Source organism: Lysobacterales bacterium, assembly GCA_019634735.1.
In the GTDB taxonomy this organism is placed as follows: Bacteria; Pseudomonadota; Gammaproteobacteria; order Xanthomonadales; family UBA2363; genus Pseudofulvimonas.
The window spans coordinates 515,518-573,188 of sequence record JAHCAT010000001.1 but is presented as its reverse complement, the minus strand read 5'-3'; the positions used below and the strand labels follow the sequence as shown (position 1 = coordinate 573,188).

The 57,671-nt window shown below is 71.6% G+C and carries 40 protein-coding genes (1 of these 40 running past the window's edge); 30 read left to right on the top strand and 10 right to left on the bottom strand.

Annotated elements, in window-relative coordinates; genetic code table 11:
* Both metH and KF823_02375 read right to left on the bottom strand, forming a co-directional pair.
* Positions 1-3,188: the 5' portion of a methionine synthase gene (gene metH, locus KF823_02380; protein MBX3724746.1), read on the bottom strand. 553 nt of this gene lie to the left of the window's left edge; the window shows 3,188 of its 3,741 coding nt (coding positions 1-3,188); the start codon lies at positions 3,186-3,188; its stop codon lies beyond the left edge, outside the window.
* Between the two features lie 49 nt (positions 3,189-3,237).
* Positions 3,238-4,161, bottom strand: a complete 924-nt coding sequence (locus KF823_02375) for a metalloregulator ArsR/SmtB family transcription factor (protein ID MBX3724745.1) — start codon at positions 4,159-4,161, stop codon at positions 3,238-3,240.
* 157 nt (positions 4,162-4,318) lie between these two features.
* Here KF823_02375 and KF823_02370 point away from each other — a divergent pair, with 157 nt between their 5' ends.
* The 6 genes from KF823_02370 (at position 4,319) to KF823_02345 (ending at position 10,290) form a co-directional block, all read left to right on the top strand.
* Positions 4,319-5,224 carry a DUF1566 domain-containing protein gene (locus KF823_02370; GenBank protein MBX3724744.1) on the top strand — a complete coding sequence of 302 codons (906 nt, stop codon included), beginning with the start codon at positions 4,319-4,321 and terminating at the stop codon, positions 5,222-5,224.
* A gap of 73 nt (positions 5,225-5,297) precedes the next feature.
* A complete protein-coding gene (locus tag KF823_02365; protein MBX3724743.1) occupies positions 5,298-5,933 on the top strand; it encodes a DUF1566 domain-containing protein in 636 nt (211 codons plus the stop codon).
* A gap of 317 nt (positions 5,934-6,250) precedes the next feature.
* The gene (locus KF823_02360; protein ID MBX3724742.1) at positions 6,251-7,186 is read left to right on the top strand and encodes a DUF1566 domain-containing protein; all 936 of its coding nucleotides are present in this window, start codon (positions 6,251-6,253) and stop codon (positions 7,184-7,186) included.
* Entirely contained in the window at positions 7,183-7,851 is a 669-nt protein-coding gene (locus KF823_02355) for a DUF1566 domain-containing protein (protein ID MBX3724741.1), read from the top strand. Before KF823_02360 ends, KF823_02355 begins: the two co-directional genes overlap by 4 nt.
* A 182-nt stretch (positions 7,852-8,033) precedes the next feature.
* Complete coding sequence (locus KF823_02350) at positions 8,034-9,197, top strand: acyl-CoA dehydrogenase family protein (protein MBX3724740.1); 1,164 nt, start codon at positions 8,034-8,036, stop codon at positions 9,195-9,197.
* A gap of 271 nt (positions 9,198-9,468) precedes the next feature.
* Positions 9,469-10,290, top strand: a complete 822-nt coding sequence (locus KF823_02345; protein MBX3724739.1) for a CAP domain-containing protein — start codon at positions 9,469-9,471, stop codon at positions 10,288-10,290.
* A gap of 16 nt (positions 10,291-10,306) precedes the next feature.
* On the opposite strand, the gene KF823_02340 is transcribed toward KF823_02345, so the two are convergent.
* Positions 10,307-11,995, bottom strand: a complete 1,689-nt coding sequence (locus KF823_02340; protein ID MBX3724738.1) for a diguanylate cyclase — start codon at positions 11,993-11,995, stop codon at positions 10,307-10,309.
* 243 nt (positions 11,996-12,238) lie between these two features.
* Here KF823_02340 and KF823_02335 point away from each other — a divergent pair, with 243 nt between their 5' ends.
* From KF823_02335 to alr, 12 genes are all read left to right on the top strand, one after another.
* The gene (locus tag KF823_02335; GenBank protein ID MBX3724737.1) at positions 12,239-17,191 is read left to right on the top strand and encodes an NAD-glutamate dehydrogenase; all 4,953 of its coding nucleotides are present in this window, start codon (positions 12,239-12,241) and stop codon (positions 17,189-17,191) included.
* Between the two features lie 133 nt (positions 17,192-17,324).
* Entirely contained in the window at positions 17,325-19,532 is a 2,208-nt protein-coding gene (locus KF823_02330) for a delta-60 repeat domain-containing protein (protein MBX3724736.1), read from the top strand.
* A 69-nt stretch (positions 19,533-19,601) separates the two neighbouring features.
* The gene (locus tag KF823_02325; GenBank protein ID MBX3724735.1) at positions 19,602-20,366 is read left to right on the top strand and encodes an NAD kinase; all 765 of its coding nucleotides are present in this window, start codon (positions 19,602-19,604) and stop codon (positions 20,364-20,366) included.
* Positions 20,350-21,840 carry a S8 family serine peptidase gene (locus tag KF823_02320; GenBank protein MBX3724734.1) on the top strand — a complete coding sequence of 497 codons (1,491 nt, stop codon included), beginning with the start codon at positions 20,350-20,352 and terminating at the stop codon, positions 21,838-21,840. Before KF823_02325 ends, KF823_02320 begins: the two co-directional genes overlap by 17 nt.
* Positions 21,827-22,744 carry a 5'-nucleotidase gene (locus KF823_02315; GenBank protein MBX3724733.1) on the top strand — a complete coding sequence of 306 codons (918 nt, stop codon included), beginning with the start codon at positions 21,827-21,829 and terminating at the stop codon, positions 22,742-22,744. Before KF823_02320 ends, KF823_02315 begins: the two co-directional genes overlap by 14 nt.
* An 80-nt stretch (positions 22,745-22,824) precedes the next feature.
* Positions 22,825-23,325, top strand: a complete 501-nt coding sequence (locus KF823_02310) for a hypothetical protein (protein MBX3724732.1) — start codon at positions 22,825-22,827, stop codon at positions 23,323-23,325.
* A 128-nt stretch (positions 23,326-23,453) separates the two neighbouring features.
* Positions 23,454-26,090: a bifunctional aspartate kinase/diaminopimelate decarboxylase gene (locus KF823_02305; GenBank protein MBX3724731.1), complete on the top strand. Its 2,637-nt coding sequence runs from the start codon at positions 23,454-23,456 to the stop codon at positions 26,088-26,090.
* Positions 26,087-27,430, top strand: coding sequence for an endonuclease domain-containing protein (locus KF823_02300; protein MBX3724730.1), 1,344 nt, complete (start codon positions 26,087-26,089; stop codon positions 27,428-27,430). The genes KF823_02305 and KF823_02300 overlap by 4 nt, the downstream gene beginning before the upstream one ends.
* Complete coding sequence (locus KF823_02295) at positions 27,417-28,769, top strand: UDP-N-acetylmuramoyl-L-alanine--D-glutamate ligase (protein MBX3724729.1); 1,353 nt, start codon at positions 27,417-27,419, stop codon at positions 28,767-28,769. The genes KF823_02300 and KF823_02295 overlap by 14 nt, the downstream gene beginning before the upstream one ends.
* A gap of 121 nt (positions 28,770-28,890) precedes the next feature.
* A complete protein-coding gene (locus KF823_02290) occupies positions 28,891-29,670 on the top strand; it encodes a dienelactone hydrolase family protein (GenBank protein MBX3724728.1) in 780 nt (259 codons plus the stop codon).
* 145 nt (positions 29,671-29,815) lie between these two features.
* Positions 29,816-31,201 (top strand): replicative DNA helicase, encoded by a 1,386-nt coding sequence (locus KF823_02285; protein MBX3724727.1) that lies wholly within the window; start codon positions 29,816-29,818, stop codon positions 31,199-31,201.
* Between the two features lie 99 nt (positions 31,202-31,300).
* Positions 31,301-32,386, top strand: a complete 1,086-nt coding sequence (alr, locus tag KF823_02280) for an alanine racemase (GenBank protein MBX3724726.1) — start codon at positions 31,301-31,303, stop codon at positions 32,384-32,386.
* A 102-nt stretch (positions 32,387-32,488) separates the two neighbouring features.
* Here the strand turns inward: alr and KF823_02275 are convergent, their stop codons facing one another.
* The 3 genes from KF823_02275 to purM are packed head-to-tail and all read right to left on the bottom strand — an operon-like array spanning position 32,489 to position 34,921.
* On the bottom strand, positions 32,489-33,211 hold the full coding sequence (locus KF823_02275) for a DUF3108 domain-containing protein (protein MBX3724725.1): 723 nt from the start codon (positions 33,209-33,211) through the stop codon (positions 32,489-32,491).
* Positions 33,138-33,860, bottom strand: a complete 723-nt coding sequence (locus KF823_02270; protein ID MBX3724724.1) for a phosphoribosylglycinamide formyltransferase — start codon at positions 33,858-33,860, stop codon at positions 33,138-33,140. The genes KF823_02275 and KF823_02270 overlap by 74 nt, the downstream gene beginning before the upstream one ends.
* Before the next feature lie 14 nt (positions 33,861-33,874).
* Entirely contained in the window at positions 33,875-34,921 is a 1,047-nt protein-coding gene (gene purM / locus KF823_02265; protein MBX3724723.1) for a phosphoribosylformylglycinamidine cyclo-ligase, read from the bottom strand.
* Positions 34,922-35,027: 106 nt separating this feature from the next.
* Here purM and KF823_02260 point away from each other — a divergent pair, with 106 nt between their 5' ends.
* The 5 genes from KF823_02260 (at position 35,028) to KF823_02240 (ending at position 42,294) form a co-directional block, all read left to right on the top strand.
* On the top strand, positions 35,028-36,209 hold the full coding sequence (locus tag KF823_02260) for a DUF2066 domain-containing protein (protein MBX3724722.1): 1,182 nt from the start codon (positions 35,028-35,030) through the stop codon (positions 36,207-36,209).
* Between the two features lie 354 nt (positions 36,210-36,563).
* A complete protein-coding gene (locus KF823_02255) occupies positions 36,564-37,127 on the top strand; it encodes a CDP-alcohol phosphatidyltransferase family protein (GenBank protein MBX3724721.1) in 564 nt (187 codons plus the stop codon).
* Positions 37,124-38,254: an AI-2E family transporter gene (locus KF823_02250; protein ID MBX3724720.1), complete on the top strand. Its 1,131-nt coding sequence runs from the start codon at positions 37,124-37,126 to the stop codon at positions 38,252-38,254. Before KF823_02255 ends, KF823_02250 begins: the two co-directional genes overlap by 4 nt.
* Positions 38,251-38,961, top strand: coding sequence for a DnaA regulatory inactivator Hda (gene hda, locus KF823_02245; GenBank protein MBX3724719.1), 711 nt, complete (start codon positions 38,251-38,253; stop codon positions 38,959-38,961). Before KF823_02250 ends, hda begins: the two co-directional genes overlap by 4 nt.
* A gap of 12 nt (positions 38,962-38,973) precedes the next feature.
* Positions 38,974-42,294, top strand: a complete 3,321-nt coding sequence (locus tag KF823_02240) for a PAS domain-containing hybrid sensor histidine kinase/response regulator (GenBank protein ID MBX3724718.1) — start codon at positions 38,974-38,976, stop codon at positions 42,292-42,294.
* Positions 42,295-42,302: 8 nt separating this feature from the next.
* Here the strand turns inward: KF823_02240 and KF823_02235 are convergent, their stop codons facing one another.
* Complete coding sequence (locus tag KF823_02235; protein ID MBX3724717.1) at positions 42,303-42,725, bottom strand: VOC family protein; 423 nt, start codon at positions 42,723-42,725, stop codon at positions 42,303-42,305.
* 31 nt (positions 42,726-42,756) lie between these two features.
* On the bottom strand, positions 42,757-43,404 hold the full coding sequence (locus KF823_02230; GenBank protein MBX3724716.1) for a response regulator transcription factor: 648 nt from the start codon (positions 43,402-43,404) through the stop codon (positions 42,757-42,759).
* A 120-nt stretch (positions 43,405-43,524) separates the two neighbouring features.
* Here KF823_02230 and KF823_02225 point away from each other — a divergent pair, with 120 nt between their 5' ends.
* Positions 43,525-45,156, top strand: a complete 1,632-nt coding sequence (locus KF823_02225; GenBank protein MBX3724715.1) for a hydrogenase — start codon at positions 43,525-43,527, stop codon at positions 45,154-45,156.
* A 124-nt stretch (positions 45,157-45,280) separates the two neighbouring features.
* Positions 45,281-46,654: a formimidoylglutamate deiminase gene (locus tag KF823_02220; GenBank protein MBX3724714.1), complete on the top strand. Its 1,374-nt coding sequence runs from the start codon at positions 45,281-45,283 to the stop codon at positions 46,652-46,654.
* A gap of 26 nt (positions 46,655-46,680) precedes the next feature.
* Here KF823_02220 and KF823_02215 read toward each other — a convergent pair whose 3' ends face one another.
* The gene (locus KF823_02215; protein ID MBX3724713.1) at positions 46,681-47,931 is read right to left on the bottom strand and encodes an alkaline phosphatase family protein; all 1,251 of its coding nucleotides are present in this window, start codon (positions 47,929-47,931) and stop codon (positions 46,681-46,683) included.
* The gene (locus tag KF823_02210; protein MBX3724712.1) at positions 47,921-48,784 is read right to left on the bottom strand and encodes a hypothetical protein; all 864 of its coding nucleotides are present in this window, start codon (positions 48,782-48,784) and stop codon (positions 47,921-47,923) included. The genes KF823_02215 and KF823_02210 overlap by 11 nt, the downstream gene beginning before the upstream one ends.
* Before the next feature lie 163 nt (positions 48,785-48,947).
* Here KF823_02210 and KF823_02205 point away from each other — a divergent pair, with 163 nt between their 5' ends.
* The 5 genes from KF823_02205 to KF823_02185 all read left to right on the top strand — a co-directional run bounded on the left by KF823_02205 (position 48,948) and on the right by KF823_02185 (position 57,540).
* Positions 48,948-50,627 (top strand): urocanate hydratase, encoded by a 1,680-nt coding sequence (locus tag KF823_02205; protein ID MBX3724711.1) that lies wholly within the window; start codon positions 48,948-48,950, stop codon positions 50,625-50,627.
* A 384-nt stretch (positions 50,628-51,011) separates the two neighbouring features.
* On the top strand, positions 51,012-53,126 hold the full coding sequence (locus KF823_02200) for an EAL domain-containing protein (GenBank protein MBX3724710.1): 2,115 nt from the start codon (positions 51,012-51,014) through the stop codon (positions 53,124-53,126).
* Between the two features lie 154 nt (positions 53,127-53,280).
* Positions 53,281-54,996, top strand: a complete 1,716-nt coding sequence (locus tag KF823_02195) for a diguanylate cyclase (protein MBX3724709.1) — start codon at positions 53,281-53,283, stop codon at positions 54,994-54,996.
* Positions 54,986-56,221: a DUF3391 domain-containing protein gene (locus tag KF823_02190; GenBank protein MBX3724708.1), complete on the top strand. Its 1,236-nt coding sequence runs from the start codon at positions 54,986-54,988 to the stop codon at positions 56,219-56,221. Before KF823_02195 ends, KF823_02190 begins: the two co-directional genes overlap by 11 nt.
* 74 nt (positions 56,222-56,295) lie before the next feature.
* Positions 56,296-57,540 (top strand): EAL domain-containing protein, encoded by a 1,245-nt coding sequence (locus KF823_02185; protein ID MBX3724707.1) that lies wholly within the window; start codon positions 56,296-56,298, stop codon positions 57,538-57,540.
* Positions 57,541-57,671: the final 131 nt, after the last annotated feature.

The following is a 57,671-nucleotide window of genomic DNA, read 5'->3' as shown; positions in this document are numbered from 1 at the left end:
CTGTCCGCAGGGGCGACCCAGTCGGCCAGGCACAGGTTGCCGCGCTCGGCCGGCTTGTCGGCCTGCTGCCTGAGAAAGTGCAGGCGGCGCTCCTGGCCGGGGCCGGTGGCCAGCACGACATCCTCGCCGTGCGCCTGCGCCGGCCACAGGCCGACCACGCCGCGGGCGCGCACCCAGCGGCCATCGACCATGCGCGCCAGCATGGCGCGGGCGTCCGCGTACAGGGATCTGGCCTGTTCGCCGACCATCGCATCGTCGAGGATGGCCGGGTAGCGCCCGGACAGCTCCCAGGTCTGGAAGAACGGCGTCCAGTCGATGTAGGGCAGCAGGTCGGCCAGTGCGATGTCGTCGAAGCGGGTCAGGCCGGCCTGGCGCGGCACCGGTGGCCGGTAGCCGGACCAGTCGATGCGCGGTCGCCTGCGCCGGGCCTCGTCCCAACCGATCAGCTGCTTGCCCGGCCCGCGGTCGCCATGGCTGGCGCGCACCTGCGCGTAGTCGGCGCGCAGCGCCTGCACGAAGTCCTCGCGCTGTCCCGGCGAGACCAGCGATTGCGCGACGCCGACCGCCCGCGAGGCGTCCTTGACCCAGACCGTCGGCGCCGCTGCATAGGCGGGTTCGATGCGCAGCGCGGTGTGCGCGCGCGAGGTGGTCGCGCCGCCGATCAGCAGCGGGATCGAAAGGCCCTGGCGCTGCATCTCGCGGGCGACGTGCGCCATCTCGTCCAGCGAAGGCGTGATCAGGCCGGACAGGCCGATCATGTCGGCCTGGTGCTCGCGGGCGGCGTCCAGGATCTTCTGCGCCGGCACCATGACGCCGAGGTCGACCACCTCGAAGTTGTTGCAGGCCAGCACCACCCCGACGATGTTCTTGCCGATGTCGTGGACGTCGCCCTTCACGGTCGCCATCACGATCCGGCCGTTCGGCTTGGCGGCCTGGCCGGTGCGCCGCTTCTCCTCCTCGATGAAGGGGATCAGGTGGGCGACGGCCTTCTTCATCACGCGCGCCGACTTGACCACCTGGGGCAGGAACATCTTGCCGGCGCCGAACAGGTCGCCGACCACGTTCATGCCCGACATCAGCGGGCCCTCGATCACCTCGAGCGGGCGCGCGCAGGCCTGGCGGGCCTCCTCGGTGTCGTCGACCACGAATTCGTCGATGCCGTGCACCAGGGCGTGCGACAGCCGTTCGCCCACCGGCAGCGCGCGCCACTCCAGACGGCTGTCGTCCTGGGCGGCGCCGCGGGCACCGCCGCGGAAGCGCCCGGCGATTTCGAGCAGGCGCTCGGTGGCGTCCGGTCGGCGCGCCAGCACCACGTCCTCGACCCGCTCGCGCAGTTCCGGGTCGAGGTCGTCGTAGATGGCCAGCGCGCCGGCGTTGACGATGCCCATGTCCAGGCCGGCGCGGATGGCGTGGAACAGGAACACGCTGTGGATCGCCTCGCGCACCGTGTCGTTGCCGCGGAACGAGAACGACACGTTGCTGATGCCGCCGGAGACGTGGCACAGCGGGAAGCGGCGCTTCAGCTCGGCAGTCGCCTCGATGAAGTCGAGCGCATAGCGGTCGTGTTCCTCGATGCCGGTGGCGATCGCGAACACGTTGGGGTCGAAGACGATGTCCTGGGGCGGGAAGCCGACCACGTCGACCAGCAGGTCGTGGGCGCGCGACAGGATCTCCACCTTGCGCGCGGCGGTGTCGGCCTGGCCCTGCTCGTCGAAGGCCATCACCACGGCGCAGGCGCCGTAGCTGCGCAGCTTGCGGGCCTGCTCCAGGAACGCCGCCTCGCCTTCCTTGAGCGAGATCGAGTTGACGATCGCGCGGCCCTGCACGCACTTGAGGCCGGCCTCGATGGCCGACCACTTGGAGCTGTCGATCATCACCGGCACGCGGGCGATGTCGGGTTCGGCGGCGACCAGGTTGAGGAAGGTCGACATCGCCTTCTCGGCGTCGAGCAGACCCTCGTCCATGTTGACGTCGATCACCTGGGCGCCGGCCTCGACCTGCTGGCGGGCGACCTCGACCGCGGAATCGTAGTCGCCGGCCTGGACCAGCTTGCGGAAGCGCGCGCTGCCGGTGACGTTGGTGCGCTCGCCGACGTTGATGAAGTTCAGTTCCGGGATCAGCCGCAGGGGCTCCAGGCCGGCCAGCCGGGTGACCGTGTCGGGCGCCGGCAGCGGCCGCGGCGCGACCCGCTCGACGGCGCGGGAGATCGCGCCGATATGCGCAGGGGTGGTGCCGCAGCAGCCGCCCACGATGTTGAGCAGGCCGTCGCGCGCGAAGCTGCCCAGGGTGCCGGCCATCTGCTCGGGGGTCTCGTCGTAGCCGCCGAAGGCGTTCGGCAGGCCGGCGTTGGGGTGGGCGCTGACGAACATCGCGGCGCCGCCGCTGATCGCCTCGACGTGCGGCCGCAGGTCCTCGGCGCCCAGCGCGCAGTTCAGGCCCACGCTGATCGGCCGGGCATGTTCGACCGAGTACAGGAAGGCCTCGGCGGTCTGCCCCGACAGGGTGCGTCCGGAGCGGTCGGTGATGGTGCCGGACACCATCACCGGCACCCGGTGGCCGCGCTCGGCGAACACCTGGTCGAGCGCGAACAGCGCCGCCTTGGCGTTCAGGGTGTCGAAAACGGTCTCGACCATGATCGTGTCGGCGCCGCCGTCGAGCAGGCCGCGCGCGGCCTCGCGGTAGTTCTCGGCCAGTTCGTCGAAGGAGACGTTGCGGAAGCCCGGGTTGTTGACGTCAGGCGAGATCGATGCGGTGCGGCTGGTCGGGCCGAGCACACCGATCGCGAAGCGCGGGCGGTCCGGCGTGCGGTCGCTGTACTCGTCGACCGCGGCGCGCGCCAGTCGCGCGGCCTCCAGGTTGAGCTCGTAGGCCAGCGCCTCCAGACCATAGTCGGCCTGGCTGACGCGGGTGGAGTTGAAGGTGTTGGTCTCGACCAGGTCGGCGCCGGCGGCCAGGTATTCGCGGTGGATGCCGGCGATCACCTGGGGCCGGGTCAGCACCAGCAGGTCGTTGTTGCCGCGCAGTTCTTGGCCGTGTCCGGCCAGGCGCTCGCCCCGGAAATCAGCCTCGTCCAGACGATGGGCCTGGATCATCGTGCCCATGGCGCCGTCCAGCACCAGGATGCGGCGCGCCAGGGCGCGGCGCAGGGCCTCGACGCGGTCGGGCTCCAGCCAGGGAAGTTCGATCACGGGGTCTTCCTTGTTCGGGAGGGGCGGGCGGTCGGGGCGTGTTCGCAGTTCAGGGTCGCGCCGCCAGCAGGGTCAGGATTTCGAAGTGCGGTGGCCGCCGCTCGCGCCCGCTGCGTTCCAGCGACAGCACCGTGAGCCCGGCCGCCTGGCAGTGCCGGCGCAGGTCTTCGCGCCGAAAGCCGAGGTTGACGTGGCCGAATGGCTTCGCCGCGGCGGCATGGGCATGGCGGCAGAGCGTGGTGGCCAGCAGTCGGCCGCCCGGCCGCAGGGCACGGGCCGCTTCGGCGATCGCCCTTGCCGGTGTCGCGCTGTAGGTCAGTGCGTTGAGCAGCAGGACCAGGTCGTAGCTGGCGTCGGACTCCGGCAGGGCGTGCATGTCGCCGACCTCGACCCGAACGCGCGGCACCCCGGCCAGGCGCTCGCGGGCCGCGGCGACCACGCGTTCGGAGATGTCCAGGCAGGTCAGGCTGCGCGCGCGCGGTGCCAGCAGCTCGGCGATCACGCCGTCGCCTGAACCGACGTCGAGCACGTCGCCGGGCTCCAGCAGGGTGGTGAAGGCATGGGTGAGCGTTTCCCAGGTGCGCCCCGGGGAGTAGTGGCGTTCCATGCTGCCGGCCACCGAGTCGGCCCAGGCGCCGCCGCGGCGCTCGGCCAGAACGGCGCGCAGGCGGGCGGCGTCCTGGTCGAGCAGGGCGTCGTCGAGCTGACCGGCCAGCGCCTCGAACAGGGTGCTGGCACCGGCCTCGGCCTCGCCGGCGGCACGGTAGTAGGCCGACACGCCCTGGCGGCGGTCCTGGACCAGGCCGGCGTCCTTGAGCCGCGCCAGGTGGGTGGACACCCGCGGCTGCGCCAACGAGGTGACCGCCGACAGCTCGGCGACGCTCAGCTCCTCGGCACGCAGCAGGGCGAGCAGGCGCAGCCGGGTGGCGTCGGCCAGGGTGCGCAGCAGCGCGGATCCGTGTTCCAGCTCCATCGTTTGATCGCGATAAAACGATGAACGAGCCTAGTGGCGCGTCGGGACCGGGTCAAGCCGGCTGCCTGTTCGGTTCGCCCGCGACCGGGGTTCTCAAGGGTCTGGGAAGTCGACCGCAGATCGCGGTCGGATCCGGGCAGCGCTATCGGAGGCAGCAATGATCGACCCGAGACGGGCACGCGCCGCAGGCGGCACCCTGGCCCTGCTGATCGCGGCAGCGATGCCGCCGGCCCTGGCCCAGGTGCCGGCGCCGCCGCTCAACGACAGCGGCCAGACCCGCTTCTACAACGCGTCCGCCGCCGTGCCAGGCGGCCCACCGGCGGACTTTCCAGGGCAGGACGCGGGATTCGGCCGCGATCCGGCCTACCCGGACGGCGTGCTCGCCAAGGCCGGAGGCGGCGATGCCGGTTTCGATTTCAGCAAGCTGGGCGCCGACGGCCAGCCGCTGGCCATCCAGGACCAGGCCTGGGCGCGGGACGGCGCCGGCTTCGATGCCGGCAGCGAAGCGGCGGGAACGCGCTGGTCCTGCGTGCTGGACCACACCACCGGCCTGATCTGGGAGGTGAAGACCCGGCGTGCCCCGGCCGACCTCCAGGACCGAGCATGGACCTACTCCTGGTTCAGCAGCACGGTGCGTCCGGACGGCACCGCCAACGGCAACAACGGCGGCCATCCGGGCAGCGCGAACCTGGGTACCTGCCTGGACCGGTACGACCCGGTCGACAACCCTGCGGGAAACTACTGCGACACCGCGGGCTACGTCTCCGCAGTGAACGCTGCGGGACTGTGCGGTGCCAGCGACTGGCGCATGCCGACGCTCGCCGAACTGATCGGACTCGTCCACTACGGGCGGCGCTGGCCGGCGATCGACGCGCACTATTTTCCCAACGTGCCCGGCGACTGGGGCAATCCAAACCTTCCTGTGCCGAACAGCACCTGGACCGGCACGCCATCCGCGGTCTTTCAGACCTGGGCCTGGTCCGTCTATTTCGAGTACGGCGTTCCTATCGACCCGGAAAAGCAGTTCCGAAGCGCCGTCCGCCTGGTGCGCGGTGCGCCGTGACCGGGCGGTATGCCCCGCCGGTCTGCCGACACCCGCGCCCGCTCCGATCCGTCTCAGGAAAGGAAATCCCTGCATGAATGCCACCCGCACAGCGATCCTGCCAGCCATGCTCGGCCTGGCCTGCCTGGCCGCCAGCCTTCCTGCCGGTGCGCAGCCGTGCAGCAATCCCGCCATCGCGCCGACCACGCCTACCGCGGATTTCGATCTCGAGAGCGACGGCACCACGCGCCACCGGCCGACCGGCCTGGTGTGGATGCGTTGTGCGCTGGGCCAGACCTGGACCGGGTCCACCTGCACGGGTGCGGCGCGGCCGTTCACGCAGTGGCGCGAGGCGCTGCAGGTCGCCAGCGACGTCAACAGCGGCCTCGACGACGCCGACAACGACGGTGCGCCGGGCTTCGCCGGCGAGACCGACTGGCGGCTGCCGAGCATGCGCGAGCTGGCTTCGATCCAGGAGGCCTGCCGGATCAACCCGGCCCTGAATATCGAGGCCTTTCCCAATGCACTGGTCTCCTCAGCGTTCTGGACCTCGACCACGGTGGACAGCAACGCGGTGGCCGCCTGGGGCATCGGTTCCGGCCGGGGTACCGCCAGCTTCCTGCAGAAGTCCGACGCGATCCCCCGCTTCGCGCGCCTGGTACGCGGCGGCGACGGCCTGGCCGGCCATGTCCTGCTCGGGCGGATCTTCGCCGACGGCTTCGAGCCCTGAGGCCGGCGGCCGCCGGCCGGGTGGGTGGAGACCCGCGCCTTTGCCAGCGGGGTCACCGCCGACAGCTCGGCGACGCAGCCCCTCGGGCGCAGCAGGGCGGGCAGGCGCAGCCGGGTGGTGTCGGCCAGGATGCGCAGCAGCGTGAACCCGGGTTCCAGCGCCATCGTTTGATCGCGACAACACGGTGAACGAGCCTGGGGTGCGTCGGGACCGGGTCAAGGCGGTGCGCTGTTCGGTTTCGCCCGACGGGGGATTGGGTAGGGAAGGGCGGCCTCATCGCCATCGCCCGATCCCCCGTCCGCCACCTGGAACGCCCGATGTCTGCATTCCGCCGCCCCCGTCCTGCCGAGGCACACCGCCAACGCGCCGTACCGGCGCGCCTCGCCTTCGCCATGCTGGCTGCCGCCGCACCCCTTGCCGTGGCCGCCGGCGACGCCGGCACCCGGCCGCTCAACGATACCGGCATGAACGTTTTCCACACCGCGTCGGCGACGGTTCCGGGCGGCGAGCCGCCCGACTATCCCGGGCAGGACGCCTCGTTCGGCCGTGACGCGGCACGGGCCGACGGCGTGCTGGCCAGGCTCGGCGGCGGCCGGGCCGGCTTCGATTTCACCAAGCTGGACGCCAGCGGCCAGCCCCTGGCGATCCAGGACCAGGCCTGGCTGCGCGACGCCGGTGGCTTCGACGTCGGCGACCCGGCTGCCGGCACCCGCTGGCATTGCGTGCGCGACAACACCACCGGCCTGGTCTGGGAGGTCAAGACCCGACGCGCCCCGGCCGACCTGTTCGACAGGGAATGGACGTACAGCTGGTTCAGCAGCGCCGCGCGTCCGGACGGCACCGCCAACGGCAACAACGGCGGCAACGCCGGCGGCGCCAACCTCGGCACCTGCCTGGACCGCCACGATCCGGTCGACAACCCGTCGGGCAATTTCTGCGATACCGCCGGCTACGTGGCCGCGGTCAACGCCGCTGGCCTTTGCGGCGCCAGCGACTGGCGCATGCCCACCCGCGCCGAACTGGGTGGCCTGCTCGATCTTGGCGGTCGCGCGCCGGCGATCGATGCGCACTACTTCCCCAACGTACCGGGGGTATGGGGCAACCCCAACGTGCAGTCGAACATCACCTGGACCGGGACGCCCGCGGCCTTTTCCGATTCCGCCTGGTCGGTCTACTTCGAGTTCGGCGCCGCTTTGCCCGGCAATGGCAAGAACGGCGCGCGCTCGGTGCGTCTGGTCCGGGGCGCGCCATGAGCGCGGCCCGTCCGATTTCCTTCGACCTGGAGCACCCCACCATGATCCGTCGCGGCATCGCCGGCCTGCTGCTGGCCCTGGTCGCAGGCTGGACGGCGCCGGCAGCGGCGCTGTCCTGTTTCAACCCTGGGGTCGCGCCGACCACCCCCGACGCCGACTTCGAGGTGGCCGCCGACGGCACCGCCAGGCACCTGGCCACGGGCCTGGTCTGGATGCGCTGTGCGATCGGCCAGACCTGGACCGGCACCGGCTGCAGCGGACTGGCGATGTCCTTCCCGCAATGGGGCGCCGCCCTGCGCACGGTCCGCGACATCAACAGCGGCGCCAGCGATGCCGACAACGACGGCGCGGCCGGGTTCGCCGGCGAGAGCGACTGGCGGATGCCCAACATCAAGGAACTGGTCTCGATCCACGAGGCCTGCCGGCGCACGCCGGCCTTCAACGACCTGGTGTTTCCCAATGCACCCGCGGGCAACGTGCACTGGTCGTCGACGACCGTGGCGAACTCGCCGGCCGTTGCCTGGTACATGGACTCGGCTGACGGCGTCGTCTCCTTCACCTTGAAATCCGACGTCATTCCCCGGGTGATGCGCCTGGTCCGTGCCGGCGGGGTCGGCGGCTACCGGCTCACCGGCCGGATCTTCGCCGACGGCTTCGAGCCCTGAGGCCGGCGGCCGCCGCCTGGCCTCCCGGGCGAGGCGAAGGGCCAGGGCGCGCCGCGGCACCGGGCGCGGCTTCACTCCGGATCGACCCGGCCGCCTCGACGATGGCGCCCGGGCGCCGCGTGTTGCTGGCGCGGCAGCCGTTCCGCTAGGCTGCAAAAGTTTCGCATCGCACAGGCCAGACCATGGATTTCCAGTTCACCGAAGAGCAGTTGATGATCCGCGACGTCGCGCGGCGCATCGCCCAGGAGAAGATCGCCCCCAGCGCCGAGCATTTCGACCGGGTCGGCGAATTCCCGCTGGAGAACATCCGGCTGCTGGGCGAGAACGGCCTGATGGGCATCGAGGTCCCGGCCGAATACGGCGGCGCCGGCATGGACGCCATCGGTTACGTGCTGGCGATGTTCGAGATCGCCGCCGCCGACTGCGCGCACTCGACCATCATGTCGGTGAACAACACGCTGTACTGCAACGGCCTGCTGAAGAACGGCACCGAGGCGCAGAAGCACCGGTACGTGACTCCGATCGCCAGCGGCGAGGCGATCGGTGCCTATGCGCTGACCGAGCCGCAGTCGGGCTCCGACGCCTCGGCGATGCGCACCCGGGCGGTGCTGTCGGCCGACGGCTCGCACTATGTCGTGAACGGCAAGAAGAGCTGGATCACCTCCGGTCCGGTCGCCAAGTACATCATGCTGTTCGCGGTGACCGACCCGGCGAAGGGCGCCAAGGGCATCAGCGCCTTCATCATCGACACCGACCGCGAGGGCTTCCACCGCGGCAAGACCGAGCCCAAGCTCGGCATCCGCGCCTCGGCCACCTGCGAGATCGAGTTCAGCGACTACCAGATCCCGGTCGAGGACCGCATCGGCGCCGAGGGCGAAGGCTTCAGGATCGCCATGGGCGTGCTCGACGCCGGCCGCATCGGCATCGCCGCCCAGGCCGTGGGCCTGGCGCGCGCCGCCTACGACGCTTCGGTCGCCTACGTCCAGGAGCGCAAGAGCTTCGGGCAGCCGATCGGCAGCTTCCAGATGATCCAGGCCAAGATCGCCGACATGAAGTGCCGGCTGGACGCCGCCGAGCTGCTGACCCTGCGCGCGGCCTGGGCCAAGCAGCAGTCGCTGGCGACCGGCGCGCGGTTCAGCACCGAGGCCTCGGTGGCCAAGCTGTACGCCTCCGAGGCGGCGATGTTCATCACCCACCAGGCGGTTCAGGTCCACGGCGGCATGGGCTACAGCAAGGAAATGCCGCTGGAGCGCTATTTCCGCGACGCCAAGATCACCGAGATCTACGAGGGCACCAGCGAGATCCAGCGCCTGGTGATCGCCCGAAACGAGACCGGGGTGCGCTGAGCGCGATCCGGCGTATCGTCCGGTCGCACGGCGCGGTGCGGCGCAGGTCCGGCCGGACAGTGGCCCTGCCCGCGTATCCGGTCGTTCCGTGCGGTCGGCCAGGGCCGCGGCTTGCAGGGTCGACAGGCAAGCGCGTGCCCCGGGACGGCGATGCGGCACTGCCAGCCGACCTGAGCGGTGCGTGACCCGAAGGACGGTTGTGTGGTGGAAATCACGGATTGCGGCAGGCCCTGCGCCTAGGCTGCGAGGTCGTCACCCCGAGGATCCGGCCATGCGCCGTCGCCGACTTCCCCTGCTGCTCGCCGTGCTGGCCGCACCGCTGTCCGCCCAGACCCTGCAGGAGCAGGTCCTGGAGCGGATCAACGTCGAGCGCTGGAACAACGGCCAGCTGCCGCCGCTCAAGGGCCAGGCCAATCTCGATGCCGCCGCCAACGGCCACAGCCAGGCGATGGGCCAGCGCAACTTCTTCATGCATTGCGACCCTGACACCTTGACCTCGCCAGGCGATCGCATCGCGACGGCCGGATATGCAGCCAACGGCTGGGGCGAGAACATCGCCGCTGGCTACGCCAGCGCCGCGCAGGTGGTCGCGGGATGGATGGGCAGTTCCGGGCACCGCGCCAACATCCTGTCGACCAGCTACCGCGAGGTCGGCACCGGCCATTTCTTCGACAGCACCGATGCCGGCAATGTCCGCTTCAACCAGACGGGGGGCTGCACGCCGAACACCACCATCGGGCCGTACGGTCACTACTGGACCCAGAAGTTCGGCCGCCGCGACGCGGTGATGCCCGTGGTGATCGCCCGCGAGGCCTGGCAGGTGGCGACCTGCAGTATCGACGTCTACCTGTACGGTACCGGCTGGGCCAGCCAGTACCGGCTGAGCAACGACGGCGCCAACTGGTCGCCCTGGCAGGCGTTCAGTGCCAATGTGCTGTGGAACCTGTCCGGTCCGGTCGGCGGCACCGCCACCGTGCACGCCCAGATCCGCAACACCGCAGGCACCGTACGCCAATCGCAGGACAGCGTGCGCCTGGCCGTGGCCTGCGCGGTGAGCGATCCGATCTTCGGAAACGGCTTCCAGCACAGCTGAGGCGGATCCCGACCGGTCAGCCGTCCGCTGCCACCACGCTGCGGTCGCGGCCCTCGGTCTTGGCCCGGTAGAGCGCCCGATCTGCGTGCGCCAGCAGGGCTGCAGGGGTCGTGTCGCCCGCCGGATCGGCCACCGCGATGCCCACCGAGGCGGTGGTGGTCGGCAGCACGCGTCCGCCCTCGATCGGCCGGAGCCCGGCCAGGGCGGACCGCAAATCATCGGCGCGCGCCAGGGCCTGCCCGGCATCGGCACCCGGCAGGACCACCACGAACTCCTCGCCGCCATGGCGGCAGGCGATGTCCTCGGTGCGCACCTGGCTGGTCAGCAGCCGGCCGAACGCGGCCAGCAGGGCGTCGCCGCCGGCATGGCCGTGGCTGTCGTTGTAGCGCTTGAAGTGGTCCAGATCGATCATCATCACCGCCAGCGGCCGCTGTCCGCGGCGCGCCCTGGCAAGCTCGCGGGGCATCGCCTCGGCCAGCCAGCGCCGGTTGTGCAGTCCGGTCAGCACGTCCCGGATCGCTTCCGCGCGCAGGTCCTCCTGAAGACGCAGGTTGGCCATCGCCATCGAGAGCTGCTCGCTCAGGCTGGCCGCGAGCTGCCTTTCCCGGTCATCGAAGGGGCGCCAGCGGGAGAGCTGCAACAGGCCCTGTGGCTGGCCATGGGCCACCAGGGGCAGACACAGGGAGGCGCCGGCGCCCAGGTCCTCGGCGTGCAGGTGTCCGCACACGCGCGCCGCCTGCGGGTGCTCGACCTGCACGGCCTGGCCGCTTCGCAGGGCCCAGCACTCGCCCTCCGGGAACGTGGCCAGGCTGGCCACCGCCGGCTCTCCCCAGCGCCAGGCCTCGCTCAAGCCCTCACCCCCAGGCACCAGGACCTGGCCGGCCGCCTCCGGCAGCAGGCCGGCCGCGGCCCTGGTCGCCGCGGCCAGGGCCTCGTCGCGGCTGCGGCAGGCCTGCAGGGACTCGCCCAGGGCCGCCAGGGTGCCCAGCTCCTGGGCGCGCAGGTCCATTTCGGCAAGCGACTCCTGCAGTTGCCGGGCATTGCGACGAAGCTCGCCCTCGGCCCGCCAGCGCGCCTGCTGCTCGCGGAACACCAGCGTGAACGAAAGGGTCAGCAGGAGCACGCCCAGGGCCACCGCACCGGTGGCGACCAATCGGCTCGAACGCTGGCTCGCCTCGCTGCGGCGCTGCCGACCTGCCAGGGTCGCGGCTTCACCGGCGAGCAGGGCAGCGGCGACCTGCGCCAGTTCCGCTTCCAGGGCCATGCGTTCGGAACCGGCCAGCAGCGCGGTCGCCGCCGGCAGTCCCTGGTCGTGATAGAGCGTCAGCACCTCGTCCAGCTGCGTCAGGCGCATTCGCACCAGTTCGACCAGGCGGCGCGCCCGCGCGGCCTCTGCGACCTGGGTCGCGAGCAGCAGTTGCAGTTCCTCGGCGAGGGCGTCGACCACAGGCACCGCCCGGTGGTGTCCTGCGAGCAGCGCGGCATCTCCGGTGAGCAGGTAGCCACGCTGGCTGGCCACCGCCGAACGGAGCTCGTTCTCCAGACGCGCCACGGCTTCGCGGACCCGCCAGGCGTGGGCGACGTCGCGGGCGTCGACCTGTGCCTGGTCGATGGCCGACCACATGGTCCAGGCGAGCGCCGCAAGCAAGGCCAGCACGACCGCGAACAGGATGGAGATTCGGCGACGGAGTCCGAGCCTGGCCATGCCGGCATTGAAGCATAACCGGCGCAGGTTTCCCCGCCGCGCGCGCGCAGCTGTGACACGGTTCTCAGGCACGCCGTTGGCATGCCACGGCGGCGCCCCTGTCAGCGGACGCGCCGTGGGCTGGGCTCCCGGCCGCCGTTCGCGACGCCGCACCCGGGGCGCGGCGCATGGCCTTTGCGGACCGCCCTCGGTATCCTTCGCGGCCTCGTCCAACAACGGCCCGCCCAGGGCCCGGAGCCCGCAATGAGCGCCCCTGCCGCGGCCGTCGCCGCGTCCAACGCCCTGTCTGCCATCCAGGCCCAGCTCGCCAGCCGCCTCGAAGGCAGTCGTCTCGCCGCCGGCCAGGTCCTTGCCCAGGCCCTGTTGGGGCCGGCCGAACCCGAGGAGCTGGAGCTGCGCAACGACCGCGACTGGGCGGCCCTGGTGGCCGATCTGCTGGGCATGGCGACCACCCGCCTGGTCGGCCGGCCGCTGGTGCGCGTGTTCAACCCGGAACGGGCGGACAGCGGCTGGGACTGCGACCACACGGTGGTGCAGGTCGTCAACGACGACATGCCGTTCCTGGTCGACAGCGTTGGCATGGCGCTGGCCGCTGCGGGCCTCAATACCCACCTGTTGTTCCATCCGGTGCTGTCGGCCCGGCGCGACGGCCAGGGCAACCTGGTCGAGCTGGGCCAGGGCGACCTGGCCGAATCGGTCATGCACGTCGAGGTCGATCGCATCGTCGAACCTGCGCAGTTGGTCGCACTGCGCGAGTCCATCGAGCGCGCCCTGGCCGATGTCCGCGCCTCGGTCGCCGACTGGCGGGCGATGCGCGAGCGCATGCGCAACCTCGCCGAGGAGCTGGCCGCCGAGCCGGTGCCGCTGCAGCTCGACGAGCGCGAGGAGGTCCGCGACTTCCTGCGCTGGATGGCCGACGACCACTTCACCTTCCTCGGCTACCGCGAATACGAGGTGGTGCCGGGCGACGGCGATGAGCTGCTGCGCGCCGTGCCCGGCACCGGGCTGGGCGTGATGCGTGGCGACGAGACCGGCGTGGTGCCGCGCAGCGTGCGCAGCCTGGCCGCGCACGACGCGGAAAAGCCCGGCGCGATGCGGGCCATCATCATCACCAAGACCAATGCGCGTGCCACCGTGCACCGGCCCGGCTACATGGACTACGTCGGCGTGCTGCGCTTCGATGCGCAGGGCAGGGCGGTCGGCGAGCGGCGCTTCATCGGCCTGTTCACGTCGGGCGCCTACATGCGGCGGCCCGGCGACGTGCCACTGGTGCGGACCAAGGTCGAGCAGGTCATGCAGCGCTCGGGGCTGCGCTCGGCCAGCCACAGCGGCAAGGCGCTCAAGCACATCCTGGAAACCCTGCCCCGCGACGAACTGTTCCAGTGCACCGCCGATGAGCTGCACGCCACCACCCGTGGCATCCTTGGACTGCAGGAACGGCCGCGCTCGCGCCTGTTCCTGCGCAAGGACCGCTTCGGCCGCTTCTTCTCGGCGCTGGCCTTCATTCCCAGGGACCGCTTCAACACCTCGGTGCGCGAGCGCATCGAAGCGCTGCTGCTGCGCGCGCTGGACGGCGAGACCCTCGACGCCCAGGTGCTGGTCGGCGAGTCCAGCCTGGCCCGGCTGCACCTGGTGGTCAGGCCCCGGCAGGGCGCGGCGCCCGCGCCCGACATCGCGGCGCTGGAGGCCGAGGTGGGCGCGATCGCCCGCCACTGGCAGGACGAGCTGCGCGACCGCCTGGTCGAGTGCCATGGCAGAGACACCGGAACCCGGCTTGCCGGCCGGTTCTCGCGGTCCTTCCCGGCCGGCTACATCGAGGAAGCGACGCCGGACGAGGCGGCCAGGGACGTGGAGATCCTCGATACCCTGGCCCCCGACCGCGCCATCCGCCTCAGTCTGTACCGCGCCGGCAGCGGCGAGGACAGTCCGCTGCGCTTCAAGCTTTACCGGTACGGCTCGCAGGTGACCCTGTCCGAGGCGCTCCCGATGATGGAGAACATGGGCCTGCGGATCCTGGCCGAGCATCCCTGGGAGCTCGATATCGATGGCCATCGCCTGTGCATCCAGGACTTCGAGATCGCCTTTCCCGAGGGCATGGACGTCGACCTGGAGAATTCGCACCGTTTCTTCGAGGAGGCGTTCGGGGCGGTCTGGGGCGGCCGCGCCGAAAGCGACGGCTTCAACCGGCTGATCATCGGCGCCCGGCTGTTCTGGCGCGAGGTCGCCGTGCTGCGCGCTTACGCCAAGTTCCTGCTGCAGGCCGGCACGCCGTTCTCCCAGGCCTACATGGAGGAGACCCTGGGCCGCTATCCGGTGCTGGCGCGGCTGCTGATAGAGATCTTCCAGGCCAAGTTCGATCCGGCCAGGGGTTCCGAAGACGCCGCCACCACGGCGCGCGAACAGGCCCTGCTGGGCCGGGCACTGGAGCGGCTGTCGCGCAGCGAGGCTGAGCGCGCCCGCATCCCGGCCCTGGTGCAGGCGCGCGGCGTCGGACGCGAAGCCTTCGAACAGGCCGCGGTGACGATGGCCAAGGCGCTGCTCGAGGAGGTCGGCAGCCTCGACGAGGACCGCATCCTGCGCAGCCTGATGGCCGCCATCCATGCCACCCTGCGCACCAACTACTACCAGACCGGCGCCGACGGGCAGCCGCACGATTACCTCAGCCTCAAGTTCGACAACGAGCGCCTGCTCGACCTGCCTAAGCCGCGGCCCTACCGGGAAATCTTCGTCTACTCGCCGCGCGTGGAGGGCGTGCATCTGCGCTTCGGTCCGGTCGCGCGCGGTGGCCTGCGCTGGTCCGACCGTCGCGAGGACTTCCGGACCGAGGTCCTGGGTCTGGTCAAGGCGCAGATGGTCAAGAACACCGTGATCGTCCCGGTCGGCGCCAAGGGCGGCTTCTTCGCCAAGCGGCCGCCGGCCGGCGGCGATCGCGATGCCGTGCTGGCCGAGGGCATCGCCTGCTACCAGACCTTCATCAGGGGCCTGCTCGACGTCACCGACAACCTCGTCGACGGCAACCCGGTGCCGCCGTCCGACGTGGTCAGGCACGATGGCGACGATCCCTACATGGTGGTGGCGGCCGACAAGGGCACTGCCAGCTTCTCGGACATCGCCAACGCGATCTCGGCGGAACGCGGGTTCTGGCTGGGCGACGCGTTCGCCTCCGGCGGTTCGGTCGGCTACGACCACAAGGGTATGGGCATCACCGCGCGCGGCGCCTGGGAGTCGGTCAAGCGGCATTTCCGGGCACTCGGCATCGATTGCCAGAAGCAGGATTTCACCTGCGTGGGCATCGGCGACATGTCCGGCGACGTGTTCGGCAACGGCATGCTGCTGTCGCGCAACATCCGGCTGGTCGCAGCCTTCGACCACCGCCATATCTTCATCGACCCGCAGCCGGACGCGGCGCGCGGCTTCGCCGAGCGGGAGCGCCTGTTCGCGCTGCCGCGATCGAGCTGGGAGGACTACGACCGCGCCCTGATCTCCGAGGGCGGTGGCGTCTGGCCGCGCAGCGCCAAGTCGATCCCGGTCTCGCCGCAGGCGCGCGCGGCGCTCGGGATCGACGACGAGGTCGAGGCCCTGCCGCCGAACGAGCTGATGCGCGCCATCCTCAGGGCGCCGGTCGGACTGCTCTGGAACGGCGGCATCGGCACCTATGTCAAGGCCGCAGGCGAAAGCCATGCCGAGGTCGGCGACCGCGCCAACACGCCGCTGCGCGTCGACGGCCGCGAGCTGCGCTGCAAGGTGGTCGGCGAAGGCGGCAACCTGGGCATGACCCAGCTCGGCCGCATCGAGGCGGCGCGCCATGCCGGCGTGCTGCTCAACACCGATTTCATCGACAACTCGGCGGGCGTCGACACCTCCGACCACGAGGTCAACATCAAGATCCTCCTCAACGAGCTGGTCCAGCGCGGCCAGCTCGGCCTCGAGGAGCGCAACCACCTGCTCGCGGAGATGACCGACGAGGTCGCCGAGCTGGTGCTGGTCGACAACTACCGGCAGAACCAGGCGATCAGCCTGATGGAGCGGATGAGCGTCGCGCGGCTGGGCTCCAAGCAGCATTTCATCCGCACGCTCGAAGGGCGCGGCAAGCTGGACCGCGGCATCGAGTACCTGCCGTCGGATGCCGAGCTGGAGGAGCGCCGCGCCAGGGGCGAAGGCCTGACCCGGCCGGAGCTCGCGGTACTGCTCTCCTACAGCAAGATCGATCTCTACGAGCGGTTGCTGGACTCGGACGTGCCCGAGGATCCGCACCTCTCGGCCGAGCTGGCGCGCTACTTCCCGAAGCCTATCCAGGAGCGCTGGTCGCAGGAGCTCGAGCAGCACCGCCTGCGCCGGGAGATCATCGCCACCGCGGTGACCAACTCGATCGTCAATCGCATGGGCGCCACCTTCGTGCTGCGCATGCAGGAGGACACCGGCGAATCCGCCGGGCAGGTCGCAAAGGCGTTCTCGATCGCCCGGGAGATCCTCGATGCCCGCGGGTTGTGGGCACAGATCGACGCGCTCGACGGCCAGGTCGCCGATGCCGTGCAGATCGATGCGCTGATGCGGATCTGGCAGCTCCTGCGGGCGATGACCCGCTGGCTGCTCAACCTGCCGGGCGGCAAGCTGGCGATCGCCAGGTCGGTGGCGCGCTACGCGCCGGGGCTGTCGGAGCTGCGCAAGGAGCTGGGCCGCCTGGTCTCGGCAGGCGAGCGCGAGGCGATGAAGGCGGATGTCGCGCAGTGGGTCGAGCGCGGGCTGCCGGGTGGCCTGGCCGGCCAGATCAGCGCGCTGCTGCCGCTGTCCTCGGCGCTGGATATCGTCGAGCTGGCGGTCAGCCACGAGCTGCCGGTCGGACGGGTCGCCGAGACCTGGTTCGAGGCGGGCGAGGCGCTGCACCTGAAGTGGCTGATGGACCGCATCGAGGAGCTGCCCGTCGCTGGCCGGTGGCATGCCCATGCACGCGGCAACCTGCGCGACGAACTGTTCAGCCAGCACCGTGCCCTGACCGCACAGTTCCTGGGCGCAGGCGGCGCGGCGGCCGGACGCGAGGTGGTCGACCGTTGGTTCGAGCAGGCCGACGACTCGCTGCGCTACACCCTGGGCATGCTCGCCGAGATGCGCAGCCAGGTCGGCATGGACTATCCGACCGTGATGGTCGCGGTGCGCCGCCTGTCCCAGCTGGTGAACGCCGGAACCCGGGCCGGCTGAGGCACCCGGATACGCCCCCCGGCGCCGTCTTGGCGGCGCCGGGGGGCAGGCGCTATGGTGGCATCGTATACAGGCAGCGGAGGGCCGCTGATCCACCCTGCCCGGGGGCAAGCCGAGCCAAGGACGCCCGACCATGCAAGCGCACACTTCGCGGATTCCGGCAAGACGCAGGATCGCTCCGATCCTCTGGCTTTCCCTGCTGACCGGGTCGGTCCTGGCGCAGCCCGCGCCCACGCCCCTGCCGCTGCCGGATCTGGACCTGGTCGTCGCCGGGGAGGTGCTGGCCGTCGTCCGCCAGTCCGATGGTGGCCTGGTATTCGGAGGCAACTTCAGCCAGGCCGGCGGGCTGGCTCGCGCCAGCCTGGCGCGGCTGAGGCCGGACGGCAGCGTCGATCCCGACTGGAACCCGGGCGCCAATGGGCCGGTGGCATCGCTGGTCGTCGATGCCGGGGGCGACATCTACGCTGGCGGGGCGTTCTCGGTCATCGGTGGCACGTCCCGCGCCGGCGTCGCGCGCCTGACCGGCGCGGGCGTGGTCGATGCCGGCTGGCAGGCGGATACCAGCGGACCGGTGCACGTCCTGCACCTGGACGGCACCGCGTTGTACGTGGGCGGCGACTTCCTGACCGTCGGTGGCCAGCCGCGGGCGCGACTGGCGCGCGTGCTGGCCGCCAGCGGCCTGACCGATCCGGGCTTCGTGGCCGATGCCGATGGGCCAGTCCTCGCCCTGGCGAGCGCAGCGGGCTGGCTCTATGCGGGCGGCAGCTTCCAGACCGTGGATGGCGTCGCCCGCAGCGGGCTGGCGCGGATCGACAGTGCCGGCCAGGTCGATGGCGCCTGGCAGGTCGACGCCGATGGCTTGGTCAACGCGCTGGTGCTGTCGGCGGGGTGGCTGCATGTCGGCGGCAACTTCGGCACGTTGTCGGGCCAGCCGACCGGCCGTCTGGCGCGGGTCGATGCCGGCACCGGGCAGCTCGACGCCGGTTGGCTGCCGGCCCCGGACGGTGTCGTCTATGCGCTCGCCGCGAACGATGGCGGCATCTATGCCGGCGGCACCTTCCGCAACCTGGCCGGCGAGCCCCGGGAGATGCTGGCCCGCCTGTCCGCGACCGCACCGGCCGTCGCGGACCCGGCGTTCGTCGCCAACGGCGACGCCCGGGTCTGGAGCCTGGCGCCGGTTCCCGGCGGTGGCGTGGTGGCGGGCGGCCTGTTCGCCCGGGTCGCCGGACAGCCACGCCTCGGTCTCGTCCGACTCGACCCGACCGGCGTGCCGCAGGGGCCGCTGCAGGCGGTGGGCAGTGCCGGCGAAGTCCGGGCGCTGCTGGCGCGGCCGGGTGGCACGCTGGTTGCGGGGGGGCGTTTCGACCTGGCCAATGGCCTGCAGCGGGGCAACCTTCTGAGGGTGATGGCCGATGGCGAGATCGATGCTGACTGGGCGCCGGAGACCAACGACGTGGTGCTCGCGCTCGCGGAGGCGGATGGCGCCGTGATCGCCGGCGGCGACTTCAACCGCGCTGGCGGCACGGTCCGTCTGAACCTTGCCAGATTCCTGGAAGATGCCACCGGCACCCTGGACCCTTCCTGGAACCCCGCCCCGTTCGGCACCGTCCGGGCACTGGTGCGGACCGCGGGCGGCGCGCTGATCGTCGCCGGGTCCTTCGAGGTGATCGGCGGCTTGCCGCGCGCGCGCCTGGCGCGGCTGGATGCCGCCGGCGCGGTCGACCCCGTCTTCGACCCCGGTGCCGACGGCGCGGTCCACAGCCTGCTGCTCGACGGGGGTCTGTTGCATGTGGGTGGCGACTTCGGCGTGCTGGCGGGTCAACCCCGGCAGAACCTCGGGCGGCTGCAGCTTGCTTCCGGGCAGCCAGATCTGGCCTGGAACCCGGGTGCCGACGGGCCGGTGCTGGCGCTGGCCCGCGACGGTGCCGGCGCGATCTACGCCGGAGGCGAGTTCGGGCTGGCCGGCGGGCTGGCCCGCAACCGTCTTGTCCGGCTTGCCGGTCCGTCGGGTGCCGCCGATCCGGGCTGGGATGCCGGCCTGACCGGCCCGTCGGTGCGGGCGCTGCGCGCCGAGGGCGGACAGGTCATCCATGCCGGTGGCGAGCTGGTCTCGGTGCACGGCTCGCCTTGCAGCTGCGTGCTGCGCCTGGACACCGTGACGGGTGCCGCCGATCCGTCCTGGCGGCCGCTGGTGCAGGGACGGGTGGACGCCCTTGGACCGGGACCGGTCGGCGGCCTTGCCGTCGCCGGCGGCTTCGTCGGCATCGCCGGCACGTCGCGGCGGGCCCTGGCGCTATTCGAAGGCGGCGATCGCATCTTCGCCGATGGCTTCCAGCAGTAGCGGCCGTTCCCGGACGGCGCATGCGTCGGACGCGCGTTTGCGGCGCCGGTTCCGGGCTAGACTGCCGCGGTGAGCAACCCGCGCCTGACCTTCATCGCCGCACGCACCGACGCCGCCCGCGCGGCCCAGGAGCAGCTCCAGGCGCGCTACGGGGATGCCGGCCCGGCGGGCGCCGACGTGATCGTCGCGCTCGGCGGCGATGGCCTGATGCTGCAGACCCTGCACCGGCACGGGCGGGAGGGTCGCCCGGTCTACGGCATGAAGCTGGGCACGGTCGGTTTCCTGATGAACCAGTTCGAGGCGGGCGACCTGGTCGAGCGGATCGGCCAGGCGCGTTCGGCGGTCCTGGCACCCCTGCAGATGCTCGCACAGGGCGAATCGGGCGCCAGCGTCGAGGCGCTGGCCTACAACGAGGTCTCCCTGCTGCGCCAGACCCGGCAGACCGCCCATCTGCGCGTCCACGTCAACGACCGCGTGCGCCTGCCGGAGCTGGTCTGCGACGGGGTGCTGGTGGCGACGCCCGCCGGCAGCACCGCCTACAACCTCAGCGCGCACGGCCCGATCCTGCCGCTGGCCAGCCAGGTGCTGGCCCTGACCCCGCTCGCGCCGTTCCGGCCGCGCCGCTGGCGTGGTGCGATCCTGCGCAGCGATGCCGAGATCGTGCTCGAGGTGCTGGACCCGGACAAGCGGCCGGTCAGCGCCACCGCCGACGCCCACGAAGTCCGCAACGTCGTCGAGGTGCGCGTGCGCGAAGCGCACGAACGTTCGGTCACGCTGCTGTTCGACCCCGACCACAACCTGGAAGAGCGCATCCTCAATGAGCAGTTCGCCTGATCGCCGCAACCCCCTCGTGCTCGCCGCCTCGCTGACCGCCCTGCTGGCGGGCGGGCAATCGCTCGCCGGCAGCCTGGATCCGGCGCTTCGCGATTTTCCGGGGATGCGCGCGGCGCTGGTGCAGCTCGAGTCCGCCTCGCCGCCCGTGCGCCATGCAGGCGAATCCCCGGCCCGCTGGCGGGAGCGCCTGGTCGGCCACTGGCGCGCGCACGCGGCGGCCAGCCAGGAGCGGCTGGCCGGGGAGCTCGACCGGCTCGGCATCGATCATCGGGGCTATTGGCTGGTCAACGCCGTGCGCGTCGAGGCGACCGCAGCGCAACTGGCGGCGCTGGCCGACCGTGCCGGGGTGCATGCCGTGCTGGACGACGCGCCGCGCGCCTTGCCGGTCCCGGTCGAGGAGCCGGTGATCCGCGCGCCCGCCGCCATCGAGTGGGGCGTCGACCGGATCGGTGCGCCCGTCCTGTGGGCGCTGGGCATCCGCGGCCAGGGCGTCACTGTCGGCGGCCAGGACACCGGCGTGCGCTGGGACCACGCTGCGCTGCGCGACAGCTATCGAGGCTGGAACGGCGCCACCGCCAGCCACGACCATCATTGGCACGACGCGATCCGCGCAATCATCGGCACCGGCACCAATCCCTGCGGCCTGAACGCGCAGTCGCCTTGCGACGACAACAACCACGGCACCCACACGATCGGCACGATCACCGGCGACGACGGCGGCAGCAATCAGATCGGGGTAGCGCCGGACGCGCACTGGGTCGCCTGCCGCAATATGGAGCGCGGCAATGGCACGCCGTCGACCTACATCGAGTGTTTCCAGTGGTTCGTGGCGCCCACCGACCTGGCCGGCGGCAACCCCCGGCCCGACCTGGCGCCTGACGTCATCAACAACAGCTGGGGCTGTCCGCCCTCCGAAGGCTGCACCACGCCGGCCATCCTCGAGCAGGCGGTGGTCAACGTGCGCACGGCGGGTATCGTCGTGGTGGTCTCGGCGGGCAACAGCGGCTCGTCGTGCGGCACCATCGTCGATCCACCGGCCATCTACGATGCCAGTTTCACGGTCGGATCGACGACCAGCGCCAATGCCATGAGCGGCTTCTCCAGCCGTGGGCCGGTGGCGGCAGGCATCGGCAGCCGGCCGAAGCCGGATGTGGTGGCGCCGGGCTCCTCGGTGCGCTCGGCGACCCGGACCAGCACCACCAGCTACGGGACCTTCTCCGGCACCAGCATGGCCGGGCCGCACGTCGCCGGCGCGGTCGCCCTGCTGATCTCCGGCGACGAGCGCCTGCGCGGCCGGGTCGCCCGCATCGAGAAGTTGCTGCGGCGGTCCGCGGTGCCGGTCGGCCATGCCCAGGTCTGCGCCGGCATCCCCGCCGCCTCGGTACCCAACCCGGTCAGTGGCTGGGGACGCATCGATGTCGCGGCAGCCTGGCAGTTGACCAGCGATACCCTGTTCTTCGATGAGTTCGAATGACGCCATGCCGCCCGGTCCGCCGGACCGGCGCCTGGTCGTCGCGATCTCCTCGCGCACCCTGTTCGACCTGGACGACAGCCATACGGTGTTCGAACGCGAAGGCGTCGACGCCTACGGCCGCTACCAGGTGGCGCGCGAGGACCAGCCGCTGGCACCGGGCGTCGCCTTCGGCCTGGTGCGCAAGCTGCTGTCGCTGAACCAGCGCGCCGGCCAGCGCCTGGTCGAGGTCATCCTGTTGTCGCGGAACTCCAGCGACACCGGCCTGCGCGTGTTCAATTCCATCCAGCACTACGGCCTGGACATCGTTCGCGCCGCCTTCACCGGCGGCGCCCCGCCGTATCCCTACATCCGGCCGTTCGACGCGGACCTGTTCCTTTCGGCCAACGGCGAGGACGTGCGCCGCGCACTGGCGGCCGGGGTGGCGGCCGCGACCATCCTGTCCTCGGCGATCGGCGGCGACCCCGACGGGCCGCTGCGGATCGCCTTCGACGGCGATGCGGTGGTGTTCGGCGACGAGTCCGAGCGCATCTCCCAGGAGCAGGGCGTCGACGCGTTCGCCCGCCACGAATCCGAGCATGCCGGCCAGCCGCTGTCCGGCGGCCCGTTCCGGGGCTTCCTGGCCGCCCTGCACGCGCTGCAGTCGCAGTTCCCGGCCGACGATCCGCCGATCCGCACGGCGCTGGTGACGGCGCGTTCGGCGCCGGCCCACAAGCGTGTGATCCTGACCCTGCGCCAGTGGGGCGTCAGGCTCGACGAGGCGGTGTTCCTGGGCGGGCTCGCCAAGGGGCCGTTCCTGGAGGCCTTCGCCGCCGACATCTTCTTCGACGATTCCGGGGCCAACACGGAATCGGCGCGGCGCTTCGTCGCCACCGGCCACGTGCCGCACGGCGTCGGCAACCCCTGATCGACGCGCCGGACCCGCGGTCGGCCGGCGCGTCGTTTATGCTTGCCCGCCCCGCAGCAAGCCAGGCCCGCCGCCCGCCCATGATCCCCGACGTCAACCAGCGCTTTCCCGTGGAGGAGGTCGAGGACGGCCACACGCTGGCCCGCGCGCTGTTCCGGCGCCGCTACCGACTCGAGATCCCGGATTTCCCGCTGCACGTGGTGGGGTTCTGGGTCGACGACCAGGGCAGCCGGCACCCGGCCTGCTACATCCACTGGAGCCGCGACGGCGACATCCTGCTGGGCGGCGGCGCCTGTTCGGACGACCGGCTGCTGCGCCGGCTGCCGGCGGCGGACCGCCAGGCGCTGCGCACGGTCGGCGGCATCTACCGGCATACCCTGGTGCGATCGCTGGCCATCTACGCCGACCGCTGCAGCGCCCTGTTCGGCTACAGCGGAGACGCCCTGGCGATCAGGGAGACCTGCGCGGCCGGCTTCGAGCCGACCGGACACCCCCACCTGCTGGTGCACTTCCCCAGGCCCCTGCCGCCGGAGCGGCGGCGCGAGCTGATCGCACAGGCGCATGCGATCGGTCCCTTCTGAGCGCCGGTACGCCGCCCCGGCGCCGTCGGGCGAGCGCCGATGAGGCGATGCGCGCCAGCACGGGGCAGGCGCTTTTGTGGTTCCTCCGGCTCGGGCAGAATGCCGCTTCGACACAGACCTGCGATGCGATGACCGACCCCGCCCGTCCGCTGCCTCCGGATGCACCCTGGATCGTGCTCAAGTTCGGCGGCAGCAGCGTCGGCCGCGCGGAATGCTGGCCGACCATCGCCGGACTGGCGCGGGAGCGCCTGGGCGAGGGTGCGCGGGTGATGCTGGTGGTCTCGGCGCTGGCTGGCGCCACCGACGCCCTGAAGGCGATCGCCGAGGAGGCCGACGTCGACGTCCGGCGCCAGCGGGCCGCCGAACTCGCCCAGCGGCACATCGATTTCGCGAACCAGCTCGGCGTCGACCCCGGCCTGCTGTCGCCCTGGCTGGCCCGCCTGGCCGAGCTCGCCGTGGCGGTCGGTGCGACCGGCGAGTGCAGCGGGCCCTGGGCCAGGCAGGCGGAGCTGATGGCGCTGGGCGAGCTGATGTCCAGCACGCTGGGCAATGCCGCGCTTCGCAAGGCTGGCCTTGCGTCGCGCTGGCTGGACGCGCGCGACTGCCTGCTTGCGCAGCCGGTCGCCAACCAGGTCGGATGGGCGCACTGGCTCTCGGCCAGCGTGCCGGTCGGGCGCGACGATGCGCTGCGCGAGCGGCTCGCAGGCCGGGCTGCAGCGGTGTTCATCACCCAGGGCTTCATCGCCCGCAACGCGGATGGCTGCACGGTGCTGCTGGGCCGGGGTGGCTCGGACACTTCCGCCGCCTACTTCGGTGCCAGCCTGGACGCCTCGCGGGTGGAGATCTGGAGTGACGTCGCAGGCCTGTTCAGCGCCAACCCGCGCGAGGTGCCCGGGGCCAGGCTGCTGCGCCGCCTGGATTTCGAGGAGGCGCAGGAGATCGCCACCACGGGCGCAAAGATGCTGCACCCGCGCTGTCTGTCCCCCCTGCGTCGTACCGGCGTGCCGCTGTGGATCCGCGACACGGGTCATCCCGAGCTCGACGGCACGCGGATCGGTCCGGAAGTGCCCGATGCGCCGCCCTCGATCAAGGCGGTCTCCAGCCGCAGGGGCGTCACCCTGGTGTCGATGGAGACGGTCGGCATGTGGCAGCAGGTCGGCTTCCTGGCCGACGTGTTCCAGGTGTTCCGCAAGCACGGTCTGTCGGTCGACCTGATCGGTTCGGCGGAAACCAATGTCACCGTCTCGCTCGATCCCAGCGACAACCTGGTGGACTCCGACGTCCTGGCCGCCCTGTGCGCCGAGCTGGCCGGGTTCTGCCGGGTGCGCGCGATCACGCCCTGTACGGCGATCACCTTCGTCGGGCGCGGCATGCGCGGCCTGCTGTACCGGCTTCGCGACGTGCTCGCCGAGATCGGCAGCCTGCGGGTGCACCTGATCAGCCAGTCGAGCAACGACCTCAACCTGACCTTCGTGCTCGACGAAGTCGACGCCGAAGGCCTGTTGCCGCGTCTGCACGACGCCCTGATCGCCTCCGGCGCACTGCCGGCGGAGGACGACGCCGTGTTCGGCCCCTCCTGGGCGCAGCTGTATGCCGGCGCCGGCGTGCTACGGGCCCGGCCCTGGTGGCGCGACCGCGCACCCGCCCTCCAGGCGCTGGCCACGGAGGCCACGCCGATGTACGTGTACGACCTGGCCACGGTCAGGGCGAAGGCGCGCGCGCTGGCGGCGCTGCCTTCGGTCGCCCGCTGGCACTACGCGGTGAAGGCGAATCCGCACGCGGACGTCCTGCGCGTCCTGGCCGCGGAAGGCTTCGATTTCGAATGCGTCTCGCCCGGCGAACTGGATGCCGTGCAGGCGGCCCTGCCGATCCTCCCCGCGGAGCGCCTGCTGTTCACCCCGAACATGGCGACCGCAGGGGAGTACCGGGACGCGCTCGCGCGCGGCGCCCGGATCGGCATCGACGGCCTGGAGCCGCTGCGCGCGCTTGCCGGCGGTGCGTTCGACGCAGGCATCGCCCTGCGCCTGGACCTGGGTCCGGGCCGTGGCCTGCATGCCCACGTACGGACCGGCCAGGACAGCAAGTTCGGACTGCCGCTGGCCGACCTGCCGGAAGCCCTCGCGGCGGCGGCGGCGGCCGGCCTCCGGGTCGAGGTCCTGCATGCACACCTGGGCTCGGGCATCCTCGATGCCGGGCACTGGCGCGCGGTCGGCCTGCAGCTGGCCAGCCTCGCCGACCGTTTGCCCGACGTGGCCGCCCTCAACCTGGGCGGCGGTCTGGGCGTTCCCTACCAGCCGGGCCAGCCCAGCCTGGACCTGGCAGCGCTCGATGCCGCTCTGGCCGAACTGCGCCGCGCCTATCCGCACCTGGCGCTGTGGATGGAGCCCGGCCGCTACCTGGTCGCCGAAGCCGGCGTGCTGCTGACCCGGGTCCGCCAGGTCAAGCGCAAGGGCGAACGCCTGTTCGTCGGCGTCGATGCCGGCATGCACACCCTGCTGAGGCCGGCGCTCTACGACGCGTGGCACCCCGTTGAAAACCTGGACCGGCCGGATGGCCTGCCGGACCTCCGCGTCGACGTGGTCGGTCCGATCTGCGAGAGCGCCGACACCCTGGCCGCCGGCCGTCTTCTGGCGCGAGGCACCGCCAGCGGCGACTTGCTGCTGTTCGACCTGGCCGGCGCCTACGGTGCGGTGATGGCCAGCGACTACAACCTGCGGGGGCGCCCCCGCGAATGCGTGCTTGACGCTGCTGAGGCCGTGCCATGAGCGCCGTCGCCTTCGTTCCCGGCGACATCGGCCGCTTCCAGTTCCGGCGGGTCGAGTGGGACGCCGATGCCGGGCAGGCCCGGCTGGTGTACGGCTTCGACGACGGCGTCGACCTGGTCGAGCGGATCGGCTTTCCGGATGCGCCGGCGCCAGCCCACCCGGATGCCTTTGCACGGGCCCTCCGGCTGCTCCATCTGGTCGCCGGGGTGAGTTACTTCAAGGCCGCGGTGCCGCCGGTGATCGAGGTCCACGGAGCCGCGCCGGCACCCGGGCTGGCCGACCTGCTGGAGTCGGTCTACACGGACGGCCTGGCCGAATTCGCCTGGCGCAACGGCATCGACCTGCGCGGCCGGGTCCGGTTCCCGCGCGGCGACCAGGCCGGGCCGGCGCCCGCGCTGCACCTGCCGCGCAGCAGCCTGGTGGCGATCGGCGGCGGCAAGGACTCCCTGGTGTCCATCGAGTTGCTCCGCGCCGCCGGCGAGGCCATGACCCTGGTCCACGTCGGCGATTCGCCGCTGATCGCCGCGGTCGCCGAACGCACCGGCCTGCCGGTGCTGAACATCCACCGGAGCCTGGCCCCGGAGCTGTTCGAGTACAACCGGCGGGGCGCGCTGAATGGCCACATCCCGGTCACGGCGATCAACTCCGCCGTGCTGGTGGCGGCAGCCGTGCTGTACGGCCACGACGCCGTGGTGTTCTCCAACGAGGCCTCGGCATCGAGCGCCACGCTCCAGGCCGGGGACCGTGTGGTCAACCACCAGTGGAGCAAGGGCATCGGGTTCGAGCGCGCCTTCGCCGCCGAGGTCCGTGCCGGGATCGCGGCGGACCTCGACTACTTCTCCTTGCTTCGGCCACTCACCGAGCTGGCGATCACCCGGCAGTTCGCGCGCCTGACCCGCTACCACGCGCACTTCTCGAGCTGCAACCGGAACTTCCGTCTGCTGGGGGACAAGCCGCGCGAGCGCTGGTGCGGGCTGTGCCCGAAATGCCATTTCGTGTTCCTGGCATTGGCGCCGTTCCTGCCCAAGCCGGCCCTGGTCGGTATCTTCGGGCGCAACCTGCTCGACGACCCGGCCTTGGCCGGCGACTTCGACGCCTTGCTGGAATGGCAACGGCACAAGCCCTTCGAGTGCGTGGGCGAGGCTGCAGAGTCGCGCGCGGCGCTGGCCACGCTGGCGCAGCGGCCCGACTGGCGCGAAGATGCCCTGGTTCGCCGCTTCGCCGCCGAAATACTGCCCTCGCTGCCAGCCGGCGACCTTGAGCTGGAGCCTCTTCTGGTGCCACGCTCCGGGCACGCGCTGCCCGACCGCCTGCTGGGACTTTTCGATGCGTTACGCTGAACTCGAGTACCGACGGGTAGCCGTGTGGGGCAGCGGCCGCGAGGGGCGGGCGGCGCTGGCGGCCCTGCAGCAGCGTTTTCCGGACAAGCCGCTGACCTGGATCGTCCCGGCCGACGAGTACGAGGAACTGCTGCGTACCGCGCCAGCCGGGGTCGGCGTGCTGGCCGAAGGCTCCGCCGACGCAGCCCTGGATGGCTTCGACGTGCTGATCAAGTCGCCCGGGATCAGCCTGTACCGGCCCGACCTCAGCCAGGCGCGCACCCGCGGGACCCTGCTCACTTCGGGTACGGCGATCTGGTTCGGCGAGCATCCCGGCGCCCGCACCATCGCGGTGACCGGTACCAAGGGCAAGAGCACGACGGCGGCCCTGGTGGCGCACCTGCTGCGCTGCCATGGCATCCGCACGGCGCTGGCCGGCAACATCGGCCTGCCGCTGCTGGGCCTCGACCTGATGCCACCGGCGGCCTGGTACGTGTTCGAGCTGTCGAGCTTCCAGATCGCCGATCTGGATGCCGAGCCGGACGTGGCCGTGCTCACCAGCCTTGCCGAGGAGCACCTGGACTGGCATGGCGACGCCGAGCGCTATCGCCGCGACAAGCTGCGCCTGTTCGGGCGGGCCGCCCGCTGCGTGTTGCCGGCGCGGATCGAACTGCCCGCAGGCGCCCGCGGCGCGCTGCTGCGCTTCGGATTGACCGACGGATGGCACGCCAGGGATGGCCATGTCTGGCGGGGCGGGCGTCGGCTGCTGCCGATGGACGGCCTGCCGCTGCGCGGCCGGCACAACGCCAGCAATGTCTGCGCGGCGCTGGCCACGCTGGAGGCTGCGGGGTTCGAACCCGAACGCATGCTCCAGCACCTGCGCAGCTTCCGGCCCTTGCCGCACCGACTGCAGGAACTGGGCGAGCGCAACGGCGTGCTCTACGTGAACGACAGCATCGCCACGACGCCGGCCGCGGCGCTGGCCGCCTGGGACTGCTACCGGGACCGGCCGCTGGCGATGATCCTTGGCGGCCTCGACCGCGGCCTGGACTGGCGGCCGGCGATCAGCGCGATGTCCCGCCACAAGCCGCACCTGGTCTGCACGCAGGGCGAGAGCGGTCCGGCGATCGCCGCGCTGCTGCGCAAGGCCGGCATTCTGGTCGCCGAGTGCCGCGATGTCGCCGCCTCGGTCGCACTGGCCCGCCTGTCGCTGCCCTCGGGCGGCGTCGTGCTGCTGGCGCCCGGTGCCGCAAGCTTCCCGGTTTTCCGCGACTACACGGAGCGGGGCAGGGCGTTCGCGGCGGCTGCCGGCTTCGATCCGGAAGTCCTGTCCGGCATTCCCGGACTGGGCGTGGCCTGATCGGTCGATCCGCGCAGGGTGTTGCGGGCCGGGTCGGCGGCGCGGCGGCGGATCGCGCAGGCGCCTTGGCAAGACGACGGGCGCCGGTCATCCTTGTCGCTCCGCCCCCTGGAGCCGCGCCATGACAATCCGACTTGCCGTCCTGCTGCTGCTGGCCGCCGGCAGCTGTCGTGCGGAGACCGTGGTCGAGAAGCACGAGTACGAGATCGACGGCCGGGTGTTCGAGAGCGTCCTGGTGTACGACGGCGCCCTGCGCGTGCATCGTCCCGGCCTGGTCATGGTGCCCAACTGGATGGGCGTGACCGATGCCGCCATCGAAAAGGCCAGGGTGCTGGCCGGCAGCCGCTATGTCGTGCTGGTCGCGGACATGTACGGCAAGAATCTTCGCCCTGCCGACGCCGCCCAGGCCGGTCAGGCCAGCGGCGCGGTGCTCGCCGACCGCGCGCTGACCCGGGCGCGGGTCGCGGCTGCGGTCGATGCGCTGGCCGAGCACGGCCGGACCGTCCTGCTGCCGGGACGGATCGCGGCGGTCGGCTTCTGCTTCGGTGGGACCACGGTGCTGGAGCTGGCGCGCAGCGGCGCCGATGTCGCCGCGGTGGTCTCGCTGCACGGCAATCCCGAACCGGTCCTGGCGGCCGGCAAGGGCGAGGTCCGCGCCGCCGTGCTGGTGTTGCATGGCGCCGACGACCCGTGGGTGCCGGATGGCAACCTGCGTGCGTTCGAGGCGGAGATGCGCGCCGCGGGCGCCGACTGGACGCTGGCGAGCTTCGGCGGCGCCGTGCATTGCTTTGCCGAGGCCGACGCCGACCTGCCGCCGGGCTGCCGGTACGACGCGCGCGCGGCACGGCGGGCCTACGCGATGCTGCACGATTTCCTGGAAGAGCACCTCGCCGGCCGCTGATGCCACCGGTCCGGGCCGTCTCCGCCTCCCGGACCGCGATGGCGCCGACGTCGTTTCAACAGGTTGTCCACAGGTTGTCGCATGACGTGAGACGGCTGGGGCTTTATCGTCTGCACCGTCTCCCGTTGGCCATCGATCCACGCCCATGTCCCAGCCCGCCGAACGCCTGGTCGCCGACCGGAACATCGAGTCCCTGCGCGTTCCGCCGCACTCCATCGAGGCCGAGCAGGCGGTGCTCGGCGGGCTCATGCTTTCCGGCCAGGCCTGGGACCGGGTCGCCGACAAGATCGGCGAGGAGGACTTCTACCGGCGCGAGCACCGTCTGATCTTCCGTGCCATCGGCGAGCTTTCGGCGCGCAATCAACCCTGCGACGCGGTCACCCTGGGCGAATGGTTCGAGGCGAACGGCAGTGCCGCCGACGTCGGCGGCGCCGGCTACGTGGTCGAACTGGCCAATGCCACGCCCTCGGCCGCAAACATCGAGGCCTACGCCGCCATCGTGCGCGAGAAGTCGGTGCTGCGGCAGCTGATCGATGCCGGTACCCGGATCGCGTCGGACGGCTTCCAGCCCGGTGCGAGGCCGGTCGCGGAGCTGATCGAGGAGGCCGAGAAGCAGGTGTTCCGGATCGCCGAGTCCGGCAGCCGCGGCAGCCGCCAGTTCGTCAGCGTCAAGGAAGCGGCGCGCGAGGCCCTGGAAATGCTCCAGGAGCGCTACCACAGCGACAGCAGCATCACCGGCCTGGCCACCGGCTTCACGGATTTCGACAACATGACCGCCGGTCTCCAGGCCGGCGACCTGGTGATCCTCGCCGCGCGCCCTTCGATGGGCAAGACCGCGCTGGCGGTCAACATGGCCGAGTATGCGGCGATCCGCGAGCGCAAGCCGGTGGCCATCTTCAGCATGGAAATGTCGGCGGTACAGCTGACTTTCCGACTGCTGTCCTCGCTGGGCCGGATCAACCAGCAGGCGCTGCGGACCGGCCGCCTCGCCGACGAGGACTGGCCGCGGGTGACCTCGGCGATGACCCTGCTGGCCGACGCCCGGATCTTCATCGACGACACGCCGGGGCTGTCGCCCACGGAGTTGCGGGCGCGCGCGCGGCGCCTGAAGCGCAGCCACGACCTCGGCCTGATCGTGGTCGACTACCTGCAGCTCATGTCGGTGCCGGGCAACAAGGAAAACCGCGCCACCGAGATCTCGGAGATCTCCCGCTCGCTCAAGGCGCTGGCCAAGGAGCTCGGCGTGCCCGTGATCGCGCTGTCCCAGCTCAACCGCTCCCTGGAGCAGCGCCACGACAAGCGGCCCCAGATGTCCGACCTGCGCGAGTCCGGCGCCATCGAGCAGGACGCCGACGTGATCGTGTTCATCTACCGCGACGAGTACTACAACAAGGAGTCGACCGAGCAGGGCATCGCCGAGGTGATCATCGGCAAGCAGCGAAACGGCCCGACCGGCGTCGTCAAGCTGACCTTCCTGGGCCAGTACACCAAGTTCGAGAACCATGCCCGCGAGGACAGCGGCTATCACTGAGGACGCCCGCTGGCGCGACCTGCGGGCCCGTCTCCGGCGCACGATCGGCACGGTGCCGACCCGGGCCGGGCGCGCCGCTGCGCGGCTGTCGCGCATCGCATGAGCCGTCGCGTCGTCGCCACCATCCACCTGGATGCGCTGCGCGCCAACCTCGCCCGCGTGCGCATGCTGGCGCCCGCGTCGCGGGTCATGGCGGTGGTCAAGGCGGACGGCTACGGGCATGGTCTTGAACGGGTCGCGCGTGCGCTGGCCGGCGCCGACGCCTTCGGAGTCGCCTCGATCGCCGACGGCCAGCGGATCCGCGCCGCCGGGCTGGACAACAGGATCGTGGTGCTGTCCGGCATCGACGAGCCGGAAGACCTGCCGGCGATGCGGGCACTGGCCCTGGAGCCGGTGCTGCACCACGAAAGCCAGCTCGCCTGGCTGGAAGCGGAGCGCGACCCGCGACCCCTACCGGCGGTCTGGTTGAAGATCGACACCGGCATGCACCGCCTGGGCTTCCCGGCGGACGAGGCGGCGGCCGTGCACGCCCGATTGCTCGCCCTCCCGCAGGTCGGCGGGCGCATCGAGCTGATGACGCATTTCGCGCGCTCGGACGAGTTCGGGGAGTCGGCCACGGCGCTGCAGGCCGACCGGTTCACCCAGGCGACGGCCGGCCTGCCTGGCAATCGTTCGCTGGCGAACTCGGCGGCGATCCTGGGCTGGCCGGCCAGCCACGGGGACTGGGTGCGCGCCGGCGGGGTCCTGTACGGGGTTTCCGCGGTCGCCGGCCGGACCGGCGCCAGTTTCGGCTTCCGGCCGGCGATGACGCTGAGCGCCCGCCTGCTGGCGATCAACACGGTGGCGGCAGGGGAGGCGGTGGGCTATGGCGCGACCTGGACCTGCCCGCAGACCATGCCGGTCGGCGTGGTCGCGATCGGCTATGGCGACGGCTACCCGAGGCATGCCGGACCGGACACGCCGGTGCTGCTGCACGGGCGTCCGGCGCGGCTGGTGGGCCGGGTGTCGATGGACCTGGTGACCATCGACCTGCGCGGCCATCCGGCGGCGGCGGTCGGGGACACGGTGGTGCTCTGGGGTCCGGCGTTGCCGGTCGAGACGATCGCCGGCCATGCCGGAACAATCGGCTACGAGCTGGTCTGCGGCATGACCCGGCGCGTCGATTTCGTGGAGAGCGGCGCCTGAGTCCGGCGTGGCCGGTCGGTGCGCGGCCTGCCAGTGCCGGCTTCGCCGCCGAGCAATCGGGCCGGGGCGCGTGCCCCGGCCGCCCGGCGGATGCCGACCGGGTCAGTCGGTGACGAGGCCGCGCAGCCGCGTTTCGGTGCGGTCGCCATCCTCGACCTGGATCATCTTCACCATCAGGTAGCTGCGCCGCGGATCGTGCCAGCTCACCGTGCTGCGGTCGTCGTCGCCGGCGCGGACGCGCTCCAGGCGTTGCGCCTGCACCGGGCCGGACGGGGTGTCGACCGTCTCCTGGCCGGAGACCCGGAAGCGCCAGGCGCGCAGGCCATCGGGATAGGCGACGTCGATTTCGAAATCGTTCCGCCCGGCGGCCAGCAGGGCGACCAGGGCGGCGCCGCTGCCATAGCGGTCGCTGGCGCCCTCGACCAGGGGGTGGCGATGTTCGCCCTTTCGGTCGACCAGGGTATAGCGCAGGGCATCCCAGTCGTAGCTGACCCGGACTTCCCGATTGCCCAGGGTGGCACGCTGCCGGTAATGCGATTCGATCGGCTTGGGCAGGCCATCGTGCCAGCGGAAGCGCATCTCCTGGTCGATGCGCAGACCGACCATCGATGCCATGCCGCGCTCGCCGGTGGTGCTGGACCGCCAGCGCCACGTGCCGTCGCCCAGGTCGGCCAGTTCGATCCGGCTGGAGCCGACGGCGCGACCGTTGCGCAGCACCTCGTAGTCGGCCTGGAACGGCGCGATCGGCGCCTCAGCGCGGACCGTTGCCGGCAGCAGGACGATCGCCGGGAGCACGCAGGCGAGCAGCCTTTGCATCACCGTCATCGGGAATCTCCAGTACCAGGGGGGCCGCCAGTGTCGCGCCGTCGAACTGAATCCCGGCTTGCGACAGGCGCAGACGCCCGTCCGCGATCAGTCCGACCACGCCGACCAGCAGGGCATGCTCGAGGGGCAGCAGGCGCGCCGCCAGCGTTTCCGGCGTGTCCGTGCCGTGCACGGGGATTCTTGCCTGCGCGAGCACCGGTCCGGCATCGAGCTGCGGAATCACCTGGTGCACGCTGGCGCCGTGCTCGGCGTCGCCGGCCGCGAGGGCCCTGGCGTGGGTATCCAGGCCGGGGTGCCGGGGCAGCAGGGAGGGATGCACGTTGATCATCGGCCAGGGCGCCGAGGCGACCACCTCGGCATCCAGGATGCGCATGAAGCCCGCGAGCACAAGCAGGTCGGGCGCGGCGTCGGCGACCCGCCCGAACAGCGCGCGGTCGAAGGCGGCACGGCTCGCGAACTCGCGGGGCGGCAACGCGGCCACGGGAACGCCGGCGGCCCGTGCGATCGCCAGGGCCGCGCAACCCGGGCGGTCGCTTGCGACCAGCACGGGCTCGACATCCAGCTCGCCGCGGGCGTGGGCGGCAAGGAGGGCCGCCAGGTTGCTGCCGCGGCCGGATACCAGTACGGCAAGCCGCAGGGGCGGCGGCATCGGTGCGGCGGGCTTCAGGCGAACCGCAGGCGGTCGCCGCCGGCGGCGTCCTCCACGGCACCGATCTCCCAGCAGGCCCAGCCCTCCTCGGCCAGGCGGCCGCGCGCGGCCGTCACGGCGTGACCGGGCAGCAGCAGCACGTAACCGATGCCGCAGTTGAAGGTGCGCCACATCTCGGTGTCGGTCACGTTGCCGGTGCGCTGCAGCCAGTCGAACAGGGCAGGGCGCGACCAGGCCATGGGGTCGATGCGCAGGCCCAGTCCGGGGGGCACTACCCGGATGATGTTCTCGGTCAGTCCGCCGCCGGTGATGTGGGCCATGCCGTGGATGGCCACGCCCGCCGCGAGCAGATCGAGCACCGGGCGCACATAGATGCGCGTCGGCGACATCAGCAGGTCGGCAAGACGGGCGCCATCGAGTTCGCGATCCAGGGCGTCTGGGTCGCGCGCCAGGATCCGGCGGATCAGCGAGTAGCCGTTGCTGTGCGCGCCGCTGGAGGACACGCCCAGGAGCACGTCGCCGGCGGCGATCCGGCTGCCGTCGTTGAGCGCCGACTTCTCGACGGCGCCAACGCAGAATCCGGCGAGATCGTACTCGCCATCCTCGTACATGCCCGGCATCTCCGCGGTCTCGCCGCCCACCAGGGCGCAACCGGCCAGCTCGCAGCCGCGCGCGATGGAGCCGACCACCGTGGCGGCGGTGTCGACGCTGAGCCGGCCGCAGGCGAAATAGTCGAGGAAGAACAGCGGCTCGGCGCCCTGAACAAGGACGTCGTTCACGCACATGCCGACCAGGTCGATGCCGATGCCGTCATGGCGATCGAGCTGCTGGGCAAGCTTGAGCTTGGTGCCGACGCCATCGGTGCCGGACACCAGGACCGGATGCCGCCAGCGACCGGGGGGCAGTTCGAACAGAGCGCCGAAGCCACCCAGGCCGCCCAGCACTTCCGGTCGCCGGGTCCGGGCCACGGCGGGCTTGATGCGTTCGACCAGGGCGTTGCCGGCGTCGATGTCGACACCGGCGTCGCGGTAGCTGAGGGAAGGATTCGGCTCGTGATTCATCGCGGCTGGGGCGTCCGGACGGGGCGGGGAGGCCGGTGGCCGAACGCCAGGCGCGACAGCGGGGCGGTCGGCAGCGGGCGGACGGACTCCGTCCCCGGGGCCGCGAATGATAGCGAACCGGCGGCCGGCGCGGACCGGGCAATGGACTGCGGTGGCCGTGTTCCGGATACTCCGCGCATTCCCGACCCCGGCCGACCCGATGACCCTCGACCTGTTCCGGTGCCGACCCGCACTGGCCGCCGCGCTGCTTTCCCTGGCCTTCCAGGCCCTCGCGAGCCCACCCCCGGACACTGTGCAGGCCAGCACCGTGGTCGCCGATCGCAGCGCGGCGGCGCGCTCGGAGGGGGTCGGCCGGGCACTGGCCGACGCCCTGCAGCGACTGACCCCTTCGCCGGAGCGGATCGTCGAACTCGACCTGACGCCCCTGCTGGCCGACGACATGGTCCTGCAGCGCTTCAGCTACGAACAGGTCAGCCGGCCCACCGCGAGCGGCATTCCCTCGATCCGGCTGCTGTTGCACGCCTGGTTCGACACGGCCGCACTGCGCGGCTTCCTGGTCCGCACCGGACTTCCGGTGTGGCGGGGAGGCCAGGTGCGACCGGTGCTCTGGCTGGCGATGGACGATGAAGCCGGGCCACGGCTGGTCGATGCCGGTCGCGATCCGGTCGCTGCCGAACTGCTTACGCGACTCGCCGCGCGCGGTGTCGTGCCGGTCGCTCCGCTTGGCGATCTCGAGGACCTGCGGCTCATCGAGGCCCTGGCCGGCGATGGGCTCGAGGACGCGCTGCGCGGGGCGAGGCGCCGTTATCCCGATGGCCCCCTGGTACTTGCCTGGATCCGGCCGGACCTCGATGGCGGCTCGGTCGACTGGTGGGTGGTCGACCTGGCCGACACAGAACGGTTCGCCAGCAGCGGGCCATCGCCGGCGATCGCGCTGGCCGAGGGCGGCGCGCGCCTGGTTGGCGTGCTGGCCGGGCAGCACGCGGTGCGTGCGAGCGATGTGTTGCCCCTTGCCCGCGAGGTCGAGCGTGGCCCCGGCGACTACGTGATCTGGATCGAGGGGCTGGAGCGCGCCGGTGCCTGGGCGGCCGCCAATGCCCTGCTGTCCTCGCAGACGATGGTCGCCGGCGTGTTCCCGGAGGTGGCGGCGGCCGAGCGGGCGAGGGTGCGGGTGACGCTGGATACCCCGCTGGCCGACCTGCTTTCCCTGCTGGTGGCCGATGGCCGCCTGCGAGTCATCGAGGGGCCGGTTGCGGATGCCGATCTCCGCCTGCGCTGGCAGGACTGATCGTCTATGCCACAATCGGACCGTCGCCCGGCGGGGCGTTCCCGGCGGGCCCGCCCCCGCGCCTCGCCGTTCAGGCGTTGCCCGCGGATGCCGGAGCCTGGCCGCAATGCCGCCCGGCCGCGCCGTGCGGCCGGCCGCCGCGCCGACCCTTCAGCCCTCCCCGAACGCCAGTGAACACGCCGACCGATCGCTACGATCCGAGCCGAACCCGCGACGTCGCCCCATCGGGTCCGGCGGCCGGCATCGAACGAGAGGGCTGCGCACCAGGTATGGCTACAAGAGGAGGTTCCCGGACAGGTCGACCGGCCCCCAGGCTGTGTCCGCAAGCCGCCAACTGGCGCTGAGGTCGGCCGCATGCTGCGCCATCTGCCCAACCTGATCACCCTGGCGCGCATGGGCCTGTGCCTGCCGCTGGCCTGGGCGATCCTCGACGGCCAGCCGCTGCGGGCGTTGTGGCTTGCCGCCGCGATCGGCATGAGCGATGTGCTGGATGGTCTCCTGGCAAGGCGCTTCGGCTGGCAGAGCCGGCTCGGCGGACTTCTCGATCCGCTGGCCGACAAGCTGTTCCTGGTATCCGCCCTGGTCGCGCTGGCCGTGGCGGGCGTCGCGCCGGCCTGGTTCGTGGTGCTGGCGTTGCTGAGGGATCTGGTCATCGTCGCCGGCGCCGTTGCCTACCACAACCTGGTCGAACCGGTGCAGCCCGAGCCACGCGTCCTGGGCAAGCTCAATACCCTGGGCGAGGTGCTGCTGGTGCTGGTCCTGCTGGCGACGATGGCGGACTGGCCGCTGCCGGGCATCGCGGCACCGGCCCTGCTGGCGCTGGTCACCGCCCTGATCGTGGTCAGCGGCGCCGACTATGTCCGGACCTGGAGCTACCGGGCGATGGCCATCTGGCAACGACGGAGGGAATCGCGATGAACCCGGTTCGCTGGTTCTGGTTGGTGGTGGCGCTGATCGCCGGTCTGCTGGTGTGGCTGCTGGGTCCGGTCCTGACGCCGTTCCTGGCCGGCGCCCTGGTCGCCTATCTGGGCGATCCGCTGGTCGACCGGCTCGAGCGCACCGGTCGCGGGCGTTGGCGGCTGGGTCGGACCGGCGCCGTGGTGCTGGTGTTCGCCTTGCTTGCCATGCTCCTTGCCGCCGCCGTGCTGCTGCTGGTGCCGATGCTGGAGCGCCAGGTGCTGCGTCTGGTCGAGTCGCTGCCAGGCTGGCTGGCATGGCTTCAGGAGTCCGCGTTGCCGTGGCTGGGCGCGCGGCTGGGCATCGAACTCGGCGGCGGCGACCTCCCCGATCTTTCCGAGCTGGCCAGGGAGCACTGGCAAAGCGCTGGCGGTGTCGCTGCCGGAATGGCATCCGGGCTGACCCGCTCGGGCATGGCCGTGGTCTCGTTCCTGATCAACCTGGTGCTGATCCCGGTGGTCGCCTTCTACCTGATGCGCGACTGGGACCTGCTGGTGGCGCGAATCCACGGACTGCTGCCGCGTGCCAGCGCGCCCACCGTCACGCGGCTGGCGCGCGAATCGGACCAGGTGCTGGGTGCCTTCTTCCGGGGCCAGCTGCTGGTGATGCTCGCCCTGGCGGTGATCTACTCGGTCGGCCTGGCCGCGCTGGGCGTCGATCTCGCCCTGCTGATCGGCATCGTCGCCGGGCTGGTCTCCTTCGTGCCTTACCTGGGCACCTTCGTCGGAGTCGCCATGGCCGTCGCGGCGAGCGTGTTCCAGTTCGGCGAGGCCTGGCACCTGGTCGCGGTTCTGGCCCTGTTCGCGGTCGGCAACCTCCTGGAGGGCATGGTGCTGCAGCCCTGGCTGATCGGCGATCGCATCGGCCTGCACCCGGTGGCGGTGATCTTCGCGGTACTGGCGGGTGGCCAGCTGTTCGGGTTTACCGGCGTGCTGCTGGCGCTTCCGGTTGCCGCTGTCCTGGTGGTCCTGTTGCGCTTCGCGCTGCAGCGCTATCGCGAAAGCGAGGCCTACCGGCAGGCCGATACCCCTCGGGTGATCGTCGAGCCTGGTGCGACGCGCAGCGACGATCCCCCGGCATCCGTGTGAGCAGGCAGCTGCCGCTGGCCTGGCCGGTGCCGCCGGCCGCCCGTCTGGGGCAATTCGATGCCACCGGCAACGAGGCCGTGCCGCCCCTGTTGCAGGGTCTGCTTGCGGCGCCGCCGGGCGCTGCGCCGCTGCTGCTGGCCGGCCCGCAAGGTGTCGGCAAGACGCACCTGCTGGCGGGTTCCGGTGAGGCCGGGCGATCCCGCGGCCTGCGCTGCGCCTATGTCGCGCTGTCGCGGTGGGCCGACTTCGATGGCGACGCCCTGCAGTCGCTCGCCGGCCACGACCTGCTGCTGATCGACGAAGTCGAGCAGGTTGCTGGCACGCGAAGCCGTGAGCTGTCCGTGTTCGACCTCTACAACCGCGCACTGGACCGCGGCGCGCGCCTGCTGATGGCTGGCCGCGAGCCCCCCGCGCGATTGCCGCTGCTGCTGCCCGACCTGCGCTCCCGCCTGGAGGCGGCGACGCTGGTCACGGTTCAGCCGCTGCCGGAACCGGCACGCCGCAGGCTGCTGGCGGCGCGGGCGCGGGAGCGCGGATTCGAGCTCGACGAGGCCGTCCTCGATTACCTGTTCCGCCATCAACGCCGCGACCTGCCGAACCTGCTCGCCCTGGTCGACCGGATCGATCGCGAAAGCCTGGCGCGGCAGCGCCGGGTGACCGTGCCCCTGGTGCGCGACGTGCTGGCCGATGCCGGCCCGCACTCCTGAGCGGGGCCCTCCATGTCGACCGCGCTGATCGTCGCCGCCGCCGCGATCTGGCTGGGTCTTCTGTTCGCAGTGGCGGTCGCCGGTGAGCGGATGGCGCGACGCGGCTGGCAACCCGGCCCCTGGACCTATGCCCTGGCGCTGGGCGTCTACTGCACCTCATGGACGTTCTACGGCACGGTGACCCAGGCCCTGCGCTCGGGATGGTGGCTGCCCCCGACCTTCGTCGGCACCATGCTCCTGTTCGTTTTCGGCTGGCGCTTCCTGACCCGGCTGGTTCGCCAGGCGCATGCCCAGAACAGCACGACGCTCGCCGATTTCGTCGCTGCCCGCCTGGGTACCAGCCCGGTCCTGGCCGCGACCGTCACCGGCGTCGTCCTGCTCGGGACCTTGCCCTACCTGGCCCTGCAACTGAAGGCGGTGTCGACCAGCTTCGACCTGCTGGCCGGGCCGGGCAGCAGCCTCGACGACAGCGCCCTGTGGGTCGCGCTGGCGATGGCCGTGTTCGCGATCGCCTTCGGTACCCGGCGGGCGGCCGCCAGCGACCGCCATCCCGGCCTGCTGCTGGCGATCGCCTTCGAATCGCTGTTCAAGCTGGCCGCGCTGCTGGCCATCGGTGCGTTCGTGGTGCTGGGTCCGGGCCAGAACCCGCTGGCCCTGGCCCAGGCCGCGGCGCTCGAGCTGCCCCCCGCGCTGGGTGGCGGCGATGGCTTCCTGGCGCTGGCGGTGCTGGGCGCCCTTGCCATGTTCACGCTGCCGCACCAGTTCCATGTCGGCGTCATCGAGTGCGCCGACGCCGGGCATGTGCGGGCCGCACGCTGGCGCTTTCCCCTGTTCCTCGCCCTGATCGCCCTTCCCGTGCTGCCCCTGGCCTGGGCCGGCGCGCTCCTGGTCGGCGACCGCGTCGACTCCGACCTGTACGTGCTGGCCCTGCCCATGCTGGCCGGCCAGCCGTTGCTGGCCCTGCTTGCCTTCCTGGGCGGGCTCAGCGCCGCGACGGCGATGGTCGTGGTGGCGACGCTGGCCCTGAGCCTCATGCTGGGCAATCACTGGCTGACGCCGTTGCTGGGGCGGGGCTGGGCGCGGACCGGCGCCGGCGACCTGCGGCAGCGCGTCCTGGTGATGCGACGGTTCTGCGTTGTAGCGGTGCTGCTGATGGCCTGGGCCTATTCGCGGGCGCTGGCCGGCAGCGATGCGCTTGCCGACATCGGAGCGCAGTCGTTCTCGGCGCTGGGCCAGCTGGCGCCGGCCGTGCTGCTTGCCCTCTACCGTCCGGGCACGCCGGCAGCGGCGGTGATCCAGGGACTGCTGGCCGGCGTCGCCGTCTGGGCCTATGTGCTGCTGGTGCCGCAACTGGCGGTGGCGAGCGGCGCCGAGCCGGCCTGGCTGGTCGCAGGCCCACTCGGCATGTCCTGGCTGTCGCCGGGCGACCTGCTCGGGCTGGGCGCGCTGGAGCCGCTCACCCGGGCAACCCTGGTCGGCTTTGCCGCCAACCTGGCGCTGGTCGGGCTGCTCGGAAGTCGCGGGGCGCAGCCCGAACGCCCCCGCGGCGGCATGCCGGCGGCCGAGCTGCGCCGGCTGGCCGCACGCTTCCTCGACCCGCGAGCGCTGGTTGCGGCACTGCCGGCGCAGGATGGACCGCACGGCGATGCCGATCAGGCCACGGTCCAGCGCGTCGAGCTGGCGCTGGCTGGCGTCATCGGGGCCGCCTCGGCGCGGCTGCTGCTGGATACCTTGCGGCGCCGCGGTCCGGCCGAGCTCGAGTCGGTGGCCGAGCTGGTCGGCGAAACCTCGCAGGCCCTGCGCTTCAACCAGCAGGTGCTGGAAGCGGCACTGCAGAACATGAGCCAGGGCATCAGCGTGGTCGACCGCGAGCTGCGCCTGGTCGCGTGGAACCGCCGCTACAGCGACCTGTTCCGCTACCCGGAAGGGCTGCTTCAGGTCGGCGTGGCGGTGGAGCGCCTGCTCCGGCACAACCTCGATGCCGGCATGGCCGGTCCAGGCGATATCGACGGACTGCTGGCCCGGCGCCTTGGCCACATGCGCGCCGGAACACCCTACGTCTCCGAGCGGACCTTTCCCGGCGGCGAGGTGGTCGAGATCCGGGGCACGCCGATGCCCGGCGGCGGTTTCGTCGCGACCTTCACCGATGTCAGCGCGTTCCGGCGCACCGAGGCGCAACTGAAGCTGGCCGCCTCGACGCTCGAGCAGCGCGTGGCCGAACGCACCGCGGAATCGGAGCGCGCACGGGCGCTCGCGGAGCGCGCCAGCCAGGACAAGACCCGCTTCCTGGCCGCGGTCAGCCACGACCTGGCGCAGCCCCTCAATGCCGCCCGGCTGTTCAGCCATGGTCTCGCGCAGAAAGTTGCGGACGGACCGCTGGCGGCCACGGTCGACCACATCGCCGCGGCCCTGGCGGCCGCCGAGGATCTGCTGGGCGGGTTGCTCGACATCTCCCGGCTGGAGTCGGGACGTATCGAGCCGACCTTGCAGGCGGTCGACCTGGGACAGCTGCTGGCCCACCTGGCGGCCGAGTTCGGCGTGCTGGCGCAGGCGCGCGGCCTGACGCTGCGCGCGGTGCCGACCCGGGCATGGGTGTGCAGCGATCCGCACATGCTCAGGCGCGTCCTGCAGAACTTCCTGGCCAACGCGATCCGATATACGCGCCACGGCCGCATCGTGCTGGGCTGTCGGCATGTCGGGGAGTCGCTGCGCATCGAGGTGTGGGATAGCGGCCCCGGCATCGCCGCTGACCACCATGAGCTCGTCTTCGAGGCCTTCCGGCGCCTGGACCGCGACGGCCAGGGACTGGGCCTGGGACTGGCCATCGCGCAGGGCATGGCGCAGCTGCTGGGGCACCCGCTGGCGCTGCGTTCCTGGCCGGGGCGCGGCAGCGTGTTCGCGGTGAGCGTGCCGCGCGTCGCCCCCCAGCCGCAGCCAGCGAAGCCCGATGCGTGCTCCGTGCTGGCGGACGGCGCCGCGCGGGTGCTGGTCGTGGACAACGACCCCGCGGTGCTGGCGGCGATGACCGCTCTGCTGGGCGATTGGGGCTACCGGGTGCAGGCGGCGACGGAGGGCGATACGGCGCTGCGCCTGGCGCGGTCGGAGCGGCCGGATGTCCTGGTGCTGGACTACCACCTGGATGGCGACCGGACCGGCCTCGGGCTCCGGGCGGACCTGGTCGACGCGCTGGGCGAGCTGCCGACGATCGTGGTCACCGCCGACCACGATCCGGCGACCGCCGCCGCGGTCGCCGCCGTCGGCTGCCACCTGTTGCACAAGCCGGTACGGCCGCTGGCGCTGCGCTCGTTGCTGGCCCGGGTGGCCCGGGCCTGAGCGCGGGCCTACCAGACGCCGGTATTGGCCATCGACAGCCAGGGCTCGACGGGCGGCAGCGCGCCGCCCTTCTGGAGCAGTTCCACCGAGATCAGGTCCGGCGAGCGCACGAAGGCCATCCGGCCGTCGCGCGGCGGCCGGTTGATGGCGATGCCGGCCGCTGCCAGACGTGCGCACACGGCGTGGATGTCGTCGACCTCGAACGCGACGTGGCCGAAGTTACGGGCGCTTCCGTAGTCCTCCGGGTCCCAGTTCCAGGTGAGCTCGATCTGGCCGCGCTCGGCGTCGCCCGGTGCGGCCAGGAAGACCAGGGTGAAGCGACCCTGCGGGTGCTCGGTCCGACGCACTTCCTCCAGTCCCAGGAGATCGCGCCAGAAATGCAGGCTGGCCTCGAGGTCGCTGACGCGCAGCATGGTGTGCAGGAATCGCATGGAGGTCTCCGGTGGAATGGTGGGCCGCGGCTCAGGTGCCGTCGCCGGTCGCGACCATCTGCTTCAGGAGCACCCCGGCCTGGGTGCGGTTGCGAACGCCCAGGCGCTCGAAGATCGCCGTGAGATGGGCCTTCACGGTGCGTTCCTGGATACCCATGGCGTCGGCGATCTGCTTGTTGAGCTGCCCCCGGGCGACCAGTTCGAGAACCCGGCGCTGCTGCGGGGTGAGCGCCGCCAGGCGCAGGGCGGGCGAGGGTGCCGGAAGGGCGGCCGCGGCGACGGCGTCGGCAAGTTCCGGAGGAATCCAGGGCCGGCAGTCGAGCACGCAGGTCAGCGCGCCGGCGAGCTGCACGGCCGGGGCCCGCTTCGGCACGAAGCCCATGGCACCGGCGTCGAGCGCCGCGCGGATGGTCGCAGGATCCTCGTGCCCGGAAACCATCATCACGGCGGTCGCGGGAAACGCCGCCCGCAGGCGGGCCAGCCCGAGCAGGCCCTGGCTGCCGGGCATGTTCAGGTCGAGCAGCACCAGGTCGATCTCCGGGCGGCGCGCCAGCGTCGCCAGCGTGCCGTCGAGGTCTTCCGCTTCCAGCACCTCGGCGCCGGGCAGGTGCTCCGCCACGGTCTGGGCCAGGGCCTTGCGGAACAGGGGGTGGTCATCGGCGACCAGCAGCACGCTCATGCCGGCAAGGATACGCGGCCGGCCTGCCCCTTGGTGCGATGGACGCCGGGCCGGGGCCGGCTATCCTGCAGGCTGAGCACCGCTTGCGCCCCCAGTTGCCATGGCCTTGGAGTATCCCGCATGTCCAGAGCGTCCCTCGTCGTTCTTGCTGCCGTGGTCGCGATGACCGGTTGCGCCACGTCCCCGACGCGCCAGGACCTGCGCAGCCTGGTTCCGGAGCTGGTCGGCACGGTCACCGAGACCGTGCATCGGCAGGACGATGACCTGCTGAGCGCCGGCCTGGGCCTGGCTGGCCTGCGCCAGTTGCCGGCACCGGCCAGCGCGGTGCCGGACCCGGCGGCGCTGCGAAGGCGGGCCATCCACGCCAGTTGGCGTGGCATTGCCGACCTGCGTCCGCAGTCGATGCCGGAGGCGCTGCCGGTCGTTCCGGGACGCGAGTTCCAGGCACAGCTGCAGCTGGCCGGGGACCGGCATGCGCACCGCGTCGTGCTGCAGTTGCCCGACGATTTCGACAGCGCGCGGCCCTGCCTGGTGGTGGCACCGGCATCGGGATCCCGGGGCGTGTACGGCGCCATCGCAGTGGCCGGTCCGGTGGCGCTGCCGCGCGGCTGCGCGGTCGTGTACACCGACAAGGGCGCGGGTTCGAATTTCCAGGCGCTCGACGACGGCGGCGTCCGGGTGCCCCATGCGCATTCGCAGGACAATCCCGAAGCACGCTGGGGCGAGCACGTGCTGGTGGCCGCGCGTTTCGGCCTGGCCCTGCTGGGCGAGGCGGGACTGCGCAGGGCGCCGTTCACCGCTGCCGACACCCGGGTCGTCGCGGTGGGCATCTCCAATGGTGGCGGCGCCGTCCTGCGCGCCACCGAACTCGACGGCGACGGCCTTCTGGCGGCCGCGGTCGCCGCAGCGCCGAACATCGACGTCGACTGGCCTGGGTCCCGGCCCATCTACGACTACGTCACCGAGGCCGCCATCTACCAGCCCTGTCTGCTGGCCGGCGAGGCCTGGCGGGACGCGCCGTTCGTCACCGACGCCCTGCGCGAGCAGGGGCGGATCCGCTGCCGCCTGCTGGCGGCCGCCGGCCTGCTGGATGCCCGCACCGGTACCGGTCAGGCCCGGGAGGCGCACGAGCGCCTGCGCGCGGCCGGCTGGGAACCGGGCGCCTTGCGGCTGGCCGGCCAGAACATCGCCTTCGATCTGTGGCGGGCGGTGGCGGTGACCTATGCCAGCGCCTACGGCCGGTACGGAACCGGCGAGCATCCGTGCGGCTACGGCTTCGCGACACTGGACGCCGGCGGTGGCCGACGGATCGCCTCCGAGGCGGAGCGGGCCGCGTGGAGCAGCGACGGCAGCGGCATACCGCCCACTGCCGGCGTTGCCCTGGTCGATCCCGCCGCGGGCGGCGAGGATGCCGCCCTGCCGGGCCTGATGTGCCTGCGTCGGCTGTGGCTGGAGGAGGGACCGGACAGCGAGCGGGTGCGTGCCGGCATCGCTTCGGTGCGCGCCAGCGGCAGACCGTTGACAGCGAACATCACTGTTCTGCATGGCGCCGACGATGCCCTGGTGCCGCCGGCCTTCAGCAGTCGCCCCTGGGTGGCCGCCGCGCGCGCCCGTGGCGCGCGCATCGCCAGCGAGGAACTGCCGGCCGTGCAGCATTTCGATGCCTTTCTCCTGCTGCCGGCGATGGCTGGTTACCAGCCCCTGCTGCCGGCGACGTGGCAGGCCCTGGAGCGGACCTTGCGGCGGGACTGAGGGGTCTGTCCGGGCCGGCGCGAAGCGGCCGCAGGCTTCGCCGCGCCGGCCTGGCACCGGTCCGGCGGCGGTCGCGCTTACACTGGCGAAGCTCCGGCGCGGCCGGGCAGGCGGGTAGGGCGAAATGAGCGACCGGTTCACCATTGCTGCGGAATCTCTCTGGCTGCCGGGCGGCTGGCAGGGGGCGCGCCGCCTGACCCTGGCCGATGGCCGCGTGGCAGCGGCAGACGCGCTCGAGTGCCCGCCAGCGGAGGCGGTCCGCTGGCTGCTGCCGGGCCTGCCCAACCTGCATTCGCACGCCTTCCAGCGCGCGATGGCCGGCCATGCCGAACGCCAGGGCGATCCGGCTGACAGCTTCTGGACCTGGCGGGAAGCGATGTACCGGCTCGCCGGGCGGCTGGAGCCGGAGTCGCTCCATGCGATCGCCTGCCAGCTGTTTGTGGAAATGCTCGAGGCTGGCCACACCTGGGTGTGCGAGTTCCACTACCTGCATCACCAGACGGACGGCACGCCCTACGACGACCCCGCGGCGATGAGCCGGGCTCTGCTGCGGGCGGCTGCAGACACCGGTATCGGCATCACGTTGCTCCCGGTGCTCTACATGACCGGCGGCTTCGACGGCCGGCCCCTGGCCGGCGGCCAGCGCCGCTTCGGACATGATCTGGAGAGCTACCTCCGCCTGGTCGAGTCCCTGCGCGGGCTCGAGAGCGATCGCGTGGTGGTCGGCATGGCGCTGCACAGTCTGCGCGCGGTGCCGCCGCACGCGCTGGCCGGGTGCCTGGACTCGGGATTGGCTGCAGGTCGGCCCATGCACATCCACATTGCCGAGCAGCAGGGCGAGGTCGACCAGTGCCTGGCGGCGCGCGGCGCCCGCCCGGTGCGCTGGCTGCTGGACCATGCCCCGGTCGACGAGCACTGGTGCCTGGTCCACGCCACCCACATGACGTCGGACGAGACTGCCGCGCTGGCCGCCACCGGCGCCACGGTCGCCTTGTGCCCGAGCACCGAGGCCAACCTCGGTGATGGCCTGTTCCCGCTGCTGGACTACCGTGCCGCCGGGGGCGCCTGGGGAATCGGCACGGACAGCCAGGTTGGCGTGTCGCCGGTGGAGGAACTGCGCTGGCTGGAGTATGGACAGCGCCTCCTGCATCGTCGCCGCAATCTCGTCTGCGACGCGGCCAGGCCCAGCGTCGGTGAGACGCTGCTGGCCGAGGCCCTGAGGGGCGGACGTGCCTGTGGTGTCGGCAGCGCACCCGACGCGATGGCGAGCGGCGCTGGCGCCGGCATGCCCGCGGACCTGATCGCCCTCGCTCCGGATGAGCCCGCGCTGATCGGCCACGATGAGACCGGCCTCCTCGATGCCTGGCTGTTCGCCAGCCGTCGCCCGGCCATCGACCGCGTCTGGGCCGGCGGCGTCGAGGTGGTGCGGGGCGGCGTCCACCACCGGCGCGAGGGCGTGCTGAACGCCTTCCGCAAGGCCCTGCCCGGGGCGGCCTGAGCGCCAGGCTCCCGGGCGGGCGCCGCTCAGCGCAGCATGGCGGCGGTCACCGCCGGGTCGCCATCGCCCGGCGCCGGCGCGATGCCGAGCAGGGCCGCCAGCAGGGGATAGACATGGACGTTGTCGAACGGTTCGGCGAGCAGGCCGGCGGCGAGGTCCGGGCCCTGGGCGACGAACAGCGCGCGCATGGCCGGCGAGGCCGGGTCGAATCCGTGCGCGCCCCGATTGCCCTCGGTGCGGTCCTGCCAGGGGTTGAAGCGCTCGCGCCGGCGTACCCGCCAGCCCTCGTCGAGCAGGCAGACGATCGCCGGCACCCTGGGGTGGCTGCCGAACCGCCAGTCGTCGGGTGTCTCCGAACGACGGTGGCAGGACAGCCCCTCGCGGGGCGCCAGCAGGGCTGCCTCCGCCTCCGCCGTCCTGCCCGGCCGGGGGTTGAAGGACAGCAGTTCGGACAGGCTGACAATCTCCACGAGTGCGGGATCGACGAGGTCTTCCAGGACCAGGGTGCGCTCGGGGTCGACCTGGGCCATGCCATGGTCGGAGACGATCACCAGATTGACGCGGCCGTCCAGCCCGATCCCTTCCAGGCCGTCGAGCAGGCGCCCCAGGGCGTTGTCCAGGGCGACCAGCGCGGCATCCAGCTGCGCCGAGTCGGGTCCGTAAAGGTGGCCGGTGGCGTCGGCCGCCTCCAGGTAGAGCGTGACCAGATGGGGGCGCCGCGGCGCCGGCAGGGCCAGCCAGGCGAGGACCTGGTCGACGCGGTCAGGCATTGTCATCGCGGCATCGTAGGGCAGCCATCGGTCTGGCCGGCGGCCGCCGATCGCCGCCTCCGAGCCCGGCCAGAACAGCGTGGCACTGCGCAGCCCGGCGCGCGCGGCGCCGATCCACAGCGGTTCGCCACCCCACCAACGGCCGTCGGACACGGCGGCCCGGTCGTGCAGGGCGAAACGGCCCAGTTTCGGATCCACCATGTTGTTGTCGACGATGCCATGCCGGTCCGGTCGCAAGCCGGTGACCATCGTGTAGTGGTTGGGAAACGTCTTGGACGGAAACGAGGGATTCATCCAGCGTGCGCGCACGCCCTCGTCGGCCAGCGCCTGGAGTCGCGGACTGAGGCCGCGGTCAAGGTAGTCGGGATGGAAGCCGTCCAGGGAGATCAGGATGAGCGGATGGCCCGGTTGCCGGTCCGGTCCGCCAGCGGTGGTCGGCAGCGCGCAGGCGTTGAGCAGCCACGCCAGCGCCAGCGCGATCGCCCCCCGGCCGAGCTCATTCGGCATAGGGAACCGCGGTGGCCGTGTAGTTGAAGTAGAACCACCAGCCGGAGACACCCTCATGGATGTCCTTGTCGCTGTAGTTGGGGCAGGCACCCGTGCCGCCCGCCAGGAGGCTGGACAGCGGCCTGGCGCCCAGGCCGGGCAGTTCGATCACCAGGGCATCCGCGGCGGCTTCGCTCAGGAACCCCATCAGCAGGCCGTCGGCCAGACCCGGCGCCGGGCTCTCGCGGCGGCTTGCCGCGGTGCGCACCGAGGTCAGCGGCAGCGGCAGTCCGGCGCCCCTGGAAGGGTCCGTGGCCAGGCCCGGAAATACGGGAAATGGCAGCGTGGCCGAGGCGCCCGTGGCCCCGGCGGCGTCGCTTGCGAAGCACGGCCCTCCGGGCGTTCCGACCGCCGGCGAATAGGGCCGGGTGGTGCCGGGCAGGGGGCTCAGGCAGGTACCCAGGGATTGTCCCGTGTAGGGCATGGCCGCGAGGCTGGGCGGCTCGTCGGGCTGGCAGGCGGTGCCCGCAGCAGGGGCCGTGCAACGGGCACCGCCGGTCAGTCCGAGTGCCCGGCGATCGTCCGTGCGCAGGGGCCGGAACAGCAGCATCGCGCTGTTGTCCAGGAAGCCGTCGCCGTCATCGTCCGCGACCAGCCCGGCGGCGATCTGGTCGTTGACCTGGCTGGTGATGTCGGTGCAGAAGATCAGCACCTGGGTGAAGAAGTGCGGGTCGCGCAGGACCAGCCCGTCGATCCGGTGTGCCTGCAACCGTTCGAAGCCGTCGAGGTGGATGAAATCGGCAGGGCCGACCTGGGCCGATAGCGGGGCCGCCAGGAGGCCGGCGACGACCGCCACTGTCCGCTTGATCCTCATGACGATCCTCCACCGTGGTCGCCGGGACTATATCAGCGGGTGGTGGCGCTTTCGTGTCGACCCGCATGGCCGATCCGCGGTTGTCCGGCAAGGAAGCGCCCGGGGCCCGGGATGCGCCTGGCCGGCGTCCTATAATCGGCCGCGCCGCCAACGAGCAGGGAACATGACCGAGCAATCCAGGAGCGCCCCCGGGCGTGTCGTGCGGGCCCCGCGGGGCAGCCAGCTTTCCTGCCGGTCCTGGCAGGTCGAGGCCGCCTTCCGGATGCTGCAGAACAACCTCGATCCGGAGGTTGCCGAGCGCCCGGAGGACCTCGTGGTCTACGGCGGCATCGGCCGCGCGGCGCGCGACTGGGCCTGCTTCGACGCCATCCTGGCGACCCTGCGGGAGCTGGGCGACGACCAGACGCTGCTGGTGCAGTCGGGCAAGCCGGTCGGCGTGTTTCCCACGCATCCGGATGCCCCGCGGGTGCTGATCGCCAATTCCAATCTGGTACCGGCCTGGGCCACCTGGGAGCACTTTCACGCGCTCGATCGCAAGGGCCTGATGATGTACGGCCAGATGACCGCAGGCAGCTGGATCTACATCGGCAGCCAGGGCATCGTGCAGGGCACCTACGAGACCTTCGTGGAGATGGGCCGTCAGCATTACGGGGGCGATCTCGCCGGCAAGTGGATACTGACCGCCGGCCTGGGCGGCATGGGCGGTGCCCAGCCGCTGGCGGCCAGCCTGGCCGGCGCATGCAGCCTCACCATCGAATGCCGCCAGGCGAGCATCGACTTCCGGCTGAAGACCCGGTACGTCGACGAGCAGGCCAACGACCTCGACGATGCCCTGGCCCGGATCGCCAAGCACACGGCGGCCGGCGAGGCCCGCTCGATCGCCCTGCTCGGCAATGCCGCCGAGGTGCTGCCCGAGCTGGTGCGCCGCGGCGTGCGTCCGGATGCGGTCACCGACCAGACATCGGCGCACGACCCCGTGCACGGCTACCTGCCGGTGGGCTGGACCGTCGAGCAGTGGCTGGACGCGCAGCAGGCGGATCCGGACCGCGTCCGCGATGCCGCAAAGCGGTCCATGCGGGTCCATGTGGAAGCCATGCTGGCCTTCCAGGCCATGGGCGTTCCGACCTTCGATTACGGCAACAACATCCGCCAGATGGCCAAGGACGAAGGCTGCGTCAACGCCTTCGACTTTCCGGGTTTCGTGCCCGCCTATGTGCGGCCCCTGTTCTGCCGCGGCATCGGGCCGTTTCGCTGGGTGGCGCTCTCCGGTGATCCGGAGGACATCCACCGGACCGACGCCCGGGTCAAGGAGCTGATCCCGGACGATGCGCACCTGCATCGCTGGCTGGACATGGCCCGCGAACGGATCAGCTTCCAGGGCCTGCCGGCAAGGATCTGCTGGGTCGGTCTGGGCCAGCGGCACCGGCTGGGCCTTGCCTTCAACGAGATGGTCCGCAACGGCGAGCTCAAGGCGCCGGTGGTCATCGGCCGGGACCACCTGGACTCGGGCTCGGTGGCCAGCCCAAACCGCGAGACCGAGGCCATGATGGACGGTTCCGACGCGGTCTCGGACTGGCCGTTGCTCAACGCCATGCTCAACGTCGCCAGCGGAGCCACCTGGGTCAGTCTGCATCACGGCGGCGGCGTCGGCATGGGATACAGCCAGCACAGTGGCGTGGTGATCGTCTGCGACGGCAGCGAAGCGGCCGATCGCCGGTTGGGCAGGGTACTCTGGAACGATCCCGGCACCGGGGTGATGAGGCACGCCGATGCCGGTTATCCCGATGCCCGCCAGTGCGCCGCGGCAGAGGGGCTAAGGCTGCCGATGCTGGAAGAACGCTGACCCGCGTCGACGTGCTCGCAAATGGTCTGTCGATCAACGACCGCCCTGGTCGTTGATCGAGCCACCCATCCGCCGCAGGGACGGGCGGCATGTGGCGAGGCGCCCGGTTGCGCGGTCGCCTCGCCAGGGGGCCGTTCATGGCCGCTGCCCACGGGCCGTTGTTCGGTACCCCCCCACCGTCGTGGCGACGCCGTGACCTGACCATCCCGCCGATGCCGGGCCACGGGCAGCCTTGGACACCGGGGTTCCGAGGTCGAGCGGCAGCGCGGGGCCCGGCCCCCGTTGCGAGGGCTGTTCCGGCGGTCTTGTCAGCAGCAGGACGGCGGCGCACACTCCGGAGGCGGCCGCGGTCGCCCTGCGGCCGGCGGTTGCCCGGGAGGCGACATGGACAGCCTGGTGGAAACCGGGATTTTCGCCGAGGCCGGGCGTGCCGGATGGCGTGCCGTGCTCCTCTTGCTGCAGGCGATACCCGACCCGGCCTGGATCAAGGATGCCAACGGCCGGTACGTTGCGGTCAATCCGCCCTACCTTCTCGATTTCCGCGAGCGCAACCTCAGGGATGCCGTGCAGGTCATCGGCATGCGTGCGCGCGACGTGCACGATCCCGCCGACGCGGAGCGGATCGAGACCGAGGACCGCGAGCTGCTGCAACGGGGCGGACAGGTGCGCGACGAGCGCTGGATGGTCGATCGCAGCGGTCGCCGGCGCGGCTTCGAGATCACCCGATTCGTCGTGCTGGACGACCACGGCACCCCGGTCGGCACGATGGGCATCGCGCGGGACATCAGCGAGCGTGTCGCGCTGACCGAGGGACTGCGCGCCAGCGAGGCCCAGCTGGCGGCGCTGATCCGCAACCTGCCCGGCACCTTGTTCCGTCGCCCGGTCGACCAGCCCTGGGCGGTCGATTTCGTCAGCGACGGCGTGCTCGAACTGAGCGGTCATCCACCGGAGACCTTCCTGCGCGGCGAACGCCGCTGGATCGACCTGGTCCACGATGACGACCGCGAGGAGCTCATCGCGGTGGCCAGCCGGGGACTTGAAGCGCTGGGCAGCTACGCCCTCGAGTACCGGATCGTCCGGGCCGATGGCCGGCTCCGACGGGTCTCCGAGCGCGGCCTGAGGATGGACCAGGCCAGCGGTGGCGGGATGATCGAAGCCTATGTCTCCGACATCACCGAGTCCCACGAGCGGCTGCAGCGGCTGGCCTACCTGGCAAGCCACGACGAGCTGACCGGACTGGCCAACCGCAATGGTCTGCTCGAACGCACCAGCCAGTCGCTTGCCGCCGCAGGCGACGCGGAGCCGGTGGCACTGGCGGTGGTCAACCTGGATCACTTCCGCCTGGTCAACGAAAGCCTGGGCCACCGTGGCGGAGATCGCCTGCTCAGGGAGCTCGCGGGCCGGTTGCGGAATGCGATGCGGCCGAAGGAGTTCGCCGCGCGCATCGGCGACGACACCTTCGCCGTCGTCCTCCACGGCCAGCGCGGACAGGCATTGCGGGCCCGGATCGCGGGCCTGCTCGACGCCGTGCGCAGACCTGCCACCGTGGCCGGTGGCGAGATTTCGGTCACCGCTTGCGCGGGCTACACGCTGGCCAATGGCGAGGCCAGTCCGGACGTGCTGCTGCGTCAGGCCGATGCCGCCCTGGTCCGCGCCCGCCGGCTTGGCCGGGACCGATTCACGGCCTACGACCCGGGCTCTGACGAAGGTGCGGAACTTCGTGTCCGGCTCGCCACCGACCTGCGCCGGGCCCTCGAGCGCGATGAACTGGCGGTCCACTACCAGCCCATCCACACGCGCGAGGGCTCGCGTCCGTTCGCATTGGAGGCGCTGCTGCGCTGGCAGCATCCCGAACTCGGCATGGTGGGCCCGTCCACCTTCGTGCCGCTCGCCGAGGAGACCGGCCAGATCGTCGAGATCGGCGCCTGGGTGCTGGAGCAGGCCTGCCGCGAGCTGGTCGCGCTGCGCGGGGAGGGCCACGCGATCGATCACGTGTCGGTCAATCTCTCGGTGGTGCAGTTGCGCGACGAGGGGCTGCCTCGCCAGGTCCACGAGATCCTGCAACGCACCGGCCTGGCCCCGAACCGGCTGGCCCTGGAAGTGACCGAGAGCTGTGCCGTGTTCGACACCGACGAGGTGATGCAGCGGCTGGCATCGCTGAAGGCCATGGGCCTGCTGCTGGTGATGGACGATTTCGGCACCGGCTATTCCAGCCTTGCGCAGCTTCGCCGGTTCCCCCTCGATCGCCTCAAGCTGGACAGGCAGTTCGTCACCGAGCTGGAACAGGATCCGGTGGCGCGGCGGATCTGCGAAGTGGTGACCACGCTGGCGCACGGACTGGGCATGACGGTGGTTGCCGAGGGCGTGGAGACCCAGGCGCAGCTCGATCTTCTGGGCAAGATCGGTTGCGACCTGGTGCAGGGCTTCCTGCTGGCCAGGCCGATGCCGCCGGCGGCGCTGCGTAGCCATCTGGCGGAGGTCGCGTCGGGTGCCGGTTGAGCGGCGCCGGTGCCCGATCCCGAGCCGGATCCGGGTCTGCCTGCGGTGTCGCAGGTCGCAGCGGAGGGCGGCTTTTCCCGCTAGATTGGCGTCCAGGCCTCAGCCGGTGCACCATCCAGTGCGCAACTTCCACCACTCGTTCAGATCGTTCCTCGTGCTCCGGGGTCTTGTGGCGCTCGTGTTGGCGATGCTGGCCTCGGCGCTGCCGGCCGAGACGGTTCTTCTGCCGGCGATCCAGCCGGCCCTGCCGTCCACAGGCGTTTCCTGCGTTGGCCCGGAGGCGGCATTCGTGCCGGTGCAGGCGATGCTGCATGCGCCCGCGGGGGGTTGGCCCGGCAAGCCGGTGGCCGTGGTGGTGGCCAACGTGCTTGCCGGGGAAGTCCGCATCGAACACGGTGGAACGCTGGTCTGCGGCAACCAGTGGGACTCCCGGAGCCTGGATTCGCGTTTCCGGGCAGGCGTCGGCGCGGTTCTGACCCCGGTCCCGGGCAGCACCGATCCGATCGAGCTGAGCTTTCCCGAGACCGCCACGCCCTGGCTGCCGCCGGTCGTTCGTCATGGCGACCCGGCCACCGTGCAGCGCGGCGACACCGGGCGCTTCGTGACGAGGATCGCCACCACCGCGGTGATCACGGCGATGGCGCTGTCGGCCCTGCTGTCCTTCGTGGGCCTGCGTGAACCGGTGTTTCTCGCCTACGGGTTCAACGTGCTCGTGCTGGCGACCTGGCTGTCGATGCTGTCGGGGTTGTGGGGCTATCCGCGTCCCTGGTTGCCGCTCGGTTCCCTGGCGTCGAGCCTGCCGATCGCGCTGCCGCTCGTGCTGTTCGGCGGGACCAGCCGCCTGGTGCTCCGCCAGGGCGGGATGCACCGGATGCTGCCCTGGCTGGATGACGGGCTGCGTCGCCTGAGCTGGCTGCTGGGTGGCGCCGCCATCCTGGTGCTGGTCCTGCCACTGTCCTGGTTGCCGGTCGCCTCGGTGACCGTGGAGCTGGTGTTCACCGCCCTGTGCCTGCTGCTGGCGACCTGCCTTTCTGCCGCCATCGCCATGGGGCGTACCCGCGCCGCGTACGCACTGGTGACCATCCTGCCGTTCCTCGCGATCGCGCTTGCCCAGGTGCTCGCGCCGGCGCCGGTGCGCGCCTGGAAGGTCGAGCTGCTGATGCTCGCCTGCGCCTGGTTCGTGCTGTCGTCCAGCCTGGTCCTCACGGTGAGGTTGCTCACCCTTCGCCGCCAGCGCGACCAGTTGCAGGTACTGGCCCGCACCGACGAGCTCACCGGCCTGGCGAACCGCCGAGCCATTCTTGCCGAGCTGGAGACCGGGGTGCAGCGGGCCCGGGCCGATGGCGGGCCGCTGGCGGTGGCATTCATCGACATCGACCATTTCAAGACGATCAATGCCCGGTTGGGCCATGCCGGCGGCGACCGGGTCCTGGTCTCGGTTGCGCGGCTGATGCGTCAGAGCCTGCGCCGCAGCGACCGGATCGGGCGGCTTGGCGGCGAGGAGTTCCTGATCATCCTGCCGGGGGCCGAGCCGGCGGCCAGCGTCGATCTGCTGCACAGGCTCTGTCGCCGGATACGCCAGCAGGGCGCCGGCGGCGAGGGACCGCGTGTCACGGCCAGCGCAGGACTGACCTGGCTGGGCGCGCGCGACGACGATGCCGCCCGCCTGCTGGCGCGGGCGGACCAGGCGATGTTCGATGCCAAGCGGGCCGGCCGGGACCGGGTCGAAGTCAGGCCGCCGCCGCACGCAGACTCGACGGCTCCGGGTGTTTGCCCCGATACTGGCCCTCCGACCGGACAGGGTCGCGTCGCTCCGGTCGGCCAGGCTGGGGTCCGCCACCAAGGAGGTTCCACCGGACATGGCCGTTGACGAGCGCACTTTGCCGGTTGCCGACCTCCGGCCGGGCATGTGGGTGAGCCGCCTCGACCGTGACTGGCTGGGGACGCCCTTTCCGATGCAGGGATTCCTGATCAAGGACCAGGAGGACATCCGGCGGCTGTCGGAGTTCTGCCGGGAAGTCGTGATCGACGTTTCGCCGGAACGGCGGCAGGAGCCACGCCGGCCACTGATGTCGCTCGAGGGCAGCCGGGTCGGCGGCGTACCGCTGCGCAAGGTGCTGCCTTACCCGGTCCGACACGAGGTGCGGGCCGAGCTGGACGGCGCCCGCAAGGCCAAGGTCGACATGCTCGCCCTCGCCAAGGACCTTGAGGCCGACCTCAAGGCCGGCCGGCCGATCGAAATGGATCGCGTACAGGCCAGCGTCGAAGGCCTGGTGGCCAGCGTCCTGCGCAATCCCGACGCCATCTTCTGGCTGCTTGGCCTGGTCCGGCGCGACCACTACGCCCATCACCACGCGCTGCAGTGCAGTGCCCTGTCGGCTGCCTTCGGCCGCCACCTCGCGATGCCGCGCGACATGATCCTGGACCTGGCGACCGGCGGATTCCTGCTCGATGCCGGCATGGCCAAGGTGCCGGCCGAGCTGCTGTCGCGGGCTGGCGCGCTGGACGAAAGCGAGCGGGGCAAGGTCCGCGCCCACGTCGAGACCGGACTGCGCATCCTCGCCCACGCCGGCCTGGCGCGGCCGGCGATCATCGAAATGATCGCCGGCCATCACGAGCGGCACGACGGCAGCGGCTACCCAAAGGGCCTGGTCGGCGAGGACATCCCGCTGACCGCCCGGATCGCCGGGTTGGTCGACAGCTACGACGCGATGGTCAACGAGCGGCCGTACCGCCCCGCCTATTCGCCCCATGCGGCACTGCAATTGCTCTACCGCGAGCGGGAGACGCTGTTCCAGGAGGAGGTCGTCGAGCACCTGCTGCAGTGTCTGGGCGTCTATCCGACCGGGTCGCTGGTCGAACTGAGCAATGGCGAAGTGGCGGTCGTCATGGCCCAGAATCCGGCGCGCCGGCTCAAGCCCAGGGTGATGGTGCTGATGAGTCCGGAGCGCCGCCTCTACCAGCGGTTCGTCGATATCGACCTGATGCAGGTGGACAACGACGCCAGTGGCCGCCCCGGCCTGATGATCACCGCGGCGCTGCCGGCCGGGGCCTACGGCCTCGACCAGGCCGACCTCTTCCTGGGCCAGGACTGACCGGTGCCGACGGCCTGGGCCAGTTCCGGGCCGGCCCGTCGGCCAGGGGATGCAACGCACCGGTCGGAGGGCCGATGATCCAGGGCAGCGAATTCATCGACCGTGCCGGTCCGGCGCTCTTGGAGGCACTCGATCGCGGCGCTTCCTGCGCGCTGCTTCGGGTCAGGCTGCGCGGACTGCGCAGCGTGGCGATGCGGATCGGATACGCCGCCACCGGCAGCCTGATGGACGACCTGGTCGAGCGCGCGAAAGGCGTCCTGCGCGAAGGCGACCAGGTGGCGGCGATCGGTCCCGGGGAGCTGGCCGTGCTGCTGGTCCCGGTGCGTGACGACCAGCATGCCATGCTGGCGGCGACACGGCTGCTGCGCCTGTATGCGGAACTGGTGGATATCGGCGCCGGACATGTCGACCCGGACGCCGCGATCGGGGTGGCGCTCTCTCCCGACCATGGCACCACCGCCGACCAGCTGTGTCGACGCGCCGAACAGGCGCTGCACCGGGCGGTGCTGACGCCGGACCGCTTCACCCTGCACAGTCATGACGTCGGAATCGACGTGCTGGATGCCGAGACGCTGCGCGGCGCCATACGCAACGCCTCCCTGGGCATGGCGTTCCAGCCGGTATGGGACCTGCGCGGCGACCGGCTGGCCGGCGCCGAGGCTCTGGCCCGCTGGCACCATCCGGACCTTGGCGAGGTCAGTCCGATCCACTTCGTGGCATTGGCGGAGCGGTCGGGGCTGATATCAGAGTTCACCCGCTGGAGCCTGCACACCGCATTGCAGACCCTGGCCGGGGCGCGACGCGCCGGCTTCGACCTGCCGATCTCGATCAACATGTCGGCGCGCGCGTTCGGCGACCGCGGATTGACGGAGCAGGTGGCCGACGCGCTCCGGCTGTGGGGCGTGCCCCCGTTCATGATCGAGCTCGAGGTCACCGAGACGGCGATGCTGGATGCCCCGGAACTGGGTGGCATCGTGCTGGGGCAGCTGCACGACGAGGGCGTCTGCGTGGCGATCGACGATTTTGGCGTGGGCAGTTCTTCGTTCACCTATCTTCGCGATCTGCCGGTCGATCGCATCAAGATCGACCGCAGCTTCGTCGGCGCCATCCTGACCAGCCGGCGCTGCCTCACGCTGGTCCACGGCATGATCGACCTCGCCCACCGGCTGGGCATGAGCGTGGTCGCCGAGGGCGTCGAGGATGGCGCCACGCTGGACCGCCTGCGCGCGCTCGGTTGCGACTTCGCCCAGGGGTTCGAGATCGGCCGCCCGATGGCGATGTCCGACTTGCTGACCAGGTACGTCCACAACGCCGCCTGAAGTCCCTGAGCCGGTCCGCTTACCGGCCGCGAGACCTGCGCGTGGCCAATTGCGGGCGAGCCGAGGCCCGCCGGCCATGCCACCGGCCACTCCGGTCCGGTCCCGACGAACCAGTCCCGATCACCGGCCGG

Coding starts and splice junctions, on each gene's coding strand:
- KF823_02375 (MBX3724745.1), bottom strand. CDS start 4,161: ATGGAGCTGGAACACGGATCCGCGCTGCTGCGCACCCTGGCCGACGCC.
- KF823_02365 (MBX3724743.1), top strand. CDS start 5,298: ATGAATGCCACCCGCACAGCGATCCTGCCAGCCATGCTCGGCCTGGCC.
- KF823_02185 (MBX3724707.1), top strand. CDS start 56,296: ATGATCCAGGGCAGCGAATTCATCGACCGTGCCGGTCCGGCGCTCTTG.
- KF823_02200 (MBX3724710.1), top strand. CDS start 51,012: ATGGACAGCCTGGTGGAAACCGGGATTTTCGCCGAGGCCGGGCGTGCC.
- KF823_02190 (MBX3724708.1), top strand. CDS start 54,986: ATGGCCGTTGACGAGCGCACTTTGCCGGTTGCCGACCTCCGGCCGGGC.
- KF823_02335 (MBX3724737.1), top strand. CDS start 12,239: ATGAGCGCCCCTGCCGCGGCCGTCGCCGCGTCCAACGCCCTGTCTGCC.
- KF823_02260 (MBX3724722.1), top strand. CDS start 35,028: ATGATAGCGAACCGGCGGCCGGCGCGGACCGGGCAATGGACTGCGGTG.
- KF823_02340 (MBX3724738.1), bottom strand. CDS start 11,995: ATGGCCAGGCTCGGACTCCGTCGCCGAATCTCCATCCTGTTCGCGGTC.
- KF823_02275 (MBX3724725.1), bottom strand. CDS start 33,211: ATGACGGTGATGCAAAGGCTGCTCGCCTGCGTGCTCCCGGCGATCGTC.
- KF823_02225 (MBX3724715.1), top strand. CDS start 43,525: ATGTCCAGAGCGTCCCTCGTCGTTCTTGCTGCCGTGGTCGCGATGACC.
- KF823_02350 (MBX3724740.1), top strand. CDS start 8,034: ATGGATTTCCAGTTCACCGAAGAGCAGTTGATGATCCGCGACGTCGCG.
- KF823_02345 (MBX3724739.1), top strand. CDS start 9,469: ATGCGCCGTCGCCGACTTCCCCTGCTGCTCGCCGTGCTGGCCGCACCG.
- KF823_02255 (MBX3724721.1), top strand. CDS start 36,564: ATGCTGCGCCATCTGCCCAACCTGATCACCCTGGCGCGCATGGGCCTG.
- KF823_02250 (MBX3724720.1), top strand. CDS start 37,124: ATGAACCCGGTTCGCTGGTTCTGGTTGGTGGTGGCGCTGATCGCCGGT.
- KF823_02220 (MBX3724714.1), top strand. CDS start 45,281: ATGAGCGACCGGTTCACCATTGCTGCGGAATCTCTCTGGCTGCCGGGC.
- KF823_02300 (MBX3724730.1), top strand. CDS start 26,087: ATGAGCGCCGTCGCCTTCGTTCCCGGCGACATCGGCCGCTTCCAGTTC.
- KF823_02235 (MBX3724717.1), bottom strand. CDS start 42,725: ATGCGATTCCTGCACACCATGCTGCGCGTCAGCGACCTCGAGGCCAGC.
- KF823_02215 (MBX3724713.1), bottom strand. CDS start 47,931: ATGCCGAATGAGCTCGGCCGGGGGGCGATCGCGCTGGCGCTGGCGTGG.
- KF823_02230 (MBX3724716.1), bottom strand. CDS start 43,404: ATGAGCGTGCTGCTGGTCGCCGATGACCACCCCCTGTTCCGCAAGGCC.
- KF823_02355 (MBX3724741.1), top strand. CDS start 7,183: ATGAGCGCGGCCCGTCCGATTTCCTTCGACCTGGAGCACCCCACCATG.
- KF823_02270 (MBX3724724.1), bottom strand. CDS start 33,860: ATGCCGCCGCCCCTGCGGCTTGCCGTACTGGTATCCGGCCGCGGCAGC.
- KF823_02305 (MBX3724731.1), top strand. CDS start 23,454: ATGACCGACCCCGCCCGTCCGCTGCCTCCGGATGCACCCTGGATCGTG.
- KF823_02315 (MBX3724733.1), top strand. CDS start 21,827: ATGAGTTCGAATGACGCCATGCCGCCCGGTCCGCCGGACCGGCGCCTG.
- KF823_02320 (MBX3724734.1), top strand. CDS start 20,350: ATGAGCAGTTCGCCTGATCGCCGCAACCCCCTCGTGCTCGCCGCCTCG.
- KF823_02310 (MBX3724732.1), top strand. CDS start 22,825: ATGATCCCCGACGTCAACCAGCGCTTTCCCGTGGAGGAGGTCGAGGAC.
- KF823_02295 (MBX3724729.1), top strand. CDS start 27,417: ATGCGTTACGCTGAACTCGAGTACCGACGGGTAGCCGTGTGGGGCAGC.
- KF823_02285 (MBX3724727.1), top strand. CDS start 29,816: ATGTCCCAGCCCGCCGAACGCCTGGTCGCCGACCGGAACATCGAGTCC.
- purM (MBX3724723.1), bottom strand. CDS start 34,921: ATGAATCACGAGCCGAATCCTTCCCTCAGCTACCGCGACGCCGGTGTC.
- alr (MBX3724726.1), top strand. CDS start 31,301: ATGAGCCGTCGCGTCGTCGCCACCATCCACCTGGATGCGCTGCGCGCC.
- KF823_02370 (MBX3724744.1), top strand. CDS start 4,319: ATGATCGACCCGAGACGGGCACGCGCCGCAGGCGGCACCCTGGCCCTG.
- KF823_02360 (MBX3724742.1), top strand. CDS start 6,251: ATGTCTGCATTCCGCCGCCCCCGTCCTGCCGAGGCACACCGCCAACGC.
- KF823_02290 (MBX3724728.1), top strand. CDS start 28,891: ATGACAATCCGACTTGCCGTCCTGCTGCTGCTGGCCGCCGGCAGCTGT.
- KF823_02205 (MBX3724711.1), top strand. CDS start 48,948: ATGACCGAGCAATCCAGGAGCGCCCCCGGGCGTGTCGTGCGGGCCCCG.
- KF823_02210 (MBX3724712.1), bottom strand. CDS start 48,784: ATGAGGATCAAGCGGACAGTGGCGGTCGTCGCCGGCCTCCTGGCGGCC.
- KF823_02330 (MBX3724736.1), top strand. CDS start 17,325: ATGCAAGCGCACACTTCGCGGATTCCGGCAAGACGCAGGATCGCTCCG.
- KF823_02240 (MBX3724718.1), top strand. CDS start 38,974: ATGTCGACCGCGCTGATCGTCGCCGCCGCCGCGATCTGGCTGGGTCTT.